General features: G+C 47.0%; 35 protein-coding genes (2 of these 35 cut by a window edge). 27 read left to right on the top strand and 8 right to left on the bottom strand.

Going from position 1 to position 57,671, the window contains the following annotated elements:
• The 19 genes from ACTJJS_RS25595 to ACTJJS_RS25505 all read left to right on the top strand — a co-directional run.
• Positions 1-2,055: the 3' portion of an amino acid adenylation domain-containing protein gene (locus ACTJJS_RS25595; protein ID WP_440666103.1), read on the top strand. It extends 1,161 nt beyond the left edge of the window; 2,055 of the gene's 3,216 nt are visible here — the last part of the coding sequence; the start codon falls outside the window, past its left edge; its stop codon occupies positions 2,053-2,055.
• A 9-nt stretch (positions 2,056-2,064) separates the two neighbouring features.
• Positions 2,065-5,331, top strand: a complete 3,267-nt coding sequence (locus tag ACTJJS_RS25590; protein ID WP_440666102.1) for an amino acid adenylation domain-containing protein — start codon at positions 2,065-2,067, stop codon at positions 5,329-5,331.
• 3 nt (positions 5,332-5,334) lie between these two features.
• Complete coding sequence (locus ACTJJS_RS25585) at positions 5,335-8,598, top strand: amino acid adenylation domain-containing protein (RefSeq protein WP_440666100.1); 3,264 nt, start codon at positions 5,335-5,337, stop codon at positions 8,596-8,598.
• Positions 8,599-8,628: 30 nt separating this feature from the next.
• Positions 8,629-11,925: an amino acid adenylation domain-containing protein gene (locus tag ACTJJS_RS25580; RefSeq protein ID WP_440666098.1), complete on the top strand. Its 3,297-nt coding sequence runs from the start codon at positions 8,629-8,631 to the stop codon at positions 11,923-11,925.
• Positions 11,926-11,934: 9 nt separating this feature from the next.
• On the top strand, positions 11,935-15,171 hold the full coding sequence (locus tag ACTJJS_RS25575; RefSeq protein ID WP_440666096.1) for an amino acid adenylation domain-containing protein: 3,237 nt from the start codon (positions 11,935-11,937) through the stop codon (positions 15,169-15,171).
• 21 nt (positions 15,172-15,192) lie between these two features.
• Positions 15,193-18,438, top strand: coding sequence for an amino acid adenylation domain-containing protein (locus ACTJJS_RS25570; RefSeq protein WP_440666094.1), 3,246 nt, complete (start codon positions 15,193-15,195; stop codon positions 18,436-18,438).
• Positions 18,439-18,504: 66 nt separating this feature from the next.
• A complete protein-coding gene (locus tag ACTJJS_RS25565; protein WP_440666092.1) occupies positions 18,505-20,124 on the top strand; it encodes an ATP-binding cassette domain-containing protein in 1,620 nt (539 codons plus the stop codon).
• A gap of 18 nt (positions 20,125-20,142) precedes the next feature.
• Positions 20,143-21,960, top strand: coding sequence for a non-ribosomal peptide synthetase (locus ACTJJS_RS25560; RefSeq protein ID WP_440666091.1), 1,818 nt, complete (start codon positions 20,143-20,145; stop codon positions 21,958-21,960).
• Between the two features lie 14 nt (positions 21,961-21,974).
• The gene (locus ACTJJS_RS25555; protein ID WP_440666089.1) at positions 21,975-23,477 is read left to right on the top strand and encodes an alpha/beta hydrolase-fold protein; all 1,503 of its coding nucleotides are present in this window, start codon (positions 21,975-21,977) and stop codon (positions 23,475-23,477) included.
• A gap of 37 nt (positions 23,478-23,514) precedes the next feature.
• A complete protein-coding gene (locus ACTJJS_RS25550) occupies positions 23,515-24,783 on the top strand; it encodes a DUF1028 domain-containing protein (protein ID WP_440666087.1) in 1,269 nt (422 codons plus the stop codon).
• A 168-nt stretch (positions 24,784-24,951) separates the two neighbouring features.
• A complete protein-coding gene (locus tag ACTJJS_RS25545; protein WP_440666086.1) occupies positions 24,952-25,647 on the top strand; it encodes a glycosyltransferase family 32 protein in 696 nt (231 codons plus the stop codon).
• Entirely contained in the window at positions 25,644-26,417 is a 774-nt protein-coding gene (locus ACTJJS_RS25540) for a glycosyltransferase family 2 protein (RefSeq protein WP_440666085.1), read from the top strand. The genes ACTJJS_RS25545 and ACTJJS_RS25540 overlap by 4 nt, the downstream gene beginning before the upstream one ends.
• 11 nt (positions 26,418-26,428) lie before the next feature.
• Positions 26,429-27,613 (top strand): glycosyltransferase family 2 protein, encoded by a 1,185-nt coding sequence (locus ACTJJS_RS25535; protein ID WP_440666083.1) that lies wholly within the window; start codon positions 26,429-26,431, stop codon positions 27,611-27,613.
• Positions 27,614-27,625: 12 nt separating this feature from the next.
• The gene (locus ACTJJS_RS25530) at positions 27,626-28,306 is read left to right on the top strand and encodes a glycosyltransferase family 32 protein (protein ID WP_440666081.1); all 681 of its coding nucleotides are present in this window, start codon (positions 27,626-27,628) and stop codon (positions 28,304-28,306) included.
• A 12-nt stretch (positions 28,307-28,318) separates the two neighbouring features.
• A complete protein-coding gene (locus tag ACTJJS_RS25525) occupies positions 28,319-29,338 on the top strand; it encodes a glycosyltransferase (RefSeq protein ID WP_440666079.1) in 1,020 nt (339 codons plus the stop codon).
• 61 nt (positions 29,339-29,399) lie between these two features.
• Positions 29,400-30,821, top strand: coding sequence for a condensation domain-containing protein (locus tag ACTJJS_RS25520; protein ID WP_440666077.1), 1,422 nt, complete (start codon positions 29,400-29,402; stop codon positions 30,819-30,821).
• A 278-nt stretch (positions 30,822-31,099) separates the two neighbouring features.
• Positions 31,100-31,558, top strand: a complete 459-nt coding sequence (locus ACTJJS_RS25515; RefSeq protein ID WP_168874604.1) for a MaoC family dehydratase — start codon at positions 31,100-31,102, stop codon at positions 31,556-31,558.
• Between the two features lie 626 nt (positions 31,559-32,184).
• Entirely contained in the window at positions 32,185-35,457 is a 3,273-nt protein-coding gene (locus tag ACTJJS_RS25510; RefSeq protein WP_440666075.1) for a hypothetical protein, read from the top strand.
• A 229-nt stretch (positions 35,458-35,686) separates the two neighbouring features.
• Positions 35,687-36,523, top strand: a complete 837-nt coding sequence (locus tag ACTJJS_RS25505) for a hypothetical protein (protein ID WP_440666073.1) — start codon at positions 35,687-35,689, stop codon at positions 36,521-36,523.
• 14 nt (positions 36,524-36,537) lie between these two features.
• Here the strand turns inward: ACTJJS_RS25505 and ACTJJS_RS25500 are convergent, their stop codons facing one another.
• Both ACTJJS_RS25500 and ACTJJS_RS25495 read right to left on the bottom strand, forming a co-directional pair.
• Complete coding sequence (locus ACTJJS_RS25500) at positions 36,538-37,494, bottom strand: amidohydrolase family protein (protein ID WP_440666071.1); 957 nt, start codon at positions 37,492-37,494, stop codon at positions 36,538-36,540.
• Positions 37,495-37,560: 66 nt separating this feature from the next.
• A complete protein-coding gene (locus tag ACTJJS_RS25495) occupies positions 37,561-38,130 on the bottom strand; it encodes a Crp/Fnr family transcriptional regulator (protein WP_440666069.1) in 570 nt (189 codons plus the stop codon).
• A gap of 341 nt (positions 38,131-38,471) precedes the next feature.
• On the opposite strand from ACTJJS_RS25495, the gene ACTJJS_RS25490 reads away from it, so the two are divergent.
• Positions 38,472-39,485, top strand: a complete 1,014-nt coding sequence (locus ACTJJS_RS25490) for an EndoS/ChiA family endoglycosidase (protein WP_440666067.1) — start codon at positions 38,472-38,474, stop codon at positions 39,483-39,485.
• A gap of 55 nt (positions 39,486-39,540) precedes the next feature.
• On the opposite strand, the gene ACTJJS_RS25485 is transcribed toward ACTJJS_RS25490, so the two are convergent.
• From ACTJJS_RS25485 to ACTJJS_RS25465, 5 genes are all read right to left on the bottom strand, one after another.
• Positions 39,541-40,410, bottom strand: coding sequence for a glycerophosphodiester phosphodiesterase family protein (locus ACTJJS_RS25485; protein WP_440666065.1), 870 nt, complete (start codon positions 40,408-40,410; stop codon positions 39,541-39,543).
• A gap of 17 nt (positions 40,411-40,427) precedes the next feature.
• The gene (locus ACTJJS_RS25480) at positions 40,428-41,972 is read right to left on the bottom strand and encodes a RagB/SusD family nutrient uptake outer membrane protein (RefSeq protein ID WP_440666063.1); all 1,545 of its coding nucleotides are present in this window, start codon (positions 41,970-41,972) and stop codon (positions 40,428-40,430) included.
• 17 nt (positions 41,973-41,989) lie between these two features.
• Complete coding sequence (locus tag ACTJJS_RS25475; protein ID WP_440666061.1) at positions 41,990-45,286, bottom strand: TonB-dependent receptor; 3,297 nt, start codon at positions 45,284-45,286, stop codon at positions 41,990-41,992.
• 164 nt (positions 45,287-45,450) lie between these two features.
• Positions 45,451-46,404, bottom strand: coding sequence for a FecR family protein (locus tag ACTJJS_RS25470; RefSeq protein ID WP_440666060.1), 954 nt, complete (start codon positions 46,402-46,404; stop codon positions 45,451-45,453).
• A 96-nt stretch (positions 46,405-46,500) separates the two neighbouring features.
• Entirely contained in the window at positions 46,501-47,082 is a 582-nt protein-coding gene (locus ACTJJS_RS25465) for an RNA polymerase sigma factor (protein WP_440666058.1), read from the bottom strand.
• Positions 47,083-47,444: 362 nt separating this feature from the next.
• Here ACTJJS_RS25465 and ACTJJS_RS25460 point away from each other — a divergent pair, with 362 nt between their 5' ends.
• From ACTJJS_RS25460 to ACTJJS_RS25450, 3 genes are all read left to right on the top strand, one after another.
• Complete coding sequence (locus ACTJJS_RS25460) at positions 47,445-48,245, top strand: alpha/beta hydrolase (RefSeq protein ID WP_440666056.1); 801 nt, start codon at positions 47,445-47,447, stop codon at positions 48,243-48,245.
• Positions 48,246-48,253: 8 nt separating this feature from the next.
• The gene (locus ACTJJS_RS25455) at positions 48,254-48,832 is read left to right on the top strand and encodes a hypothetical protein (RefSeq protein ID WP_440666055.1); all 579 of its coding nucleotides are present in this window, start codon (positions 48,254-48,256) and stop codon (positions 48,830-48,832) included.
• Between the two features lie 88 nt (positions 48,833-48,920).
• Complete coding sequence (locus ACTJJS_RS25450) at positions 48,921-50,099, top strand: helix-turn-helix domain-containing protein (RefSeq protein ID WP_440666054.1); 1,179 nt, start codon at positions 48,921-48,923, stop codon at positions 50,097-50,099.
• Positions 50,100-50,143: 44 nt separating this feature from the next.
• Here ACTJJS_RS25450 and ACTJJS_RS25445 read toward each other — a convergent pair whose 3' ends face one another.
• The gene (locus ACTJJS_RS25445) at positions 50,144-51,676 is read right to left on the bottom strand and encodes a SulP family inorganic anion transporter (protein WP_440666052.1); all 1,533 of its coding nucleotides are present in this window, start codon (positions 51,674-51,676) and stop codon (positions 50,144-50,146) included.
• 316 nt (positions 51,677-51,992) lie between these two features.
• Between ACTJJS_RS25445 and ACTJJS_RS25440 the strand changes: the two genes are divergently transcribed.
• From ACTJJS_RS25440 to ACTJJS_RS25425, 4 genes are all read left to right on the top strand, one after another.
• Positions 51,993-52,553, top strand: coding sequence for a sigma-70 family RNA polymerase sigma factor (locus tag ACTJJS_RS25440; RefSeq protein ID WP_440666051.1), 561 nt, complete (start codon positions 51,993-51,995; stop codon positions 52,551-52,553).
• A gap of 80 nt (positions 52,554-52,633) precedes the next feature.
• Positions 52,634-53,776 carry a FecR family protein gene (locus ACTJJS_RS25435; protein ID WP_440666050.1) on the top strand — a complete coding sequence of 381 codons (1,143 nt, stop codon included), beginning with the start codon at positions 52,634-52,636 and terminating at the stop codon, positions 53,774-53,776.
• 297 nt (positions 53,777-54,073) lie between these two features.
• Positions 54,074-57,613, top strand: a complete 3,540-nt coding sequence (locus tag ACTJJS_RS25430) for a TonB-dependent receptor (protein ID WP_440666048.1) — start codon at positions 54,074-54,076, stop codon at positions 57,611-57,613.
• A 17-nt stretch (positions 57,614-57,630) separates the two neighbouring features.
• Positions 57,631-57,671, top strand: partial view of a RagB/SusD family nutrient uptake outer membrane protein gene (locus ACTJJS_RS25425; protein WP_440666046.1) — the beginning only. It continues 1,387 nt past the right edge of the window; only the first 41 of its 1,428 coding nucleotides appear in the window; it begins with the start codon at positions 57,631-57,633; its stop codon lies off the right edge, out of view.

Raw genomic sequence — 57,671 nt, 5'->3', positions numbered from 1 at the left:
GACTTTGAAGACATTATCTATCGAACGGGCGATCTGGGGAAATATGGACCGGAAAGAAATATCCTCATAGTGGGAAGAAAAGACAACCAGGTGAAAATACGGGGTAACAGGGTAGAGCTGGCAGAAGTGGAGAAAGCTATCGGCAGCTTCCCATCTGTTACACAGGTGATAGTTATCCCTCATCAGAGCGAAAACGGTGACGTTGTACTGAGCGCTTATTATACAGCTGCCCGGGAAGTGGACAGAAGTGCACTGAGAGAACATATCAGCAATTTTCTTCCGGAGTATATGCACCCGTCTTATTATATGCACCTGGATGCTTTCCCGCTCAATATCAATGGTAAGGTGAATAGGAATGCATTGCCGGCACCGGAAGATTTATTGTATGAACAGCTTGAATTTACACCACCATCGAACAAAGACGAGGTCTTTTTGTGCGGTATTTTCTCCCAGGTGCTTGGGCTGCAGAAAGTTGGTGTCAATAATTCTTTCTTTGAGCTGGGGGGCCATAGCCTGAATGCAGTGAAAGTTATATCAAGAATTTATAAGGAAACGAACCGGCATGTATCCCTGAAATTCTTTCTTGAACATCCTACTGTACGATTACTGGCGGAGAAGATGCCGGGTATCAGCGTCTCTGCGTTTGAACATATCCCTCTGGCGGAAACAGCTGCATTGTATCCGGTCTCGCATTCCCAGAAACGACTGCTGGTACTGGACCAGGTGGTGAATGAACTCACCGCCTATAACATGGTGACTGCCTGTTTTTTTTCCGCCACGCTGGATGTAGGTGCTTTCAAACAGGCATTTGATGGCGTCATCGCAAGGCATGAAGTCTTCCGGACACGTTTTGTGTTCACAGAAGGGACTTTCTGGCAGTGTATAACAGCAGAGCAGGCGGTACTGATGGTGGATTTGGAAAATAAGGGCAACTTGTCACCGGACCAATGCCTGGCCCATGAGCACCATCATTCTTTTAACCTCTACCAGGACGTCCTTGTCCGGGCGCGGCTGATCAGGCAACAGGATGGCCGGTATTTCTTTGTACTGAATATCCATCATATACTGTCTGATGGATGGTCAATGAATGTGTTTACAAAGGAATTGCTGGCTTTATATAATGCTTGCAGAAAAAAGCTTCCGGACACATTGCCACCAATGAAAATACAGTACAAGGATTATGCTGTATGGCAACTGGCGCGGCTGGCAGCCGGAGAACTGGATATGCATAAGGCATATTGGCATGGTGTTATGCAGCCGGCTCCTTCAGCCCTTTTGTTGCCGGTTGACATGGAAAGGACAGGTATACCGGGGTTTGAAGGGGAGGTACATACCGCATATATCCGTCAGGAACGGGCGAACGCGTTGAGAAAAATTGCGATGGACAATAAGATGGGACTGTTCCCGGTATTGTTGTCCCTGATAAAGGTACTGTTGTATGTCAAAAGCGGAAGCAATGACATTGCTGTCGGCGTGCCGGTGGCCGGCAGAAACCATCCCGACCTGGAAGATCAGATCGGGTTTTACCTGAACAATGTGCTCCTCCGTACCAGCATAAAGAGAGACATTTCTTTTTCAATATTGTTAAAACAGGTTCACGACAACGTAATACAGGCGCTGGACCATCAGGATTATCCCTTTGATAAGCTGGTAGAGGAACTTTCAGGAGCACTGGACCAGTCCGTCCACACGCCGTTTTATAGTGTACTCGTAGTCATGAACAACGATGGACTTAATATCAGCAATGAAAACCTGGCGTCCTTCCGGAATGAACTGGGACTGGAATTGTATGATGTGCCGGCTAAGGTCAGTAAGCTGGACCTTACTTTTTTTATAATGGAGGAGCAGGAACATATCAGAATAGACCTGGAATACAATGCGAAGCTGTTTAAGCCGGCTACCATCAAACAATATGCAGAAGAACTGGATAGCCTGGCGCAACAGGTAATTGAAAATCCGCTTATCACATTAAGTGATCTGAGCTGGACGCTGTCTGCCGGGAAAAAAAACGCAGCATTGGAAAGTAAGATCAATCTCATTTCAGAAGATTTTTAAAATGCTTTCATGGATAAAAAGTTATTGCACACTTTGTTAGATGCAGCCGCTGCGGACCATCCGTACTCGGTCGCTATCGAGCAACAGCAAATGCATATTTCCTATGGAGAACTCAAATATTTCTCTGATAGGATCGCTATGTGCCTGGCGGACTTGCAGGTGAAAAAGAGTGAGATAGTCGTTGTTTACCTGCCGGCAAGCATCGCATATGTGGTAAGCATCCTGGGAATTAATAAGAGGGGTGCCATCTTTATGCCACTGGAGCCTGATTATCCCACCCTCCGGGCTATCGGACTTATAAGGGAAACAAAAGCCTCCACATTTATCACCCTGGCTGCCTACGCGGACACGTTGAATGAAATATTGAAGCAGACGGGGGGCTCGGATGCCGCAAACATCGTGTTACTTAAAACGGACGCTCTGGCGGAAATACAGGTACAGAAAAGCGATGGAGGAGTATTGTCACCTGTGGGAGACCTGACAAATGCATCTGTTTATCATGGTAATATTGAACAGGATGGCGATGATACCAATTATATTATTTATACTTCCGGTTCAACCGGTCAGCCTAAAATAATAAAGGGCAGGTATAAGAGCCTGAGTCATTTCATTCATTGGGAGGTAAAAGCTTTCCATTTAAATGCAAATACCCGTATATCCCTGTTGGCCCCTGTTAGCTTCGATGTAAGCCTCAGAGACATTTTTGCGCCACTTTTGGCCGGCGGTACTTTGTGCATACCGGATGCAGCTATCAAGGCCGATCCGCGAAAGCTGCTGAGTTGGATAACGGAAAGCAGGATTACACTGTTACATCTGGTGCCCAGTGTATTCAGGTTGCTTACGAAGGAATTGGAGGAAAAAAACAAACCGGCTGCGTTACTCTCACTATCATATATACTATTGGCGGGAGAGCCGTTGCACGGTAAAGATGTGCTGGCGTGGTACAAAGCGGCTGGTAAAGAAATACAGCTGGTCAACCTGTACGGTCCGTCAGAGACCGTGCTCGCCAAGATATATCACCTTATTGATCCCGATCACGGGGACTTCAACGGTGTGATGCCATTGGGTGTCCCATTACCCAATACCGTTATCATCATCGAGAACCAGGGAGAGCTTTGTAACGAAGGCGTGGTCGGTGAAATTCTGATTAAAACCCCGTTCATTTCAAACAAATACCTTAATGATCCGGACCTGAATAAGGCAAAATTCGTTCAGAATCCTTTGCATAACGATTTTGAAGATATTGTATACAGAACAGGGGATTTGGGCAAATATCTTGCTGATGGAGTGGTTGCTTTCGTGGGGAGGATCGATAACCAGGTAAAAATAAGAGGAAACCGCGTGGAACTGCTGGAGGTAGAATCGGAAATAGGCCGGTGCCCGGGTGTGGACCTGTGTGTGGTGGTAGCGATGGAAAATATGGACCAGGAAAAAGTATTGGTAGGATACTTTACGTCGGGAGATAATGTAACAGTAGCGCAGATCAGGGAGTATATAACACCGCGGTTGCCTGCGTATATGCACCCTTCTTTCTTTTTGCGGCTGGATGAGTTTCCACTTAACCTGAATGGGAAGATCAATAAAAAGCAGCTGCCGCTTCCTGAAGAAATGTTGTATGAAAAAATGTCTTTCGATGCGCCCGAAACCGAGCTGGAATTTAAAATAGCTGCCATTTGGAAAGAAGTATTGTTCCTGAAAAAGGTCAGCGTGACCAATTCGTTTTATGAACTGGGCGGACACAGTCTTTCCGCAACGAAGGTGGTATCCCTGCTATACAGGGAGCTGGGTGTGGAAATAACGTTAAAGCAGTTTTTGCAGCAAGCTACCATCCGGAAGCTGGCAGACCATCTCACGAGTCTGGAAGAAAAAAAGTATCGTCCTATTCCGCCGGCGCCTGAACAGGAAGTGTATCCGCTTTCAAATGCACAACATAGACTGTTCATTCTGCATCAGACGTTACAGAATAAGTCTGCTTACAATATGAACGGCGTTTATAAAGTAGATGCCGGTATGGACGTAAACCTGTTGCAGGAAGCATTTAGCAGGATAGTGAGCCGTCATGAAATTCTTCGTACTGTATTCATGAGTACGGGCGGTGTGCTGGTTCAGCAAGTCCAGAACAACTGTACAGTGACCATTAACGTCACGGAGGCTGGAGATATGGACCATGAACAATTGCAGGAGGCTTTGTTACGCAATGCTGAAAAAGAGTATGATCTGGCTGCTTATCCGCTTTTTGATCTCCGGTTGTTCAAACGTAACAGTAAGGAAGATATCTTACAGTTTACCATCCATCATATTATCAGTGACGGTTGGTCGTCGGCCATCATATTACATGAGATAGCCCTGCTCTATGCGCAGCTACAGGGGCAGATAGTACAGGAGAACAAGGTACTGCCCCCGCTTAAAATACAGTATAAAGATTATGCCTTCTGGCAATCAGTGCGCATTGGCAATGGTGAAATGGAGCACCACCGGCAATATTGGCAGAAACGCCTGGACGGGAAAAATACGAAGTTGAATTTGCCGGCCGATTTTCCACAAGCGCAACTGAGACAATATACCGGTGGAAAAAACACATTTGTTATCAGTACAGAATTATCTACCGTACTGAGAAATATTGCACTTGATAATGACACCGGCTTGTTTACTGTTCTGGTGGCGCTGACAAAATTATGGCTGTGCCGGATCTGTGATCAGTCCAACGTGACAATAGGCTGCCCGGTAGCAACAAGGTCTCACCCTGATCTGCACCAGTTAACGGGGCTGTTCCTCAATTACCTGGTACTGTATGACGAGGTATCGTATGAACAGACTTTTAAGGACTGGCTGCTTACCGTAAAACAAACGGTGGAAGAAGCCTATGAACACCAGGAGTATCCATACGACCTGATTGCGGAAAGTGCAGGGGGGCAACATATACACAAGGATATTGACCTGTACAATGTGTTGCTGGTGATGAATAACAGCGGATTAAATATGGAATGGGAAGACGGGGAACGCCTGACGCAGCTGATGCGGCTGGAGCCGATGCCAGTACACGACAGAAGTACCAAGCTGCCACTTACCTTGTTCTTTGACGATAAACCGGCCATTGGTATTACTATCGAATACAGCACCGAGCTGTTTAGGGAGCAGACAGCCCGGGTCATTGGCGAACGATTGCTCCGGCTGGTGGAAATAGTGGTGGAGAATACCCATGCGACAATAGACAATATCTATCAACAACTGAATCCTGTAAAAGCTTTTAAGGAAATTATAGACGAAGATTTTTAGGTTATGGATAAGAAATTGTTATATACCGTTATAGATAATGTTGCCCTGCAATACCAGGAAAAAGTAGCGATAGCTTCTCCCGGGGGGGACTTTACCTACAAGGAGCTCTATGATGCATCTGAATGGCTTAAGAACACTTTGTTGCAACTGGGACTTAAAAAGGGGCAGGTAGTGGCAGTATATATGAATGGAAGCTTTGATTATATAAGCTGTATACTTGCTGTTAATAAGGCCGGAGGCATTTTTATGCCTTTACTTCCTGAGAGCCCCGCAAAAAGATTAGCTGATATATGTGAAAGAGTATTACCGGCCTTTGTGATCACCACTGACGCACATTGCGAGGAAGCCATTAGGCTGGTGGCCGGATTATCATTTTTCTCAAAGGAAGAACAGCTTTTGTGCTACTCGGCAGCAGGGCAGTGTATCAAACGGATAGATGTCGCCGGTAGCTGGACAGAATGGGGGACTACTACGCCATATCCTGCACCGCCGGTAATGACGGGAGATGACAGTTGCTATATTATATATACCTCCGGATCTACCGGTGAACCGAAAATCATTGAGGGTGTACACAAGGGACTGGCCCATTTTATTCATTGGCAACTGAATACATTTGATGTCAGTAGCACCGATCGGGTTAGTCTGTTGGCGCCTGTGTCCTTTGATGTAAGCTTCCGGGACATATTTCTGCCGCTGGCGGCAGGCGGAACAGTATGTGTCCCCCCGGCGGCGGTGCGTGCTGAGCCAGCCAGGTTACGGTTATGGTTTGCTGATATGGGCATATCATTGGTCCATATTGTTCCATCTGTATTCAGATTACTGACAAAGGAGTTGGAACATCGCGGCGCCGCTCCTGAGCTTTCCGCCATCCGGTATATTTTCCTGGCAGGAGAACCCCTTTATTACAGAGATGCCATTAACTGGAAGCTGGCTGCCGGTGATAACGCTACATTGGTCAACCTTTACGGCCCATCGGAAACAACCCTGGCGAAATTGTATTATAAAATTGATCTGACTTTACCTGATCTGAATGATACGGGCATAGTACCATTAGGTAAGCCCATAACAAATACCGGGGTAGCTATTATGCAGGGAAATATACTTTGCAACGAAGGTGAAATAGGAGAAATATGTATCAAAACACCGTTCCGGACCAAAGGGTATTGGAAAAATGAAGCACTGACATCAGAAAAATTTGTGCAGAACCCCCTGCACAACGATCACACTGATATTATTTACAGAACAGGTGATTTGGGCAAACAACAACAGGGGGGCGAGATTCTTTTCATGGGACGAAAAGACGGCCAGCTTAAGATAAGGGGTAACAGGGTGGAACTGCTGGAAGTGGAGCAGGTAATTGCCACACTGTCCGGGGTAAAACAGGCGTTGGTCATACCTCACTATAAGGAGGATCATGACATCTTGCTGATCTGCTACTATACAGGGTCCGAAGAACTACTACCGGAACAACGGTCTGTTTTGAACGACTACCTGCCGGAATATATGTTACCTGTGTATTGGGTGTATCTGGATGAATTTCCGTTGGGCATAAACGGTAAGGTAGACAGGACTGCCTTACCGCAGCCGGAGGCGCTCCTGTATAGTACAAAGGCATTTGTCGCCCCGCATACTTCTCTGGAGAAAGCCCTGGCAAAAATATGGTCGGAGATACTTGGGCTTGAAAAAATAGGGACACAGCATAATTTCTTCGAACTGGGAGGACATAGCTTGTCAGCGACCAGGGTCGTATCGGAAGTATACCGAAAGTTGGGTATTGAATTTACTCTAAAGGAATTCTGGTCTCATACAACGGTAGCCTCATTGGCGCAGCTGCTGGCGTCAAAGTATAATACGCAATGGCGCCCGTTGCCGGTAGCACCCGAAATGGAATATTACCAGCTGTCACCAGCACAAAAAAGCATGTGGCTGGCAAGCCAGATGGCTGGCTTTGAAAAAGCGTATGTAATAGGAGGCGTTTTTGTTCTCGCAGCTACTGTAAACAGGGATGTTCTGAATGAAGCGTTCAAAACAGTCATAGCAAGGCACGAGAGCCTGCGTACTATTTTCCCTAAAATAAATGGTGAACCGGTACAGAAGGTCCTGTCGCCGGAGGAATCTGACTTTTCAATCGAATACATCGATGTGGGTAAAAGTGACGCAGCATTGAACACAATAATAGACGAATACCTGGACATACCGTTTTCGCTTGAAGCAGGGCCTCTGATAAGAGCTGCGATGGTAGAGGAAAACGAGCAGCATTGCATCCTTGTGTTGTTAATGCATCATATCATCTCTGATGCCTGGTCTAATAAGATTTTGTTGCAGGAATTACTGGTGGCGTATGAATCGATTGTCAATGATACCCCGCCATCACTGCCATCGTTGCCACTTCAGTATAAAGACTTCTCCCATTATGAGCATAGCAGACAACAGGAGCTGGAGAAAGACCGTACGTACTGGTTGAAACAATTGCAGGGAATTGGCAATGAAGCCGCATTGCCAACAGATTATGACCCGAAGCAGGTGTTGACAAATATATCAGCTACCACCGGCTTTAAGTTGGGAAAGACACTGAGCGTGCAAGTCAGGAAGTACATACAGGCGCAAGAGGTAAGTCTGTTTATGCTGTTTGTATCAACATTGAATATATTATTGTTCCGTTATACCGGTAAAAATAAAATTTCATTGGGTACGCCTGTTGCAGGCAGACAACATCCGGACCTGGAAAGACAGATCGGACTTTACCTCAATTACGTGGTATTGAGATCGGAAATACAATCCGGTTTTTCGTTCAATGATTACCTGTTACTGGTGAAAAAAGACATACTGAACGCATTTGATCATCAGGCATATCCTTATTATCAGTTAGCCACAGAGCTGGCGGGTGGCGCTTTGAAAGCCGGGCATCCGTTGTACAATGTGCTCATTGTGATGAACAATGCGTCACTGAACGCAGATGATAAAGATATACAGGACATGAAACGGATACTTGGATTCAGCGGATACCGGTTTGAGCATAAGTATAGCAAACTGGATATAAGTTGCTTCGTCAATGATGAGGAGGAAATTTCATTCAGTATCGAGTATAGGACCGAATTATATAATCCGGAAACAATTGCGTCCTTTGGCGACAAGTGGAAACAGATCCTGGAGCTGGCCATAAAACAACCTGAACTGACAGTTGGTGATATTCTGTATCAGGTTGCCGGAAAAGAAGAACAAGCTTTTCTGATGGATAGCATGGATACAATTGCGGATGAGTTCTAAAATCCCATTAACCTGCAAAAGTGTTAATCTATGGCAGATAAGAAAGTACTGCACACCCTGATCGATGAAATGGCGAATGAACAGGCACAGCATGTTGCCATCAGCAGCCAGGAGGGAGATATTTCCTACAATACGCTAAAAGAACGGTCTGATCATATCGCCGGTTACCTGCTGCAACTGCGGTTTAACAGACAGGATGTAATAGGCATATACATGGGAAAGAGCATTGGGTATATTGTCAGTTTGCTGGGCGTAAACAAAGCGGGGGGGATTTTTATGCCGCTTGATCCTGGTTATCCTGTATTGAGAATGGAAAAACTTTTGAGAAAAGCTGGTGTAGCGTGGTTCCTGACAAACAGTAAGCAGGAAGAACAGTTATTGGGCATGTTATTGTCGACCGGCCTGGCCAATACCAGGGTACATGTGATCATCCTCAATGAAGAACAACGCCCGGTAAAGCTGGTGATAGCAGAGAATAGCAAGATTATTACCTCCGAGCCTGTAAATAACCTGTCAGCATCATCTCTGGATATACCGCTTTCCGGAGAGGACAGTAATTATCTGCTGTATACCTCCGGTTCCACCGGAGAACCGAAGCTTATTGAAGGATGTCACAAATCCCTGAGTCATTTTATTCACTGGGAAGTAGCGGAGTTTAAGCTTGATAGAAGCGTTAATGTGAGTCACCTGGCAGCTACCACATTTGATGTTAGCCTGCGGGACATATTTGTGCCCTTGCTGGCAGGTGGTAAGCTTTCAATACCTCCGGAGGGTCTTTTGGGGTCACCCAGGGAGCTTTGGAATTGGATAGCCGAAGAAAAAATATCGCTTATTCACACCGTCCCCTCCATTTTTCGTTCCTTTATACAGGAACTGAAACAGGGAACGGTCAGCGCCGGCCAGATCAGTCATCTCAAATATATATTAATAGCCGGGGAGGCCTTGTATGTAAAAGATGTCCTGGAATGGAGGGTATGGATGGGAGATAGCGTTTCACTGGTAAATCTTTATGGTCCCTCAGAAACCACCCTGGCGAAAATTTTCAACAGAATAGAGGAGGTGCCGGATGGGCCGCACGAAATTATTCCTTTGGGTACTCCTTTGCCGGGAACAAAAGTATTGATCCTCAGTGAAAATCTATTGTGTAGCGCAGGAGCTGTGGGAGAAATCTGTATTAAAACACCTTTCCGCTCCAAGGGTTATTATCACGATCCGCAATTAACCAGCGCCGCTTTTGTCCAGAATCCGCTGCATGCCAATTTTGAAGATATCATTTACCGTACCGGTGACCTGGGCCGCTATCAGAAAGATGGCACCATACAATTCGTAGGGAGAAATGACCGGCAGGTAAAGATAAGAGGCAACCGGGTGGAAATGAACGAAGTGGAAACGGTGATAAAAAAGATGCCGGCCATAGAGCAGGTGCTGGTTAAACCGGTACAACAAAAGAACATGGAGTTCATATTAATTGCGTACTACAAGGAAAATACCACTGTAAGTGCCAATGAGATAATCTCCTTCCTGCGACAACAACTGCCTTCCTCCTTCATTCCATCATATTTTGTAAAGCTGGATAACTTCCCGCTTAACCTGAATGGGAAAATTGATGTCAAAGCGTTGCCCCTGCCAGAGGAATTGCTTTACCAGGATGAAGACTTTGCAGCACCAGAAACCTTTACAGAGAAGCAGGTGGCAGATATCTGGTCTGCTGTGCTGGGACATAATAAATTAAGTACCACCCTGTCGTTTTTCGTGCAGGGCGGCCATAGCCTTTCTGCTACCAGAATCATTTCCCAGATTTACCGGGAGATGGGAAAGGAAATATCGATCAGGGAGTTTTTCGATCATCCAACTATAAAAGAACAAGCCAGATTACTCGAAATCAAGCATAGACAGGCATATCAGATCATTAAAAAAGTAACGCCTGCAGCATACTATCCACTGTCATATATCCAACGTAATATCTGGATATATCACCAGAAGGAAGGGGCGCAATCTCTCTACAATATGCCGGTTTCCTGCATCATTAGCGGAGATATAGATTTTGAGGCACTGAATAATGCCTTTAAATCCGTTATACGCCGGCATGAAGCACTGCGTACGGGTTTTATTATGGCAGACGGCGTACCCGTGCAAAAGGTGCACGGGGAAGTTGACTTTTCATTGGAACTGAGACTGGATAATACCGGCGGATACAGCGCTGAAGACATCGACCGCTATCAGCAACGGGAACTGATTCGGCCTTTTGATATAGAAAAACCACCATTAATTAGAGGTCAGGTAATTGACCTGGGAGAAAAAAGATACCTGCTGTTATTAACCATTCATCACCTTGTATGTGATGGATGGTCCATTGGATTATTGATTGATGAAGTGTTGACTTTTTATACCGCATACCGGCAGGGACAGGAGGCAGACTTGTTACCACTGCCGCTACAGTATAAGGATTACGCCGACTGGTTTAACAGGATGGCTGATGATAAAATGAACATACACCGGAAATACTGGCAGGAACAGCTGGCTGATATAATACCATTGGCACTGCCACTGGACAGAGGCTTTGATCAACGCCGCACGTATGAAGGAAAGGTAATTCCGGTGACATTTTCCGCAGAACTGTCTGACAGCCTCAGGGCCATGGCAGACCAAACAGGTACAAGCCTGTTTATAATTGTGTTGTCTGCCATTAATATGTTATTGTATAAATATAGCGGCCAGTCATCTTTATATATCGGGGCGCCTATAGCCGGAAGGGTAGACCAACACCTGGAGCCGCTCATCGGCGTATTCCTGAATTACCTGGTACTTAAAACGGATATCAACAGGGAGGCTACATACCTGCAGTTTATTGAACAGGTGAGAACAAATACACTGGCGGCATTTGATCACCAGGTGTATCCATATGGATTACTGGTTGAAGAATTTTACCCGGACGGCAATGTAAATAACAGAAATCCATTTTATGACGTGCTGATCGTCATGAATAACCGGGAGTTGAACGGCACTGCGCAACGACAGTCAGATCTGCAGGAAATACTGGGAGCAGAAAAGATATCCCTGGACAGCAATACCAGTAAGGTGGCTATTACATTCTTTGTTACAGATGCCGAACAGATTCATATCAATGTGGAGTATAGCACAGAGCTTTTTGAATACCATACCATAGAGACGATGATAGCAACAATGCAAAAAGTATTTGCTCTGATTCCGCAACATGGAGAGACAACATTAAAAGACCTCAACACTTTCATCTCAGATGAAGGAGAGCAGCGTTCGGCTATAGAACTGTCGGACGCCAACCTGAATTTTATCACTGAAGAGTTTTAATTGGTAACTATGAACAAACGGGTCTTATCAACATTGATAGACGATTGGGCTGCCCGCCATCCGGAGCGTATTGCTGTGGAGTCAACGGATGGTATGTTTACGTATGGGGATTTGTCCGACGCCACTGATATGGTAGGGAAAAGCCTGGCCGCCCTCTCTGTTAAAACGGGGGATATTGTGGCAGTATACCTGCCGTCATCCTTTAAATATATTGCCGGTATTATAGGTGTAAACAAGGCAGGAGCGATTTTTATGCCGCTTGAAGTGGATTATCCGCCTGCCAGGCTCAGGCAACTGTTACTTACGGTAAAACCTGCTTTTGTTATTACTACATCTGCGCTTAAAGGTAAACTGTCCGGCATAATGGGTAATGAGGATGTTCCCGGTCTTATCTGGGACGACGATGGTACAGAAGCAGGTCTTCAATGTAACAGACAGGCAGTGGATCACCGGGATGTCCGTTTGCCGGAACTGGACGGGAATGAAAGCAACTATCTGATCTATACTTCAGGGTCAACCGGAACACCAAAGATCATAGAGGGGGTGCATAAAAGCCTCAGCCACTTTGTCCATTGGGAAGTGGAGACATTTAATCTGGGACCTGAGGTAAGATGCTGCCAGTTTGCTCCTGTTTCGTTTGATGTGAGCTTCAGGGATATTTTCGTTCCCCTGCTGGCCGGTGGAACGATTGTAATCCCGGACGCTACTGTTAAAAGAGATCCGCGGAAGTTGCTGGAATGGCTGATTGACCACTCGGTGACCCTGGTGCATATAGTGCCGTCTTATTTTAGAGAATTGACGGCGGTTATCCGCGCATCTGGCAAACCGGTTTCCACCTCATTGAAATACATATTGCTGGCAGGCGAGCCGCTATATGGCAAAGATGTGAAAGAATGGTACGACGCAGCAGGGAAAGAGGTGCAGCTGGTTAATTTGTATGGTCCCAGTGAAACAACCCTGGCCAAGATATACAACAGGATCAGGGAGGTGCCGGCTAATGCAGGAGAAATCGTACCCCTGGGGCAGCCTATCAGCAACACCGCCATCGCTATCATTCAGAGTGGCCAACTTTGTAATATTGGCGAGATAGGTGAAATATATATAAAAACGCCATTCCGGAGCAAGGGGTATTGGGGAGATCCTGCACTGACTGCCGCCAGCTTTATCCAAAATCCGCTACACCAGGATTATGAGGATATCTTGTATAAGACAGGCGATCTGGGAAAGTACCTGGCCGACAAAAGCATTACTTATGTTGGCAGGATAGACTCACAGGTCAAAATCCGGGGAAACCGCGTAGAGCTGTCTGAAGTGATGCAAACAATAGCCGGCTTTACCGGGATAAAGCATACGGAGGTTGTGTCAATAGAACAGGAAGATACAGGTACAATACTATGTTGTTACTATACCTGTGATAATGGTGATATTGATCAGGCGGAGCTAAAACGATACTTAGACAGGAATTTGCCCGCATATATGCACCCGTCTTATTTCGTTAAACTGGACGCATTTCCGCTTAATCTGAACGGGAAAATTGATAAAAAGGCATTACCGAAACCGGAGGATATGCTGTATCTCCAACAGGGGTTTGATCCGCCGGAAAACGAACTGGAAAAAGCGATTGCTGATATTTGGAGTAGTGTGTTGGGAATCGCTAAAATAGGCGTGAATCACTCGTTCTTTCAACTGGGAGGTCATAGCCTTACCGCAACAAAAATTGTTGCCGGAATACATCAGAAATTACATAAGCAAATAAGCCTGAAGGATTTTTTTGAGCATAATACGGTTAGTAAACTGGCGGTGCTGATCCAACATGCGGACGCTGATCTGCTGCAGCCCATAAGGCCGGTCGGGAAACGAGAATACTATCAGGCTACACCCGCTCAACAAAGAATTTACCTTGTTGAACAACTGACGGATGATTTTTCCGCTTACAATATGTCGGCCGCATTTAAACTTTCAGGTGCAATAAATGAGACTGCCTTGCAGGGGGCCTTTAACGCATTGCTGCAAAAACATGAGATATTAAGGACGACTTTTGTTGATATAGAAGGGCATCTGCAGCAACAGGTCCACGATTGGAAAGAGATGGCAGTGGAGCATGTTGTAGCAGGCCAGACATCGTTTTCCCCGCAAACCGCCCACACCTACATACAGGATGAAATGAAACGGCGTTTCGACCTGGAAAAAGATTTGCTTTGGCACGTAAGGTTGGTCCATTTTGCCGATAAGCAGTACCTCCTGCAGTTTACCATCCATCATATTATTTGTGACGGCTGGTCCATGCAGGTATTGACAAAGGATTTCCTTACCGCGTACAGCGCGTTGGCAGCGGGTACGCCGTTGCTTGCCCCCAATCTGAATGTCCAGTACAAAGACTATTCAAACTGGTTGTGGGAAAAATTGAAGAAGGATGATAACAAACGTCAATACTGGCACGAGAAACTGGGGAACACACTGCCGGAATTGTATCTTCCGCTTGACTTGCCCCGGCCGGAAGTGCGGAAGTATGAAGGAGATACCATTCAGTTTGAACTGGGTACAGACCTGTCCGGTAAGATCAGGAATATTTGCACACAACAGGAGGCCAGTTTGTTCATCTTCTTTGAGGCAGTTGTAAAACTACTGCTCATGAAAATTTCCGGACAAAATGATATCGTGATAGGTACCCCTGTTGCCGGCAGGGCACATCCGGAGCTGCAGGACCAGGTGGGCCTGTACCTCAATTACCTGGCATTAAGGACCCGGATAGGCACTGACAGTACCTTTGCTGCGCTGATGCAGAAAATCAAAAATGATACATACGAAAGCTACCAGTATCAACTATATCCATTTGAAAAACTGGCTGCGGAAATTACAGGAGGAGCTATTGAACTTGGAAGAAACCCACTGTATGATGTGTTGGTGGTGATGAATAACCAGGGACTGAACGCTGCCGATGCTGATATAAAAGAACTGGAAAAAATCCTGGGCCTGGAATGGATACCAGTTTTCGATGCTGTCAGTAAAACAGATCTTACCTTCTTCATAAACGAAAGCGACAATATCTCAGTAAATACAGAATACCGGACGGACATTTTCCACAAACAGACCATTACTAAACTCAATAGTGACTTGTTACTACTGATAGAAATGGTCGTAAAAGATATTGCCCGTCCTGTGGAAGATGTGATAGAACAGCTGTCCGGCGCGTTGGAGGCAGAAATGCTTGAAAAGAACCAGCAACTGCTTAATGAAGATTTTTAATGTTCTCATAAAACCTATGCTGTGGATAAACGAGTACTTTATACAGTTTTAGAGGAATATGCGCGCGACAGGTCCTCGCAGATCGCGGTTCGCTGGAATGATATGTCGGTTACTTATGGTGCATTGATGGAATATGCCAACCATCTGGCGCAGCAGCTAAAAAAGACCGGCTTGAAAAAGGGAGATGTGGTAGCCCTGATGGTGCCTAAAAGCCACGATTATATCATCACAATGCTGGGTGTCAGCAAAGCCGGAGGCGTTTTTATGCCGGTAGAACCCGGGTATCCTGCTGAACGAATGATGCAGATCATGAAAGTGGTCACTCCCCGGTTTATCATTGTTCCGCAGGACCAGCTGGAGAAACACCAGTATCATTCTTCCGCCCGTTACGGGACTGGTACTTTACTGATGAATGAACGATATGATCTGTTTGTTGATGAATTTATGCCAAGGCAAGTTGTTATTGATCTGCCGGCAGAGGAAGTGGTGACAGGAGACGACAGCTGTTATCTCATGTATACCTCCGGATCTACAGGGACGCCCAAAGTGATAGAAGGTATGCATAAGTCACTGAGCCATTTTATACACTGGGAAGTAAAGGAGTTTGGTCTTGATAAGGATACCAGGACGGGTCTGATTGCTCCTCTTTCCTTTGATGTGAGCCTTCGGGACATCTATGTGCCACTACTGGCCGGCGGCACCCTGTTTATACCGCCAGATGGCATTCAGCAGGATGTGAAAAAATTCATTGCCTGGATAAGGGACAGCAAATTGTCAGTACTGCATATTGTTCCGTCGGTATTGAGGTTGTTGATGAAGGAATTGCAGCAGGAGGCCGTTACTTCCTTCCCGTTCACCTCGCTGAAATATGTGTTGACAGCAGGAGAACCGTTGTATGGAAAAGATGTGACCGTCTGGAGAAGGTTGGCAGGAGCAGGAGTTACATTGGTTAACCTTTACGGTCCTTCTGAAACCACGCTGGCGAAGTTGTTTTATAGAATACCACAGGAAGAAATACACCCGGACAGCGTTGTGCCCCTTGGCATACCGTTACCTAATACCACCGTTGCCATTGTCAATAACGGCAGGCTGTGTAACGTGGGCGACACGGGCGAGATACTTATTAAAACACCTTTCCGGAGCAAAGGATATTACAAAGACCCTGTTATGACAGCGGATAAATTTATACAGAATCCACTGCAGCAGGAATTTGAAGATATTGTATATAAAACGGGGGATCTGGGCAAATACCTGCCGGATAAAAGCATCGCCTTCGTAGGACGGTCAGACACACAGGTGAAGATTAGGGGTAACCGGGTAGAGATTGCCGAAGTAGAACAAAATGTCGCCGGCTTTCCTGGTGTTGAGCATAATGTGGTGACAACAGTAACGTCGGACACACATGAACTTAGCCTCTGTTGCTATTTTATTTCCAGGGAAAATATCACCCATCGGGCAATACAGGAGTTTCTGAAACAACAATTGCCCGATTACATGATCCCGTCTTATTTCGTCCGGTTGGATAGTTTCCCGCTTAACCTGAACGGGAAAATAAACAAAAAGGCATTACCCAAGCCGGAAGAACTGCTTTACAGCCAGCTTACATATGAACCGCCAATAGGTGACCTGGAAACAGCAATAGCCGCCATCTGGAGTGAACTGTTGGGCCTGAAGAAAGTAGGGAGGTCCAATACCTTTTTTGAATTGGGGGGGCATAGCCTTATCGCAACCAGGATAACCTCCATACTGTCCCGTACCTTACAAAAGGACATCGGGCTGAAAGAGTTCTTCGAAAATAACACTGTGGCCGGATTGGCAAAAGTACTGGCAGGAAAGGAAACCGTATTTAAAAGTGAAATTATCGCCGCTATACCTGGCAGAGAGTATTACCCGGTTTCTTATGCACAGAAGCGTTTGCTGATACTGGATAAAAAGATAGAACAAAAGACATTGTATAACATGTCGTTAGCCGCATGTCTTAATAGTAATACCGATATCCCTGCTTTAAAACGGGCACTGAAGAAAATTACGGAACGGCATGAGTCGCTCCGCACCACGTTCTCTTTTGCCAATGGGGACCTGCGCCAGCATATCCATCCGGGCAGTATAGTTGATATAATGGAAACTGTTATCACGGACGGAACGGAGAGTGAGGTGACAGCTTCCTCCATCAGGGCAATGACAGAGCGCGTGTTTAACCTGGAAAGCGGACCGCTGGCTACTATCGGCATCGTGCATTTTCCGGGTGGAAAGTATTTGCTGTTGATTAACATGCATCATATCATCAGCGATGGCTGGTCTGTGGGGGTGTTGGTAAAAGAGTTGGCCGTTTTGTATGAGGCATTTAGCCAGGGGTTGGAAGATCCTTTACCTCCGTTAAGGATACATTATAAGGATTATGTTGCCTGGCAGCAGGCAATGCTGGCTAATAAAATGGATACCCTTAAGCAATACTGGTATGCTGAATTAGAACAGGAATTGCCCGAAATTAACCTGCCGTATGATTTTCCGCGCCCGGCAAAACGTAGTTATACAGGGAGTAAACATAGGTTCAGCCTGAGCAGGGAGTCTTCTGATTATTTGCGTACGCTGGCAAGAGAATTTGATACGAGCCTGTTTGTAGTCCTGCAAAGTGTTATAAACATGTTGTTATATCATTATAGTGGTCAACAGACAATTGTTACAGGAACGCCGATCTCAGGAAGAAATCATCATGAACTGGAAAACCAGATAGGGTTTTATCTGAATTATCTGGTGCTGAAAATTGATTTAAGGGGTAGTGATCACCTGTCAGCCTTTATTGAAAACGTAAAACAACGGGTGTTGGATGCATTTGATCATCAGGACTATCCATATGATAAACTGGTGGAGGATTTGATCGTTACCGGGAAGGAAGACAGAAACCCGTTCTATGACGTACTGGTCGTAATGAATAATGCTGATCTGAATGGCAGCCACAGCGATTTTGAAAAACTGGAACAGTTGACCGGCCTGCAGGGAATACCCATCGAAGACAATATCAGCAAACTAGACCTCTCTTTCTTTGTGTCTGATTTAAATGAAATACTGGTCAACATTGAGTTTGATACCTCGCTGTTTCTGCCGGCTACAATAGCAGCCATGGAAAATGACTTAAGATCGATCGTGGAAATTTGCAGGGAAGCCCTGCATACATTGACACTGAGCGAACTTAGTTACCGTTTGTCAGAAAATGGCGGTACCATACTACGGCGGAATAACGTGGATATTATTGACGAACAGTTTTAATTATCAATTAACGTACTTCAAATGGGTATTCTGAGTCTCTTGCGGGAAAAATCCAGATATTTTTATGTGTCCCTTGTTTTCCTGGGTCTTTCAGACTCTATTCTTAACCTGGGATTATTGCTTTTTATTAACATTGCCGTTAACGGAGAAGCGTTGCCACCAATTTTAGCAAAAGCGCCTGCGGTGGTCTATGCCGGTATATTGTTCGTTTCTATCATGAGCAGCAACTTGTTTCAGCGATATATCATTCGCCTGACCAATGACCTTCGGTTTGAAATGGAGCTGAAAATATTGACCAAATTAAAATTATCCTCGTATGAGCGTTTTGAAAAGCTGGGTAACGAAAAAGTATTTACTGCAATGGGGGATGCCAGGGAACTGGCGGATGTTCCGGAGGTATTGATGAATACCTTCAATGCTGTGGTCATCGTTGTTTGCTGCCTGGGATATCTCTTCTGGACTTCCGTGATAGGAGGGGGGATGATTCTTTTGATCATGGCTGTTTTACTGGTGGTGTATCTCTATCGTAACAAACAGGCGGAACGGGATATCAACGCACTCAGAGACTTACAAGATAAATATTTTATCTATCTCAATGATCTGCTGCATGGCTACAAAGAATTGCGGATGAGCGCAGGGAAAACCAATAAGTTATTTGATAATCACTTCTTCCCTAACAGGAGAGAAGGGAAGAAATTAGCCACCGGTATTGCCATTCGTTATATGAGCAATGAATTGACAGGAAAGTACAGCTGGTACATAGTGCTGGGAGTGGTGATATTTGGCCTGCCAACGCTGATAGGGTTCAGAAATGTACAGTTGCTGGCGTTTATATCTACTATATTGTACCTGATTGGCCCGGTGGCGGTGCTGGTAACACTGGTACCTACCATCACCAGGGTGAAAGTGGCGGTGTCCAGACTGAATAGATTTGAACAGCAAATGAACACCGAACTGGATAAAGAAGAAGTGCCTGCTAAGCCGGCAACTACTATTCATCCGGCGGAGCGGATCAGGTTTGAAGACGTAAGATACAATTATACAGATGAGGATGGAAATGCTGCATTTTCATTAGGCCCCCTGAACCTGGATATTGAGAAAGGAAAGCTGATGTTTGTAACGGGAGGGAATGGCAGCGGTAAAAGTACCTTCGTAAATTTGATTACCGGCTTGTACAAACCGGAGTCCGGCAGGGTCTTTTTATGTATGGCTGACGGGTCGGAGATATCCAGCGAGGAGCCTCATTACCGGGACCATCTTTCGGTAATTTTTACCATACCTTACCTGTTTAATGAGAACTACTACGACTTTACGATTGATGAAAAACATGCTCCCTTCAAACACCTGAGCGAAATTATGCAGCTGGATAGCGTGCTGCGGCTGGATGCAAAAAAAGGAATGGCTGATAAAAACCTGTCAAAGGGGCAGCAAAAGAGGCTGGCAATGATATATTCCCTGCTGGAAGCCAAATCCATATTGATCCTGGACGAGTGGGCAGCTGAACAGGACCCGGAGTTTCGGTCATACTTCTACAGGAAGTTTCTGCCTGGATTGATAAAAGACGGGAAAACCGTTGTCGCCATTACACACGATGATGCCTATTTCAAATATGCGGATACGGTCGTGAAATTTGATTATGGAAATATTTCATCCACTACGGAAATAGATTTGGTATTGAATAACTAACTGTGTTAAATACTGGATATGAGTAATAATAAATTGATACTGCATCGTATTATCGATAACCATTGTACAGATAACAGCAATAACATCGCCATAGAGGAGAAGGATAGAAAAGTAAGTTACGGGGAACTGAAGGTCATGACTGATAAAGTAGCTTCCACGTTGTCAGCCTTAGCAATAGAAAAAGGCGACGTGGTAGGCGTATTCCTTGACAGCAGTATTGAATATGTAGCTGCTATATTAGGTGTAAATAAGGCCGGCGCGGTATTTATGCCTTTGGAGGTGAAGTATCCCCCGGCACGTCTGAAGGATTTATTACAGACAGTGGCGCCCCGTTATGTCATCACTGACCAGTCTCATAAATCCTGCCTTGACAACCTGCTGGCTGATGCAGCGGTACCCCCCCGGTTGCTGCTGATGGAAGATACGGCAGCGGTCCTGGCTTCACCGGTATTCCCGGACAACGATGTTGAGCTGACAGGTGAGGATGGTAATTACCTGATTTATACTTCCGGATCAACCGGTAAACCCAAGGTGATAGCGGGGATGCACAAAAGTTTGAGCCACTTTGTCCATTGGGAGGTGAAAGAGTTCGGACTAAAGGACTCCGTCAGATGTTGCCAGCTGGCCCCTCTCTCTTTTGATGTGAGCTTCAGGGATATTTTTGTCCCGCTTCTCGCCGGAGGTACATTATGCATTCCCCCGGCCGACGTGAAGAAAGATCCGGCTCAACTACTGGCCTGGATATGTGAAGCAGGAATAACGTTGATGCATACCGTACCTTCCCTATTCAGGGTCTTTACCGGCATCCTCGCCAAAGCCCCGGTGAAGGGAACACTGCCGGCTTATATATTGCTGGCTGGGGAGGCATTGTACTACAGAGATGTTGTGAACTGGAGAAATGTTGCCGGTGACAGTTCCGTGCTTGTCAACCTGTATGGCCCTTCTGAAACGACGCTTGCCAAGGTTTTCCACCGCATTGGCCATATTGAAGAGGATAGCAATGAAATTATACCGCTGGGGCAGGCTATCTCCAATACTTCCGTTTTGGTGTTGCAGGACGGACAAAGTTGCCGCCCTGGCGCTATCGGGGAAATATATATACGAACGCCCTTTAGAAGTAAAGGATATTTTAAGGACGAGGCGCAGACGAATGAACGTTTCATTCAGCATCCCGGTCATAATGAGTATGAGGATATCCTGTACAAAACGGGTGATCTCGGAAAAATACAGAAAGACGGGCTACTTGTTTTTGTAGGCAGAGAAGACAGACAGGTCAAAATCAGAGGAAACAGGGTTGAATTGTTTGAGATAGAAAAACACCTGCAGCGCTTCCCCGGTATCAGGGAGGTGTTGGTCATGCCTCATACAGACAAAAGCCGGGAAATCTCACTTATTCTGTATTATACGGCGGCGACAGCCATACCAGATATAACATTACGTAACCACTTGCAGGAAAATCTGCCGGATTATATGGTCCCGGCTTTCTTCCTCCATTTGGAAACGTTTCCATTGATGCTGAACGGCAAAATAGACAGAAGGGCGTTGCCCCGCCCGGAGGCCCTGTTGTATCAGCATAGAGTATATGAACCGCCCGTTGATGAGGAGGAGAGAAGGATTGAGGCGATCTGGAGTGAAGTGTTGGGATTGGAAAAAGTGGGACGCGACTATTCTTTCTTTGATCTGGGTGGCCATAGCATAGCGGCCTTTAAAATTGTGTCTGCTTTATGCCGTGAATTTGATACTACGTTATCGCTCAGTGACTTTTTTGAGCATCCAAAGATCAGCGAACTGGCGTTACTGATAAAACAGGCGGTGAAAAAAGAAATACTCACATAAGCGAAGGTTATTTTATGATAAGATATTTCAGGGTAATGATATCCGCTATCCTGCTGATGGGAGCAATGGTGGTAAAGGCGCAACAGCTGCTTGTAAAGTTTCCTTCAACGGTAGTGAAGGAGAAAATCAGCGGAAAACTATATGTTTTCATGTCAAAAACAGACAATGAACCGCTGAACAGTATTAACTTCCCATTGCCGGTGGCCACCACTGTAACGGACATTAGCAACTTATCCCCTGATAGCGCGCTTTTACTGGACCTGGGGGCTCAAAGCAGTTATCCGGTACCTTTTAAAAAACTGGAGAGAGGCCGTTATTTTGTCCAGGCAATATTTGATAGAAGCTGCGAATTTGGCATAGAAAGGACATTGGCTGACAGGGTGGGCAACGTATATTCGCCACCGGTGCAATTATTGTTTGATGACAATACCGACACAACGTATTCGCTGGTATGTGACAAACTGGTAAGGGAGAAAGAGTTCAGGGAGACAACGCATACCAGGCGCATCAGGTTCCGTTCAGATGTGCTGAGCCGGTTTCACGGCAAGGATATTTTCATCAATGGGGCATTGGTACTGCCGGACACCTTATTGAAGCACCCGTCGGCGCGGTTACCGGTTTATATTTACATAGCGGGGTTTGGCAGCTCCTTTCTGCGCTTTAATGGCAGTGATGAAGCGGCCGGAGCATTCACCAATGATCCGAAGTTTATTTTTTTATTCCTGGATGGTAGCTGTTCAAACGGTCACACCGCATATGCAAACAGCGATAATAACGGTCCCTGGGGAGATGCGCTGGTTAGGGAACTGATTCCGGAAATAGAGCAGAAATATCATTGCAATGGCTATAGGTATGTGCACGGCCATAGCAGCGGCGGATGGTCTGCTCTTTATTTGCAGGTGATGTACCCCGATTTTTTCCAGCAATGTTGGGCAAGTTCTCCGGATAGCTACGATTTTCGTGATTTTTCAGGCATTAATATATATGAAGCCGGGGCAAACGTTTTCTATGATAAGAATGGTAACCTTCGCCCCAGTGCGCTGATCGGCGGTGAGATCCCCATTGCATATGTTAAAACAAGGGCTGATTGGGAGCGCCTGGTGCCAGGAGAACAGTTTAATTCTTTTAACGCTGTTTTCTCCGGGAAAGATACATCCGGCAACTGCCAGCAGTTATGGGACCCCCGGACTGGGGCAGTTGACCCGGTGGTGGCAGACAAATGGAGACGGTTCGATTTGTCTTATTATATAGAAACGCATTGGAAAGACCTGGCCGGGAAAATAGCTGACAAAGTGTTCATTAGTGTAGGGGAACAAGATAATTTCTTATTGCAGGGGGCTAACCGCCTTTTTCAAAAAACAATTCGTGAAAATAAAATAAAGATCAGGCTTGGGTTTTATTCCGGAGATCATTTCACCGTGACTTCAAATGAAAAATTACTGCATGACGCTACACAGTATTTAAATGACAGCTACAGTGCCTGGGAACGGCATAAGGCCGGTGTAAATGGTCGTTAATTAAATAGTATTGCTTATTTTAGGGCAAACTATTGTCATGTTTCATATGAACAGATACCTGGGATTTCTGCTGTTAAGAGGACATATTGCTGTAATAATATTGATGTTATCAACTGTTGTCAGCGCACAGAATCTTCCAAGCCTGTTATCCGGACGTGATATCAACAGCACATTTGCCATTGTGGCATACGATAAGGCGACGCAGAAATGGGGCGTAGCAGTGGCAACCAATAACATATATGTCGGTAATTCAACCGTCTATATAGAACCAGGCGTGGGGGCGGCAGCCGTCATTGCAGAAACGGAGCCCGTATATGGTATCAATGCGCTCAAAAACCTGAAACATGGCCATTCCCCGGCGCAAGCCGCTCAATACACCATACAGACAGACTCCATGCCGGATTACCGTCAATTGGGAATTGTAGACAGAAACGGCCGGACCTTCGGATATACCGGTCATGCATTGTCTTATTGGAAAGGATACGCAGGACACAGAACAGGACCAGGATATGTGGTAATGGGGAACCAGCTGGCAGATAGTGTGCTGGTGAGAATGGCGGACGGATATGAAAAGACTGCCGGGTCCTTTGCACAAAGATTATTGGCTGCATTGAGCGCCGGACAGGCTGCGGGGGGACAACTCTCAGGAAAACAATCGGCAGCGCTCAGGGTAGACGGAATGAATACCTCCTGGAACAACCGGATTGATTTGAGGGTGGATAATGACGTTGATCCTGTCAGCAGCCTGCAGACTTTGCTGAACTACCACGAGGGACGTATTATATTAAACAGGTCCGTTGCAGCTATACAATGCGGTAAAACAGACACCGGAAAACAGTTGCTATCGCAGGCAACTGCACTTTTGAAAGGATGGTTCGGTATGTACGGCAAACTGGCGACTGCCTTTATTATGACCGGAGAAGAGGAAAAAGCCATACAGATCATTCAGGATGCTTTACAGCATCAGGAAGGCTGGAAGGAAAACCTGTCCGCTTTCTATTATCTGGAGAAACATGATTCCTTCCGGAAATTATTGAATGAATCAGCATTCTCAGTAAAAGACTGGGCAGCTGCTATTCAGCAGGAACTGAATATGGGGAAAAATACCGCTGCGCTGGCATTGGCAAAACAAATGACAACGAAGTATCCCACATCCTCCCACTTACAGTATCTGCTGGCTAAAGCAATGTTGGCAAACGGAAACAGACCAGATGCCTGGGAGAGCCTGCGCCGCGCCATCAAAATCGACCCGGAAAACGGTGATGCAAGAAGGATGCTGGCGAAAGAATTCAGCCATAAAGAATAACCCTGATCATAAAATCTTCAATACCCCTTACAGCGTAGACATCTTCGCCAGGAACGATGCGCGATACGCTTTTTAAGCCACTTTATTCCACTTTTTATTTCTCTTTTGTTTTTCTCTGTACAAGAGAGGGATATCTCCTTGAATGTTAAACCAATAATATCATTTATTATGAGAATACCACGTGTCCTTCATCAAACATGGAAGAATCGCGATATTCCGGAAGAGTTTGAGCGTATGTCTCAAACCTGGAAAGACAAACACCGCGGCTGGGAACATGTTTTCTGGACTGATGAAATGAACCGGAATTTTATTAAAGAACATTTCTCTTTCTTTTTATCAATTTATGATAACTACCCCACTAATATTCAACGTGTGGATGCCGTCAGGTACTTTGTGCTCTACAAATACGGCGGCTTTTTCATTGACCTCGATTTCGAATGCCTTGCCAATATAGAACCCCTTGTAAGCAATACTTCGTGTGTATTCGGGAAGGAACCTTTGGAGCACTGCCTCATTCATCAGAAGGATGTTATTATCAGTAACGCATTTATGGGGACAGTGCCGGGTTTTCATTTTTTGGGCGCATTATGTAAAGAGCTGGAAGCCGACAGACAGCTGACGGACCATCCCAATAACAAGGTGTTGGAGGTAACCGGTCCCTTTATGCTGTCCCGCCTGTACAATGACTATAAGAGAAAAGAAGATATTCTCCTGCTTGACGCCGATCTTATCTACCCGCTGACCAAAGACGAGTTGGAGGACTGGAACGGAACACAGCAAAATCAAGCCATACAGCAAAAATTAGAACGTGCGTATGGAATTCATCACTATGCCGGTACCTGGTGGAAAAAAAATCTCGTATGAGTATTAAGATACCCGTTATAAGCTGTGTCTGCGTGACAAGGAATAAACCGCAGATGCTGAAAAAAGTAATAGCTTGTTTTACTGCGCAGTCCTATCCGGAAAAGGAACTGGTCATTGTCTATGAAGACGACGATGCCGCTACGGATGAACTGGTCAATGAAGCCGCAATAATCTCCAGAGATGATATTCAGCTTGTGAGAATAAAATCGTTTCCCAAAACCACGCTGGGGGAACTAAGGAACATAGGCATACATACCTCCAAAGGAGAATTTATTTGCCAATGGGATGATGATGACTGGTACCATAAGGACCGCCTGGCTGAACAGTACAATGCCGCGGTAAATCATGACCGCGAAGGAGCGGTAATGACCCGGTGGCTGGTATTTGATGCCATTGATAGGCAGGCTTACATTTCCAACAAGCGGATGTGGGAGGGAAGTGTGTTGTGCCGGAAATCGGTCCTTCAGCTGATGCCTTATGAAGATAAGACCATTGGTGAAGACAGTGCTACGATTGACTACCTGGTGTCACAAAAATGCCTTCATCCTATGAATGGTGTGCCGGGCTTGTATATCTACATATATCATGGCGGCAACACATGGAATTTTGATCACTGGAGCTATATTTTTGAATGCAGTACGGCTTTGTCATACGATCATTCGCAGTGCATTGCAGATATTCTGGATGGTAACTATACTGTTTACGCAGGTTCTTTATTACTTGATAAAATACTGCAAAGTGAATATATAGATAAAAGAATACTCGGTTAAAACTAAACTATATGTGGTTTTGGGATTTGTTACTGGGTATATATTGCCTGAAAATACTGATCTGGTTTGTCCTGTTGCTCACCAGGAAGGTCCGGCCTGAAAAGCCTTTGCAACAGATGGAGAATGAGATACTGTCTGTAGATGTTCTGCTGCCGATGTACAACGAGGAACGGGTGGTTGTGAAAACGATTGAGAACCTGCTGAACATTGATTATCCGGGCTGCAACATTATAGTGGTAGACGACGGATCATCTGACGATAGCTATCAGGTCGCCTGTCAGCACTTTGGTGATCATCCCAGGGTGCGGATTGTACGTCAAAACAATGCCGGCAAATCAGCGGCCTTAAACAGGGCAATGAATTTATCGGAAAGCGATATTATTGTCTGTGTAGACGCGGACACATTGGTGCGGGCTGATATCATGGATATTATATTGCCTTGTTTTCAGGATAAAAAAGTGGCTGCTGTTTCGGGATATATAAGGGTGGGAAATAAGGTTAATTTACTCACACACATGCAGTTTGTCGAATACATCACTCTGCAGAACTTTGAGCGGTCGGTATTTGAAGATGTGAATGGCATACTGGTGGTGCCGGGCGCGTTGGGTGCCTTTCGCCGCGAGGTCGTAAAGAGCCTGGATGGCTTTACATCAAAGGCGCTGGCAGAAGACTGTGATATTACCCTGAGAATGTTGTGCGCAAATTACGTGATCAAAAATGCCGCAGAAGCTATTTCGTTTACAGAAGCGCCTGATACTGTCAATATGTTTTTTAAACAACGGGTAAGATGGACGGTAGGATTAGTGCAGGGACTGCTGCGATACGCAGGCCAGCTGACCAGGCATCCCAACAAGGCATTAGCTTTTATCGTTTTGCCGTATACCTGGTGTTTTAGGATTATCCTCCCTTTTTTGGTCCCGCTGGCGGACTATTTTTTTCTCGCCGGTTATTTCCTTTTGGGGCACCATGAACTCCTGCCAGTCTATCTGATCTGCATGGCAGTGGAAACCTTTATCACAGGCTTTATCCTGGTATCGGAAAAGCAGCGCTTCAATCCCCTGCAGCTGATCTTTATGCAGAAAATTTTCAGACACCTGGTCCTGTTTTCCTACGTGTGCATCTTTTTAAGGTGGACAAAAGGAAGTTTGTATAAATGGAATAAAATACCAAGACAGGGAAATGTTGAACTCGATTAACCACGGTCCATTATGATTCCCCATATTATTCATCTGATCGGCGCTACGCAGCAGCCACCGCAGATATGTGTTCCTTATATAAACAGGATGCGCGCATTGCATCCGTTGTGGCAGATAACCATCTGGGACGACGTGGCGGCGCTCACCCTGGTAAGAACGCATTTCCCCGATTGGGAATATTGTTACCAGAACTACCAGGCCCCGGTGCAAAGGACTGACATACTCAGAGTAATGCTGGTTTATTTGTATGGAGGCTTTTACCTGGACATGGACATACTGTGTTTTAAAAGCCTGGACGACCTTTGCAGCCACAATCTCGTATTGGGTGTGGAAAAAAAACTGTCTCCGTTGGAATCCTGTAAGCTTCATCATATTTATCCTACCAGGATTGCCAATTATATGTTTGGCAGCAAGCCCAGGCACCCATTTTGGCTGGATTTTCTTGCGGAAGCCGGGAAGCGGGCAAAGGTGGCCATAAAATCGGAATCAGATGTACTGGAAACAACCGGCCCGGGATTGCTAACAAATGTATACCACGAAAGTGAAGCCCGGTATGATGATATTACCTTGTTGCAAAATGAAAAAGAAGCCTGCTGGAAATCATGCGGGCCTGCATCCTGTCATTTTGGAACATATGCGGTACATCTGCATATGGGGTCGTGGCGCTGGGAGGCAGCTCCTGTAACTATTTAAATATCCGCTTTAATGATGAATACGCAAGATTTGCAACCAATGAAATTGCAGGACGAAATATTGGTACTGGAAACCTATAGTGCCCACGAATCGGCTTATGATGGTCTCTCCGGATTGTTTAACTCCGTGAAGGATATCGGTAGAATAGTGGAAGATACGGCCGCTGTTTGTGGAGCGAAGGTGCTGGTATGCGGGATAGGACCGCTTTATCAGCACAAGATATCACCCCTGAATAAAAACGTTATTTTTACCACGTTTGAATCCGATCAACTGCCGGAAGAATGGGTAAGAACGATCAATCACTATCAGCATTGCATTGTGGCGCATGCCGCTATTAAAGAAGTGTTTATTGCGTCTGGCATTCGTATACCCGTCAGCGTGCTACATAACGGCTATCAGCGGTATACGAGACAGGAGGACGGAAAGGTAAAGCATACATCTTTTAATATTGGTTTTTTGGGTATTCCCGTCAGCCGGAAGAACCTGATAAAATTATATGAAGCATGTAAACAACTACAGCAGACAATGATCCCGGAATTACAATTGTATGTGCATGTAGCTACGTTTTACGACTGGCTGGATCCCACGCCTTTTGAAGAAATGAAAATGGACAAGATGGTACACTGGACAACGGGCAAACTTACTCCGCAGGAGGTCTCCGATTGGTATAGTCATTTGTCGGCTTATGTTTTCCCTTCCAGCGGAGAAGGCTGGTCATATACACCAAGAGAGAGTTTGTATTTGGGGATACCTGCCATTATTTCGGATATTCCTGTGCATCGGGACCTGATAGAAACGGGTTTTTATAAGCGGATCAAAACATCGGGAAAAATTCCTGCTGATTTCAATGGCGTCGTTCACGGTAGTTGGGACAATATCGAAACAGATGATATCAGAGATGCTATTGAAGATGTCTACCGGCGTCATGGGCATTTTCTGAATAAAGCCGCGCAGGGAGCGGAATGGATAAAGAACCACTGGAAGAATGAAGATATCGCCAGTGAGATCATTGACTTGTTCAGAACATTGTAAGGAAGGTTACACGAGCAACCCCGGTTTATAAATAATTCAATAACGAAATAATAGAGAGACTATGAGTCTTATTCCGACTATCATTACCGAACCTTCGATTGGACAGCAGGCATACCTGAAACACCTTCAGACGGCCGCTCCTGATGCTATACCGGATTATGTTACCATTAGGATAGACATGGACGAATTACATAGGGAGGCAGTTGGAAAAACCATTTCCTTTTTTGTGAAGAGACATGAAAGTTTAAGGACAGTATTTCCACTGATTGATGACGAGGTGAAACAGGCCGTGGTGGATTACGACGAACAACGATTTGCGGTAGAATATATAGCTGTGGGGACGTCTGACGTGTTTTCCCCGGCGGTCAAAGAAGAATGTTTTAAAAGAGCCGGACGTATTTTTTCGGATATACAAAATGGCCCGCTTGTAAAGTTCTTTGTGTTTAAGGAAACATCCGATGGTTATCGGTTTTATATGCTCATACATCATATCATTTGTGATGGATGGTCTATAGAACTTATCGGGCGGGAGCTGCGCTTGCTTTATCAGTTTTATGCATCCGGGATGGAACCGGACATAGCACCATTAAGTTTCCAGCTTAGGGATTACTGCCGGAAACAGAATGAATGGCTTCGTGGAAGCAGGGATGCATTGGAGCGATTTTGGAAAAACAGGGTGTCGGGTTACGACAGTTTGTTTAACATCAACAATTTTTACGAGGGATACCTTCAAAGAGGGAATGAAAAATTGTTGCGGACAGAAGCCGGCCTGGAGAATATGAGCATAGATGACTTACTCCGGACATACCGGCATCCTAAAGCCCTTGCTCGCAACAGTACCGTATCCGGAGAGCGCTTTACAAATATGAAGATGTTGGCAGGTGCTAATCATTGTACAATATCTTCTATCGTATACGCAAGCTTGTATATATTCCTGTTTTGCTATACCGATAAACAGAGGATACTGTTGGCAGCATTGATAGCTGACAGATTTACACAGGAAAACCAGCTTTTGATTGGCTGTCTTCTTGGCGGGGTTTATTTTCCCCGGGAGATAGCCGGACATTGTACTATTAATGATTTTATCAGTGAAACGTTCCGCGATGTATTTGCTAATTGCAGGAATATTATACCCAGTCACGAATACTTACACCTTGATGCCGTGAAGCTGCATGTGAGCACTGACATATACATTAATTATCAGCAGGAAAAAGACAGGCTGGCCCCTGATAAAGAAGAAAGTGAAGAGCATTATGAAATACCGGGTATTTTTTACCCTTTGGATTTCATGATTACCGAATATACGGATGGCCTGCATTTTAAGTGGAAATATAATAAATTGTTGTTTGAGGACGAATTGATCGATGATATGATACAGTGTTATGACGATGTACTGGATTTTATTGCATTTAACGGCGATAAAACACTGGGGGAAGCATGCGCGTATAGTAAAACCGCTAATCGGTCTCTTCCTGAGTTGTAACGCTCCGCATAGAGAAACTAACTGGAAGAAGGGCTCTCGGGAGAGGGCCTTTTTATTTTATACGCCTGGCAGACCAAATATGATGTATTGACGGATAGCATAGTAAACAGTTTCTTATTCCGGTGATGAAACTATACGTCTACTGTCTATGCCCTGAAAATTTTTACCAAAACATTCATTTTGAACGTTTTTTTGAATATTTTTACTCCCTTTATTAAAGGCTTGATATCATTAATAAAACAATCTGTCAGGCCCTATTTGAATGCAATTTACATAACATGCTGATAATCAACAATTTCGAAGAGTACAAGGCGCATCTTGGCAAAGAGTTAGGTGTTTCCAACTGGCATACAATAGACCAGGAACAGATTAATAAATTTGCCGATGCAACGCTGGACCATCAATGGATTCATACAGATGCAGAAAGAGCGAAGCAGGAAGGCCCCTTCCATGCCACCATTGCTCATGGCTATTTAACACTGGCATTGATACCCTATCTCTGGAAGCAGATTGCAGATGTGCGCAATATTAAGATGGAAATAAACTATGGCATAGAGAGTTTTAAATTTGGACAGCCTGTTCTGGTGGACAGCGAAGTGCAGCTTAAAGCCAAACTCAATGAGATAGTGAATTTAAGAGGCGTTACCAAAGTGGTGATCGAGGCCACGCTTAATATTAAAGGTCAGCAGAAACCGGCCTATACCGGCAACGTAGTTTTCCTGTACCATTTTATTTGATGCCGGAAGAAAGTTAAACAAATACCAACACAGCATAACAGCAGGTCTGTTTTTCGTTTAGGCGCTGTGGTTACCTAACAACTGTAAACGATATTAAGGGCGAGGGGCTGTCTCAAAGATAATTTGGGACAGCCCCTCGCCTTTGAGAAAATAGAAGTCATTATTGTTTAATATTTTAATCCCCCATAATCCCTGATTGTTTATAGCCCGAACAAAAAATTAATGAAAGCCAGGTTTATTCATCAGGACGAGAATCCCATAAGTTCTGGAACATCGAAACAATAGTAGATAAGCCCATACAGCCATCGCTATAGCGTATGTTATATTTTGTTGAAGGCTACTTTATGAAGGTGCTTTTTCTGAAAAAAAATACTACCTTTTGCGCAGATTTTGATGTATTGTAACATGTGTCCCTGTACTGATTGGTTGTTAACATTATTCATTATAATTGGATGACAGATGAGTGATCTGCCGGCTATCTTGTTTTCCCGACCCATCACCCGACCGGTTCCGGTATACCCAATATTTCGAAATTGCCCAACGAGAAATGTTTAGTTATCCAATATATTACTATGAAGTTTAAGTATGGTTTTATCCTTTTGTATTTTTGTTTAATAACCCCCTTTATGTCAACAGGTCAATCGGCCGGCGTGGAGCTTCCGAAATTGATCAAACCGGCGCCCGAGGCGGCTTCTATTACCAGATATGCATTGTACCCTGTTAGTTTTTTTACCGGGCTCCCCCAGATCTCTATTCCCATATATAACATCAATGTGAGGAATTTTAATCTGCCGATCTCGCTGAACTACCACGCGTCCGGGATTAAGGTAGATGATTATGCCAGTTGTGTTGGGTTGGGGTGGAACCTGAACGCCGGCGGCGCTATTACGAGAAGCGTCATGGGAGTGCCGGACGATGATTCATACGGCTTGTTTTATAATCCTATAAAACGGGAGAATCAGTACCGGGACAGCGACTTTAATAAGCTGGGAGACGCAGTGGAAGGGAACCTGGATACGCAGCCAGACCTGTTCTATTTTAACTTCCTGGGACAAACTGGTAAGTTTGTGTTTGGACCGGACAAGAAAATCAGGCTGCTGCCCAAAAGCAACCTGAAAATTAATTTTAACAATGGCGTGTTTTCTGTGGTGGATGCAGAAGGAAATACCTATTGGTTTGAGATGCGGGGCTCAACAAGGACCTGGTCAGAAAATAGCTCTGCCAGATACTTTCCCTATACCAGCTGGTACCTGACGAAAATCATTCTTAATAACAAAGCGGATACTATTTCTTTGGATTATATCAGTTCAAACCCGGGAAGACGGGAGAGTATTGATTTTCACTTGCCGTTGGGCATTGTGCCCAGCTCGTCGATGCCTGTTTCTATTAGCCGCATTGCATATCCTGTTCAGACTACCAACTATAGTGAATTTGAGGATATCTATCTCAAGTCCATTAAGTTCCCCGGAGGAAAGGTGAGATTTGCAATGTCATATGGTGTTCGTAAAGACGCCGGATTTTATACCCTGGATTCGATAATTGTAGAAAACGACGCAGTTCCGGTGAAGAAGTTTGCGCTGGCACATGATCACTTTTTCTCTGATCAGGGCCTCAACCCTTACGCCTATACGACAGATAAATACAGGCTGAAGCTAACGGAAGTAAGTGAGCTGGGAGGCCCCAATGACAATCCGGTCAAACACCGGCTGGTATATGAAGAACAGGCTAAGCTGCCTCCCAGAAAAAACTGCGGAATTGATTGGTGGGGGTACAGCAACGGAAGCGTCTATAATGAGCACTTAATGCCTTTGGACATTACAGGAAAGCAATATTATGTAGTGGATGGCGTGGTTACAAGTATTCCCAAATCAGAATTGATCGGTTTTGATCCTGACGGCAACAATATCTCCTATTCAAGCATTAGTAAGCCTGCAAACAGGACGCCCAATGCTGATGCTATGACGGCTGGGATGCTTAAAAGGATATATTATCCCACTGGCGGATATACGGATTTTAACTATGAACCCAACAGGATACAAATCGTTGAATCGAAGCCGAAGCCGGGTGGCAGTTACTTTGTGGCAGCCAAACCGGACGACCCTCCTAATGATCCGTCCCGTGTGACCGAGTTTGTTGCAGACGTCACTATTCCCGAAAATGATCCGGCCCCTGCGGAAATGCGCCTTTCTATACCGGTATGGAGTAATGAAACGCAGCCATATGCCATCTTTGAAAACCTCACGAAAGGTACCTGGCTGCGATATACCACTTTCCCGGGGGAACCGGTGTCCCGTACTTTCCGGGTGGCCTTGCAGGCAGGAGACAGGTACCGGTTAACCACCAGCATTGCGCCCGATCCTACTGGTAGCACTCCCGGTGAGCTCACTGTGTCAATGACACTTTCCTGGCCGGGCAGAGGTACCATACTTGTACCGGTAGTACAAAACGGCGCGGGGCTCAGGATTGAAAGCATCAGTTCATATACAGCAGATAATAAACTGGCGAAAAGTGAAAGGTTTAAATATGGTGAGAATGAGTCAGGGTTCGGGAAAATCAGGTTTTTTGATTACCTGTTCAATAAATGGGCTTATGAACAGCGTTACTCCTACTGTATAAAGTATGGTACGGGGGAAACGGGTATGTTTGTGACGACAAAAAAGGATATCTACAGCAGACCGTTATACAGTTATTCGGATATGGGAGGCAACACCATTTCCTACCCTGTGGTAACCAAATATGAAACCTCGGCCAATGGCGACAACGGTAAAACAGTCTACAAATACGACTTCGAATTTGATGATAAAATAGAAGGAAATTATCCGGAGCCACAATTGCTGGTCAGCGCGGAATGGAAAAATGGTAATCTATTGTCAGAGAGCATTTATAAGCGGGTGAAAGACACTACGTATAAACTGATCGGCGAAAACAGCAATACCTACGGGCTGTTTTTGTTCGATACCATTTACGGACTGAAAGTCCGGGCTAAAATTACGCCCGGAAACCACTCTATAAAAGGTTGTTCAACAGTAAACCCTGATCTGTTGAGGATTAACGATTTCTTTAATTATTTTGAATATCCTGTTATTTCAGGCGTTAAAAAAGTACTGTCCTCTACAACGAAACAATTTTCCGATAATGGAGACAGCATTGTCAACGTGTCAACCTATAGTTATGGAAATCCATCCCATATGTTGGCAACAGCGGTTGAATCAGCTGATAGTAAGGGGAGAACTATAAAGACTATCTACCGGTATCCGCAGGACAAAGCTCAGATAGCAAATATCCAACAGCCTGAATCCAACGCTATTGATACACTGGTTAGCAGAAATATGGTTGAGAGGCTGATTGAGCAGGAGGAGTATCGCGATAATCTGTTTGTTAAAAGGGATCATTTTGAATATGGCCTTTGGGGAGCACTCAATGAGTTGGTTGCGCTCAAAAAAGTGAACTTTAAGCTTGGGAATAGTAATACTGAAAACCGCTTTGAAGTTTTTGGCTACGATAAGTTTGGAAATATCCTGGAACAGGCTGGCAGCAACAATATTCATGAGGTGTATATCTGGGGATATAATAACCTGTACCCTGTAGCCAGGATCATGAATAATAATTATTCAGCTGTCCGGGCCCTGTTGAATGATAACATCATTCAAAACCCGGCCAGTATGCAAGCTTTGCATACCGAATTGGGAAAGGTCAGGACACATTCATCCTTGAGTACATCATTGATGGGTATTTATACTTACCTGCCATTGGTTGGTCAAACAAGCATAGTTTCCGAAAATGGCCGTATTACCTACTACGAGTATGATTCGTTTGGCCGTCTGAAGCTTATTAAAGACCAGGAGGGAAAAATCCTGAAGCAATTCGACTATCAGTATAGCGTGGACATAACAAAGTAGTTTGGTTTTGTAGAAAGTCAGATGACTTGATGACCCGGGGGCGGCTGCTCCCGGGTTATTTATTCAACCATACTTGTTCGGAAGAGTTTGGGGTTGACAACGTACCGCCAATGAGGGAATAGGTTTATTTTTTCCTCTGAAGACACTGATTTTCAGTGATTAACCTTATTTTCGCGGAATGGTGAATGCCGGAAAATACCGGATTTGATATTTAATAAAATATTCGAGCATGCCCGTGACAGAAGTTTTGATCACTGTTAAAAGTTACCCCATCGTATCTTCGCATTATGACGAACAGGTTAGTATAGCTGGTTTCAGAAGAGATGGCAGCTTTATCAGAATATACCCCATTCCTTTTTCCAAAAAAACTTACGACGAACAATATCAGCTCTACGACTGGGTGGAGCTCGATCTGGTACGTAATACCAGGGACTTCAGGCTGGAAAGTTTCAGTCCGGCCACCGCAGACGCCCCGGTAAAAGTAACAGGGCACATCGGTACAGAAGATCACTGGAGCGAGCGGAAGGCAGTGGTGCTGAGAAATGTATACAAGGACATGTCTACCCTGATCGTGGAAGCGAAGCATGAAGCGTTCTATACTTCCCTGGTAGTATTTAAGCCAATGCGGATAATTGATTTTGTGGTGGAAGAGACTGACCGGGAATGGGACCCGAAGCGTGTGGAGAAACTGCTGGAAGAGAAAGAACGAGGAAAAGTGTCCGAACAGCCTGAAGATTCGTTTGCTGTGATGAAGAAACTGCCGTATAAATTTTCCTACCGGTTCATTGACATCAAAAACCAGGAGATGACGCTGCCTGTGGAAGACTGGCAGCTGGCATCGTTGTACTGGAAAATGGTGAAAAAGAACGCCACTCCTCAGAGCGAGCAGAAAGCTGTCCGTGAGATAAGAAAAAAATATCTGTATGAATATGCCCGGAACAGCGATCTGCATTTTTTCCTCGGCACTGCGCAGCAGGTACATGCCAGCAGCAAACAACCTTTTACCATTGTTGGCCTGTTCCAGCCTACTGTACCGCCGGCAGTGATACAAGGCAGCCTGTTCTAAATAATTGGTAGCACCTAAGGGCGCAGTCCCAGCAGCCGGTCTGCATTGCCACTGGCTATCCGGGCTATTTGTTCGGCGGGCAGGGGCATATTTTCCAGGAAACTTTTACCTGCTTCATTGGTGCTGAAAGGATAATCGACTGAGAACATGATATTGTCGATGCCAAAAGTGGCCAGGGCAGCCATCAGCGGAGGCTCCGTGAAAATGCCGCTGGTGGTGATGTGTACCTGGTCGCGCAGTGTTTGGCCGACAGGCCGCTGCAGCCCTATGCTTTTGCCGGCGTTCTCGGTCCGTGCCATCATCATGGGGATCATTTCCCCCATATGGCCGATGATAATCTTCAACCGGGGATACCGGTCGAGGGTACCGGAGAAGACTAAACGCAATACATGCAAGGCTGTTTCCGAATGCCATCCCCATCCGTAAGCAGAGAGGACGGTGCCTGCCTGTCCGGGCAAATCACTGTAATAAGCCTTTGCCACAGCTTCCGGCGGCAGAGCGGGATGCAGGTACAGCGGCAGCTGCAGTTGTTCCGCTCTTTCCAGCAGCGGGGCAAACGACGGATGGTCCAGGAATCTGCCATTGGTAAGCCCGTTGATCAGCGCGCCACAGAAGCCATGCTCAACGTGTGTCCGTTCCAGTTCGTCGGCTGCGGCCTGGGGAGAGGGCATGGGTAAATGTGCAAAGGCTTTGAAACGGTCGGGGTGGGAGGCTATTCGCGCGGCAATAGCGTCGTTATACCGCGCTGCGAAGGCTTGGTCTTTTCCCGGAGGCAATAGTTCCGCTCCCTTTCCTGTTACTGACAATACCTGTACGTCAATTCCGTTGGCGTCCATAGATGCCAGACGGGCATCGGTAATATCTGCCAGCTGTGCTTCCATCTTGTTGATGGCCGATAATTCTCCTGTTACGCCCAGTTCCCGGGCCATGTCAGGAAAGACAATGTGTTCCTCTAATGTTACAATACGCATACACGAAATATTTGACCACAAAAGTCAAATTATCTCCCGTAGCAATCCTTGATCCGGATCAATAAATCAGCTGTTGGATTTTATTCTGCTAAGTGCTTCCTGGGTGATGTTCAGATAATTCGCCACTAGTTTATTAGGTAAACGGAGCACTACCTGCGGGTTTTCATCGAGCAACAAACGATAACGCTCTCTGGCGCTTAGAGTGATGAAATCTTCCAGGCGCCTGGTGTTGGTCACGTAGGCGTATTCAAGACAGTACCGGTAAAACAAGTCCCAGCCCGGTACATTATCTACGAGGTGATAATAATCAAGCCGGTCAATATACAACAGCTCTGAGGCTTCTACTGCCTGGGTGGCCTCTTTCAGTACCGTACCACCGATAAAAGAGGTGAGGGAAGAGGAAAATGAATTTTCGAAGGCAAAGCGCCGGGTCACTTCCCTTCCGTCCGGTTTGATAAAATATACCCGCAAACATCCTCTGTTAATAAAAAACATACGCCTGGAAGGCTCCCCGATCCGGGACACCAGCGTGTTCTTTTTCACCTGCAGGGGCTTGAAGTAAGGAAGTACCTGCTGCAGATCTTCCTCCTTTAACGGGCTATGCGTTGTAATATGTCTGGCCAGCTGTTCATACATGTTGAAAACACATCATTGCCCAAAAATACAGTTTGTTGTTTTTCCGGACATCAAAAAAAAATAATAAACAAATACACCCACAAAATTGTAATTACCCCTGATAGAATAATGGCCGCGTGAACAACTTTTAGTATATTCGGATAACATGAGCAACAGCGTAGCCACGTACGCAGGTTAACCAGCACCCGGATTCCACGTTTAACCCGATTGCCGGACAGTGAATAATGACAAACAACGATGGTTCCCATTGCAGCGTTTATTTTTCAGTTATCAGCCCGTGTATATGTCCCTGATGGATACATGCATGAAACATATTGTTTTTTAAACCAAATCTGAACCACATGAAAATTTCAAATCCTGTGCAAACAGCCATGGCTGCCGCATTGCTGTTCTCATCCTGCCTGCTGATGAATGCCTGCACTAAAAACCTGGCCGACAACACACTTTCCCAACAAACTACAGACGCTGCGAAGCGGGCCGCTGTGCTCACTGGTACTGTTACCGACAGTAGCCTGATCGCATACAAAAAGAGCCCGCATGAAATCTACGCCGGCTTTTACCGTTTCCAGGGCCCGTGTTATGGCGCTGCGCCCAATGGCTCTAATTTTTCACAGGTGCCCGACAGTCTCGATGTGCTGATCCTGTTTTGTTTCAGTTCCAGTTCCCCGATCGCAGACAGCGTGCCCCGATGGATCAATGCCCTGCATGCAAAGGGTACCAAAGTGATCGTCACCGGTAACCTGGACCTGGCGCCGGGCGCGCCGGACAACACTACCGGCTACGCCACTACTGCCAAGCGCATCATGGACAGTATCGTTAACCGCTACGGATTTGACGGTTATGACATCGATATTGAAAGTAATCCTTCCGGTACCGAATTGACCAGGATGGCTGGGGTTTACAGTGCCTTGTCCAAATACCTGGGCCCTAAATCCGGCACCGGTAAACTGCTGACATTTGATACCAATCAAAGCGGCAGTAACAGCCTGTTCAAAAAAGTATACACCATGGTAGACTATGTATGGCTGCAGGCTTATGGTAGGGGAGCATCCACGCTTCAGTCCACCTGGAATACTTTTGCTCCGTATATCAAATCCACACAGTTCATTCCCGGTTTCTCCTTTTATGAAGAAAGAGGCTATCCCGGCAATGTGTGGTACGACGTGACTTATCCTGTAAATGGCACCGGCCGGGCTTTTGACTATGCACGGTGGGAACCTTCCGGTGGTAAAAAAGGCGGGGTATTCAGTTATGCCATAGATCGGGATGCGCCGTTAACGTCTTCTACGGACAACACGCTTTATACGCCGACTTATATCGTCAGCAAAATGTTGATACGGATTATGAATCCCTGATGAAGAATAAAACAGTCACGCCTTCATCTTACAGCGATGAAGGCGTGATTAAGTGTTATTGATGCAGTCCCTTTTTCCTCAGATATCGAAGCAGTTGCTCCGGTAAATCAGTCTGGATAACATTGGCGCGTTTGAACTTTGAAAGCAGTTGATCAAACCCTGTATTTTCGGCCGCTTTTTCCATATCGTCAAAATCTCCCAAAGCGTTGATCCATACCCGTGACCCTGCGGTACGGATGTCGTTGATGACATTGTCTGAAAAGGAGTCGTCAATATGAATAACGGGGAACTGGCCCATTTCCAGGATGGCGGCTGTTTCCACGGCGTTATGTGCCCTTGGCATAACAGGTATTTGTTTGTCAATCTTTTGCAGGAACGGCACCTGTTGATGATCATACACGAAGAACAGCACCTGCCTGGCGGTGCCGGTAGCCTGTACCTCTTCACATGTTTTGCGGGCTGCTTCCCGACTGTCGGCCTTGAAGTCTATATCGATGATAATATGTCCTTTGGCCAGCAATAATGCCTCTTTGAAAGTGGGTATTTTCTCGGTGGTAGGCTGCCCGTTATGCAGTAAAGGAAACTGTTGCAGTTCTGCATAGGTATAGCTGGTTACTTTTCCTTTCTTTCCTGTGGTGCGGGTGATGGTTTGGTCGTGCATAAGCACCAGCACGCTGTCTTTGGTCATCCGCACGTCCAGTTCCGCGATGTCTATGCCTTGTCTGATCGCTTCTCTGATAGCACCTAAGGAGTTTTCCGGGTAGTAGGTATGTGCCGACCGGTGTGCGGCCACCAGGACACGTTCGGGGTGCTGGTGAAAATCTTCCAGTATAGAATCAATCTTTTCTTTGGCGGTAGTTGTTTGTGCATGGAGGGAGCTCCAGGTGCCGAGCCATGCCAGTACGATAAAAAAACAGCGTTTCATGTGGTTGTGTTTTTGATTTAAAAATATCCGTTGTTCTGTGGGAATTTGACGGTAGACAGATCTATCTGTGCCTGCGGAACAGGGCGTAAAACGTGGTACGCCTTAATGTTTACCGCATTGGGATTGTATTTCTTCACTCTTTCTATCAACTTGCCGGTGCGGACAAGGTCCATCCAGCGCATTCCTTCGCCACCCAGTTCCCGTGCGCGTTCATCGAGGAGCTGGTCAATGTCCAGCCGGGCGGCGGTAACATCTGGCAACTGTTTTCCTGGTTTGGCAGCCCTGGCCCTGACGGCGTTAAAGTAGGGAAGCGCCTCGTTGGGCTTTCCGGCCATGATCAATGCTTCAGCCGCCAGCAGGTAGGTTTCTGAGAAGCGGTACACAAAAAAATCCCGGAAGCCGTTGAGGGCCTGTACGCTGGCGCGGGTAGGGTCATCGTGTTTTTTGATGCCCCAGTGCATATTGTCGTTGTTGGGCGCAATCAGCGAAGTGACGCCCGGCGACAGTTGCCATACTACGGTGTCGCCTATCTTTTTTCCCGGAGGCAGGGTGGCGGTGTTGTTGTACGTCCACGTATAACGGAAGGTGACATCAAAGCGGGCATCGTTTGGATCAAACAGTTCTCTGAAGAAGGCGGTAGGCCTGAAGCGGGTATAGGGGCGCCCGCCCTGTTCCAGGTCGCGTTTCAGGCCGGCATACTGGTCGTATGCCGGTGTAAAGAAAGCATGTCCCTGGTTGCCGTCGTCATTAAACAGGGCATTGTTAAGGTATTGTACGGCGAATACTATTTCGGTATTTCGCTGGTTGTTGTAGTCAAACACGCCGCCATATGTTTTTACCAGCTGGTAAGGACCTTCTTTGATCACTTTTACCGCAGCAGCGGCAGCGCCGTCATAATCTTTCAGCAGCAACTTTACTTTTGCCAGCTGGTGAAGCGCGGCGCCCCTGGTGATCCGTCCGTAGTCGGGAGACGTCCAGCTTAGCTGATCGGCTGCGAACTGGGTATCTTCCAGCATGTTTTTCCAGATTTCCTCTTTGGCCGTTCTGCCGGCATCAGTCACCACGCCTTTGGTTTCGTGTGCTGAATAAACTACATCCCCGAACTGAAGGGTCAGCCAGTAATAATAATGTGCCCGAAGGAATCGGGTTTCCGCCTTATACTGTGTTTTGAGCTTATCGTCCATGGCCACTGCGTCTATCCTGTCGAGGACGGTATTGGCGGCATTGATGCCGGCATAACAATCATTCCAGATACCGTTCAGGTAATCATCCGCAGGGTTGAGGGCGGCGGAATAGTCGTCCATATATTTATAACCGCCGTCTTTTCCGTGCTGGAAGAGGTCAGTGCCCATAGTCGTAACAGTAAAGCCTTTCTGGGAACCGTATAGTCCTCTCAGTTTGCTGTATACGCCGGTAACACCGTTGGATATGCCGGCCGGCGTGCTGTATATGGCTTCCGGTACCGGTTTGTACAGCTCTTTTTCATCCAGGCTGCAGGAGGTAAAGAGCGTGCAGCACAGGGATATGGCAGTAAGCAGATGAAGATGTTTATTAAATAACATAACCTGTTTTTTAATCGTTAGAAAGCAGCATTAAGGCCGATGGCATACATTTTTACGGTAGGGTACATGGCACGGGTGCCGTCTGATTCAAACTCCGGGTCTTGTCCTTTATAGTTTGTAATGGTAAATGGATTCTCGGCGCTCAGCGTGATTTTTAAGGTTTTGATGGCGGCGCGCTGCAGCCATAATGACGGCAGTGAATAAGCTACTGCCAGGTTTTTGATCCTTACGAAGCTGGCATCTTTGTAAGCCAGCGTGGAACCGAGGTACACGCTTTCCTGGTTCTTATCAGGACGCGGGTTGTCATTGGTCGGATTTTCCGGTGTCCAGTAATTTACGTTGATGTTGTTGTACCTGCCGGCCAAACGGTTGTTGTTTTCAAACCACCTGGAGTTGATGAGATAATGCTGACGGGTATTGATCACAACGGCCAGCTCCAGTCCCTTGTAGGAGAACCGGTTGGTCATACCGCCGATCCAGCCGGGGAATTCTGATCCGAGGACCACACGGTCCTGGTCACTGTACTGTTTGTCGCCGTTTCTGTCCAGCAGCTTTATCTGTCCGGGTTTGGCGCCGTAATCCTTCGCTGTTTCCAGCTCGCTGGTTTGCCAGATGCCTGTTTTCTGATAGTCATAGAATACTTTGATAGGTTGGCCAATAAACCACTGGTTGCCCACATCATCTTTCCCGTCGCCATACAGTTGTACAATCTCGTTTTTGTTGGTGGAAAAATTCAGATCGGTGGTCCATTGAAAGCCGTTTTCGTTGTTGATGTTGACGGTGGAGAGGGTTACTTCCCAGCCTCTGTTGCGGGTGGCGCCAATGTTTTGCAGTACTTCCGTATAACCGGTGCTGCCGGGGATACTTCTTCTCAACAGGATATTTTTGGTATTGGCGATATAATGTTCTACGGTACCGGTGATACGGTTATTAAACAGCGCAAAGTCGATCCCTGCGTTCAGCGAAGTCGTGGATTCCCATTTAAGGTTGGGATTGGCAATAGTGGCGGGCTGGAAGCCGTTCATCCCTGTTTCCCCGAAAGCATAGCTGCTTTTTTTGAGCGTGCTGAAAGTGCCGTAGGGCAGAATGCCGTTAAAGCCGGTACTGCCGTAGCTGAGGCGCAGTTTTAAGGCGTTTACCTGGCGGAGGGACTGCATAAACGGTTCGGCATCTACGCGCCAGGCCACAGCGGCAGAAGGGAAGTAGCCCCATTTATGTCCGGCAGCGAAAACGGAAGAACCATCTGCTCTGCCGGTAATGGTCAGGAGATAACGGTTTTTATAATCATAGTTGACGCGGGCCATATAAGACAACAGGAGCGACCTGCGGTAGTCGCTGCTGATGCCGGTCACTTCGCCGGCTGTTTCCAGGTTGTGATAGCTTTGGGTTTCATAGGGCAGTTTGTTGGCCCTGATACCGGAGCTGTTGACGGTTTGCTGTTGGGAGCTTTGCAGCAGGGTAACGCCCAGGCGTTGCGACTTTGACAGCTGTCTGGTATATTTCAGTATATTCTCCACTGTTACAGAGAACATGTCTGAATTGCTCAAACCTGCGGTGGCATTGCCTCCCTGGTTATCGTCTGTTTCACTTCCCTTGAAATAACCTTCTTTAGACGCTTCCATTTCCGGGCCTATGTTCAGACGGTAGGTAAGATCTTTAAAGATGTCCCATTCGCCGTACATGCTGGCAAACACACGTGTCTTATAACGTTGGATGATGGTGTTTTTGATGATCATCAGCGGGTTTACCCGTTGTCCTTCGTCATTATTGGGACGGAACAGCAGTTTGCCGGTGCTGTCATACGGAACGCCCAGTGGGTTTAAACGCAGGGCGTTGTCAAATACGGTATTGTCGGTAACATTCTGTGACGACATGCTGGCCAGTGTGGACACGCCCATCCGGATTCGGCTGTTGACCTGATGATCGAGGTTGATACGCAGCGCCCCGCGGGTGAAGTCTGTTTTATCCACGATCCCTTTTTCTTTGAAGTAGTTAAAGGAAACCGCGAATTGTGTTTTTTCCTTGCCACCGGTCAATGACAGCTGGTGGTTTTGTTTGGCGCCGTTATGGTAGATAAGGTCCTGCCAGTCGGTAGATTTGCCTTGTGCCAGTGATCGCAGTGCGATATCATCAAAGAGTGTGGCGTCGGCGGGATAGTTGTTATTGGGGTCGGCTGTTCTTGCAGCTTCGCGGCGCAGTTGCGCGAACTGTTCACCGTTCATCAGGTCCAGTTTTTTAGTGATAGCCGTAATGCCATAGTAAGCGTCGTAGGCGACATTTGTTTTTCCTGCTTTTCCTCTTTTGGTGGTGATGATCAATACGCCGTTGGCAGCGCGGGAGCCATAGATAGCAGTGGAAGAGGCATCTTTCAGCACTTCTACGGAAGCGATATCGCTGGGGTTGATTTCATTGAAACCGCCTACCATCGGGATACCGTCCAATACGATCAGGGGGCTGTTATCATTTTTGATGGAGCGTTGTCCGCGCAGGAGGATGTTGGCGCCTGCACCTGGTTCATTGCCGCTGCTGAACACGTCCAGGCCGGCGACTTTTCCTTTTAGAGCCTGTGCGGCATTGGTGGTGGGCTGTTCCGCGATGTCGTTTCCTTTTACGGAAGAGATGGAGCCGGTGATGTCGCGTTTCTTTTGTGTGCCGTATCCCACTACCACTACTTCTTCCAGTCCCTTTACGTCTTCGTGCAGTACCGTTGCAGGCAGCTGACGGGCGGATACCGTTATTTCCCGGCGCATATAGCCGGACATGGAAAAGAGCAGGATATCGCCGGTGGCGGCGTCTATGGAGAAAAGGCCTTCACTGTTGGTGATATCGCCGCGGTTGGCGTTTTTTACGGCCACCGTTACGCCTGGCAGCGGCATGCCTTTTTCGTCTGTGACTTTGCCTTTCACTTTTTCTGCCGGTATGACAGGAGGGGCGGCGGCAGCCGTTTCTTTCTCCAGGATGATTATTTTGTTGTTTTGTATTTTGTAGGTCAGCCTGGTGTTGCGCAGCAGTTCATGGACGGTCCATGCCACCGTTTTTTTATTGGCATGTAGTGCTACGGTCCTGTAGGGTGCTATCAGCTGTTCATTGTAGACAAACAGGTAGTTTGTTTTTTGTTGAATGATAGCCAATGCTTCTTTTAGCGATTGACCGGAAAACGTGTAGTCGATGGTTTCCGTGCCGTCAGGTGACTGTGCGTGGGAAGCGGCTCCCGGCAACAGTTGCGCGATTACGATGATAAGGATAAATAGCCTGCATCCTGTTTTCCTGATTTGTTGAAGTAGGGACACGACGATACTGGTATAAATTTTCATACCTTTATACGGGTTTTAATAATTGATTTAATCGTTAATAAAATCCATTGGGAAGCATCAATAAGTGATTGGCGTTACGCATTGATCTTCTTTCAGACGGGCCGGTGGGGTAACCCTTGCCGGCTTTTTTACTGACCTTATGTGACAGGCATAGGCAATCTGTTTTAGTGTGTTTGTTTTCGAAAAATAATCTGTTGGCCTTCTGTTACGTAGCTAAGTTTGTTGGCCAGGCAAAGCATGTCCAGTACCGTCGACAGGGAATCGGCTGGTTCTATGCCGGCGGTGATGCGGTAGGCCCCGAGGCTGGTGTCAGCAAAGGAAATTTTCCTGTTGTATTTTTTTTCCAGCAGCAACGCTATTACATCCAGTCTTTCGTTGTTAAAGAGCAGTTTGCCGGTTGTCCAGCTGTTGATGGCGGCCCCGTCCACGCGGGCTTTGCTGAATGCGGGGGAACCGGTGTTTACCGTGAGCTGTTCATCCGGCAGTACCACTACTCCCTTTCCTTTCGTGGCATTACTTTGTACCGCCACTTTCCCTTGTTGGACCGTTACTTGGAGGAGAGCCAGCTGCGGGTACATCCGTACATTGAATACCGTGCCCAGTACGTGGGTATTGACATCGCCTGATTTTACGATGAACGGGCGTGCCGGGTCCTGTTTTACATCGAGGCACATTTCTCCGGACAGCAGTTCTATCTTTCTGGCATCGCCAGTGAAACGGGCCGGGTAGCGTAATCCGCCGCCTGCGTTTAGCCATACCCGTGTGCCATCATCAAGTGTCAGTTGCAACGGTTTTGTTGTGGACGCAAATATCTCCTGCATGTTTTCCTTTGCCGGCCGGAGCAGCCATATCAGCGTGCCGGCACCGATTATCAGTAGCAGCGAAGCGGCTATTTTCAGCAGGGTATAGCGTTGCATAGTCACCCGTTTGGCCGGCGTGGCTGTTTGTTGCTGTATCTGTTGCCATATAGCGCTTTCCAGTTGTTCAAAACGGAGCCCGGAGGTATCAGCTTTGCTGTTGTTGCTTTCCTGCTGATACCATTGTTCAACCAACAGCTGTTCTTCCGGGGTACAATTTCCCGCTACATATTTTTTCAGTAGCTTTTTGATGTTATGCATGGGCATATTAAAAGGGACATACCTTTCTTATATGACAGCTGAAAATAAAAAGGGGGGTAGATAGCGGCAGATTATTTTAAAATTAACAGGATAGGTTCAGCAAAAAAAGGAGAAATGGGCCATTTTATGACGGAGGGTGCGGATAGCATTGCTGATTTGTTTTTTGACCGTTTCCTGCGACAGTTGCAGCTGATGGGCTATTTCCCTATGGGTGAGCGCTGTTTTCCGGCTTAGCTCAAATACTTCCCGCATTTTAGCCGGCAGGGCGCGTATTTCCCGTTCCATGCGGGCTGTTATTTCTTTCTCTGTGATGTATTGCAGGGAGTTGTTATCGATATCGGAGAGGAATTGTTTCAGCGATGACAGGTGATGCCGGTAGGTGCGTTTGGAGGCCAGCATATTCAGTACCCTGTTGCGCGTAGCTGCGTAGAGGTAAGCGGCCAGTGAGCCGGAAAGGTTGATGTTGGCGGCTTTGGTCCATAAGGCGGTGAATACTTCCTGCACGATGTCCTGCGCATCTTCTTCGTGTATCAGTATACGGTAGGCCTGGAGGTAAAGCACGCCCCAGAATCTTTTATACAGTTCTTCAAACGCAAGGGTATTGCCCTGCCGGAATTGTTCCAACAGCGCTTCATCATTCAACTTATCGAGCGGGCTGGTATAAGTGGATTGCTGCATACAGGCCTTTTTAAGGCAGACAGGTGTCTGATATATCGCTCAAAAGTAAGACGACCGGGAGATATTGTATATTAAATAATTGTTGCTGGGCCTTTTGGGGGCCAGCAGAGGAAAATTAGCCGGATACCTGTTTTCAGGTAGCGCAATAATCCTTGAATCCCGGTAAGAAAATAATTGCCCCCAGGGCACATGCCCCGGGCAAGACCCGCGTTTTCGTTTGTAAGCCCCATTAGCCGGAAATTGTTTGCCGTAGCAGGTGCCACCTTATCTGATGGACCGTTTGGGCGCCGGCGCTTTAATAGTTTTGCGAACGACATGGCCATGACTTCGGCCGCATCATTGATCTTAAAATCGCAAAACAGATGAACCTGTGTAATACCCGGTGGCTGGCCGGATGTTTAAGCCTGGCTCTGATTTTCTCTGCCTGCAGTAAAGAAACAATTGAGAAAAGCCGCCTGAGAGAGTTTAGCCTCGCCTCAACTGTCAACGGGGGCAACTATGACATCAAAGTAGCCCTACCGGAAAATTATTCTCCCGCAAAAGCATATCGTACGTTGTACGTGCTGGATGCAAAACTGGATTTTGACTTCACCGCGCTGGAATGTGAAAAACATGCCCGGGACCATCACCAGGAAGGGGTGCTGGTGGTGGGCATCGGCTATGGCCACGACCGGTTGGACGATTACACGCCTACTCCCAGTAATATTGGCAGCGGAGGAGCAGATAAATTTGTCGAGTTTATAGAAATGGAACTTGTTCCCCGCATTGAAGCGGAATTTCATGCTGCTCCGGCCCGTTCCCAAAGAGGAATATTGGGACACTCCGCGGGAGGCCTGCTGGTGGGGCACTGCTTCACCAACCACAACAGCATGTTTGCCGCCTATCTGTGCCTGAGCCCTTCCTTCTGGTATGACGACGCGATTGTGCTGAAGAACGAAAAAGCCCACAGGGAGCAGAATAGGGAGGGGAACGGTAGCTTCTTTCTGGCGCTCGGAGAGTTGGAAGAAAAGATGCGCCCGCCTTTTGTCGGTTTTCGCGGCGCCCTCCAGGCATACTATCCCAATTATACGATCAGTGATTATATCACACCCGGAAAAGGCCATCTGGATTCTAAAAAAACAAACATCAAGAGGGCGCTCTCCTTTTTCTTTGAAAACATGTAAAACCGCTTATGCGAAACACTTTTTTTATTGGCCTGCTATTACTGGCCATCAACGTGCATGGGCAGGACCATCCTGCCACATCCCCACTGTCCCGCTTCACCATCAAACCCGCTATAGGTGTGCTGCCATGGAGCCTGCCGGTAAAAGCACTGACATCCGTTGTGCTGGAATATCAGATAAAAGGGAATTGGGTGGCGGGTTCCCATACCATGCTGGCCAGCGCTGTAGCCATGAACACTTACAACATCGAAACCAATTACAGCCTGCAGTTTTCCCAAAAAATTGGCGTGGGATATACTATGACCGGCCCGCGGAAATTTATCCGGCTTACGCTGATGGCGATGGGAGGCGTGCGGCGTATCGCTTTCAAAGAAACGCTGGATTACCCGGGGCTGGAGAAGATCACCACAAGAACGAATACCCTCATGCCTGATGTAGGACTGCTGGTGGACTGGTCACTCGGTAGAAAACGCTATACTTTCAATGCCAGGACCTATCTGCCTTTTTATCCTTTTGAAGGTTACCCGGTCAGCACTTTCCAAAACATCAGCATGGAAATGGGCATGGGCATGCGGCTGAAACGCTGAAAGATACAGGGTTAGCCTGGTAAATACATTTGAAGACAAGAGAGAACTTGTTATATTTGGTATTTACTTCACAAGACTAACAACTGACATGTTATCGGACTGGCGTTATATATATATGGGCGGTGTTTTTATCTCGATTTTCCTGTTTGTTATCCTGATCAGCAAGCCGAAAAAAAGTACAGCAGATAAAATACTAAGTGCCTGGTTTTTCTTTGCCATCATTCATCAGGCGCTGATGGGCTGGTTCGCCTACAATAAAATGAGCGACATGCCGGCGCTCATTGGATGGGAGCTGCCGTTTCCATTCCTGCACGGGCCGTTCCTGTATCTGTATATCTTGTTGCTCACTGGCCAGCAACGCCACGGATGGCGTAACATTCTTCACTTCATCCCGTCGTTGCTGGCCGCAGCGATACTGGTGCCAGTACTGGGGGCTATGACTGTGCAGGAGAAGATGGGCGTTGCAGGCCCATCAGGTTTTGAGCCGCTATTCCGTTGGATGGTCAGCGGCATCATCGTTTCGGGGGTCGTGTATGTATTATTGTCTTTGCGCCTGCTGCGCAGGCACCGCCAGAATGTGACGGCCCAGTTCTCCAATACCGATAAGATTACACTGAACTGGTTGCGATACCTGATTGGCGGGATGGGGACTATATGGATCGTTGTCATCTTTTCTCCGTCGGCACCATCCTTGTATACGGCCGTGACGCTGTTTATTTTCTTCATCGGCTATTTTGGTATCCGGCAGGTAGGTATTTTTACCAGCCAGCAGCCTATGCACGAAGTATATCTGCCTGATGTGCCACTGCCATCGGAGAATGTGCCGGAACCTGTGGAGACAGCAGATTTGGAAGGTGTAACCGGCAAAAAAATTAAGTATGAAAAAAGTAGGCTGACAGATACTGAAGCTACGAAGATTCACGCGGCGCTTATTTCACTTATGGAAGAGCAGCACTGTTACAAAGATTCAGGGTTGACCCTGGGCGACCTGGCCAAAAACCTTGACGTACATCCTGCCATTCTTTCCCAGGTCATCAATTCAAGGGAAGGGAAAAGTTTTTATGACTACATCAATGTTCTCCGGGTGGAGGCATTTAAACAGCTGCTGCAGCAGCCGGAAAATCAGCAATATACCCTGCTGTCACTGGCATTTGAGTGTGGATTCAACTCCAAAACCAGTTTTAACCGGAATTTTAAAAAGATCACACAGCTTTCTCCCAGCAGTTATGTAAAGGAAATGAATATCAGTATACCCGAAGGAGACTAACACCTTATTTTTCTTATGCAGGCAAACGGCCTGTTTGTTCAACATTACCGGCGGTCAGTGGCCACGCGGTAATAAGGATCTTCCAGTATATTCACATCGATCACCCCTTCTGCATTTTTAAGGAGTGTACGGCAATCTTCGCTAAGATGCTGGAGATGCAGTTTTTTATTTACCTTTTGGTATCGTTCCGTGAGTTTGTTGAGCGCATCGATGGCGCTCATGTCAGCAACACGGCTTTCTTTAAAGTCGATGATCACTTTATCCGGGTCGTTGAGCACATCAAATTTTTCCAGGAAAGTGGTCACAGAACCGAAGAACAGAGGCCCGAAGATCTCATAGTGTTTGACGCCGTTTTCATCGGTGTATTTCCGGGCACGGATACGTTTGGCGCTTTCCCAGGAAAATACCAGCGCTGAAATAATGATACCTATCAATACTGCCAAGGCCAGGTTGTGCAGCCACACGGTGATCCCGGCCACCAATATACCTACGATAATGTCGTGGCGGGGCATTTTGTTGATGATGCGTAAACTGGTCCATTCAAATGTGCCAATCGCCACCATCATCATCACGCCTACGAGCGCAGCCATCGGCACACGTTCGATAATGGGAGCGCCGAAGAGGATGATCAGCAGAATGGTCAGTGCCGCTATGATGCCTGATAACCGCGCCCTGGAGCCAGCCGACAGGTTGACAAAAGACTGCGCGATCATGGCACAGCCGCCCATGCCGGTAAAAAAGCCGTTGACAACGTTGGCCGTTCCCTGTGCGACCGCCTCTTTGTTGCCTCGCCCTTTGGTGCCGGTGATTTCATCTACCACATTCAGGGTAAGCAGGCTTTCTATCAGTCCCACGCCCGCCATTACCAATGAATAGGGGAAGATGACCTGCAGCGTTTCAATATTGAAAGGAACAGAAGGAATATGGAAAGGAGGGAAACCGCCGCTGATGGAAGCAATGTCCTTCACTGTTTTGGTGTCGATACTGAACCCAAAAACAAGCAGGGAAACCACGATAATAGCTACCAGGGAGGCGGGTATGGCCTTCGTGATTTTAGGGAAGATGATGACGATCAGGATGGTTGATACCACCAGCGCGAGCATGGTCCATAGCGCCGGCCCGCTGAGCCATGCGGTGCCGCCCGGGACTTTAAACTGTTGTACCTGTGCCATGAAGATAACGATCGCCAGCCCGTTTACGAAGCCGTACATCACCGGTTGAGGTACGAGACGAATAAATTTACCGAGCCTGAATATACCAACGAGAATTTGAAATACGCCCGCCAGTGCCACTGCTGCAAATACATATTCCACACCGTGCGACTGCATCAGGGCGATCAGAACGATCACCGTAGCGCCGGCGCCGCCGGACACCATTCCCGGCCTGCCGCCAAAAACAGCTGTGATCAGCCCCATTAAAAATGCCGCATACAAGCCGGTCAAAGGAGATAGTCCCGCCAGGATGGCAAAGGACAAAGATTCCGGGATCATGGTCATGGCTACGGTAAACCCTGCTAAAACTTCGGTCTTGTAATTGACTTTCTGTGAAAAGTCAAATAAATTAAAGTAGACCTTCATGCTGACGAAAGATTAAAAAATATTAAATAAACAATCATGTAACTGGACTGAACAGATAGCTATGGTCTGGCCGGAATGCCAGGCGGACGCTGGTGGCAGCGTATATACAATCAAGGTGGAGTAACCGGAGATGGTGTAGTCGTATTGTTCATTTCGTTGACGAAGGTAGTAAAAAGCAGGTAAAATGCAACACTAAACGGCAGTGGCTTGTTTATCTCCGGTTGAAAGCTTAGTTTTGAACGGACAACAACCGCGATAAAAATCAACCAGGAAATCAAGGACAATTGCCGGCAATAGCAGTGTTATACATATTAAGATGATGACAGACTACACCTTCTATGCTGATGAAGAGCTGGTTCAACTGATGGCCGCTGATGACCACGCCGCGTTTACTGAAATTTATAACCGGTATTGGAAACGCCTGTATGTGCTGGCCTATGACCGCCTGCATTCCCGTGAACTGGCGGAAGATGTGGTACAGGACGTGTTTACCGGTTTGTGGCAACGCAGAACCCAGTCTGTTATCCGGTCACTGCCCGCTTATCTCGCTACGGCCAACCGTTATGCCGTATTTGCCCAGCTATCCAAAACAACCCGTGTTACCACCGTGGAGGCGCTGCCCGAATCATTGCAGGCGGTGACGGATGAAACGGCGCAACTGCATTTTCTACAGCAGTCCATGGAAAACCAACTGAAACAACTGCCCGAAAAATGCCGTCTTGTTTTTAACTACAGCCGCCATGCCGGTCTTACCAACCGCGAAATTGCCGACCAGCTGCAGATCTCCGAGAAAGCTGTGGAGAAGCACATTTCCAAAGCGCTGCAACGGCTACGTGTACAGTTCCGGAATTATTTCCATGCTATTTTCCTTTATTGAAAATTTTTTTTCTTCGGAAGGTAGGGTAAGGCCCCCGTTTCTACACTTACATAATATAACACCTGTAAATTCTAAAATGGATGGACAAGAACGAACTGGCTATGCTATCAGCAAAGTATCTGGCCGGTACCGCCAGTGAAGAGGAAGTGGGACGTTTGTTGCAGTGGTACAACGCCTATGATGCGCAGGAACTGACAGCTTATGTGACGGTGGAAGGAGAGGAGACGGAAGAACGCCTGAAGGACCGGATGTACCTCCGCCTGCAGGCGGCCACGCAGCCTCCCGAACGCAGGAGGGTATTGTATATGCAGGGCTGGCCCGGGAAAGTGGCTGCTGCTGTGCTGGTGCTGGTGATGGCCGGTGGCGGGTACTATCTCTTTAATAAGGTACGTCAACCTGCTAATGTTGCGGGTGCGGTGTCCCTGCCGGTACGTCCCGGAAGCGATAAGGCAACGCTCACGCTGGCCGATGGCTCCGTGGTAAACCTCGACAGCATCGGCACCGGAACGGTGACATTGCAGGGCGTGAAAATGGAGAAGACCACACAGGGACAGATCGTTTATAAGAACAATGGCAACGCGGCGGTGAACAACGTATTACGCACGCCGAGAGGCGGACAGTATAAGGTAACATTGCCGGACGGCACAGACGTATGGCTGAATGCGTCTTCTTCCATCAGCTATCCGACGGCGTTCTCAGGAAGCAGCAGAAATGTGTCTGTGACCGGGGAAGTATATTTTGAAGTGGCCGCGGACGCCGCCCGTCCGTTTGAGGTGAAAGTGAATGATATCAGTGTGCTGGTGTTAGGCACGCATTTTAATATCAACGCCTATGACGATGAGCAAACGGTCAAAACCACACTGCTGGAAGGGGCCGTGCTGGTAAGGACGCCCGAAGCGTTCAAACACCTGGAGCCCGGTCAGCAGGCGAAAATAAAGCCAGGCAGCAACCAGATCGAATGGCTGAAACATGTGGACGTAAACAACGCTGTCGCCTGGAAAAACGGCTATTTTTCTTTTGACGACGCAGACATCCCTACGGTGATGCGGCAGCTGGCAAGATGGTATGATATGGATGTCGTTTATGCAGGGAATGTACCGGAAGGCACCTTCACCGGCGAGATCGGGAGAAACCTCACGCAGGACCAGTTGATGAAGATATTGAAACAGGCGAGAATTAATTTCAAACTGGAAGAAGGAAGAAGACTTGTTATTTATCCGTAGGCAACCATTTATCAGAATCTATAACCAACCATTATCTACCGGTAACAGTAAAAACCGGTGAACCGTTTAACCGGGCCTGTACAAGGGCCTGAGCGATAGCTATCCATTAATACATGTTATGAAAGGAATGCAGCCCACCGGGTACGGGAGGCTTATGTTTCGTCCATAAAAAAACCTGGTGTCAAGATTGGCGTCCGCACCAGGTTTGATTGTTGGTTAACCCTTTTTCTGAACCCTTCCTGCTACCCTTTACAGGGTGGATGGGAAATATTTGTCAACCAAAAATCAACCTAAGGTATGAAAATTAATGTTGTCTGCAACAGGCACCAAACTTTTGTATCAACCGGGGGCGACAGGCCCCCGCTGGCCGAAAACTACCGTGTGACCAAAATCTGGAGAGCAATGAAATTGACCGCATTTTTATTAACGGCGGTGGCGTTACATATCTATGCCACCGGGAAATCCCAGACCGTTACTGTGGCATGCAAAAACATGCCGTTACAACAGGTGTTCAGTGTGATCAAACAACAAACAGGATTCGTATTTTTTTACAGGAACCAGGATTTGTCAGATGTCCGCCCCGTATCTGCGGACATACGCGAACAACCGTTGAAAACCGCCCTGGCAAGGATACTGCTGGACAAACCCCTCTCATTTGACATCGAAGGCAATACGATTGTCATTTCCCGGAAACTGCCCGCCGCGGAAACAAAGCCGGAACAACCGGACCTGTTCCCTCCGCAGGAGGTACAGGGCAGGATCGTGGACAAACACGGTGATCCGGTGCCCGGTGTCACCATCCGGGTGAAAGGCACCAACCTGGCCGCTATCACCGATCAGGCCGGCTTCTTTGTGCTGCGCAATGCGGATGTCCGGGCTGAACTGCTTGTTTCCTGTGTAGGCTTTGAATCAAAAAGCATATCGCTCAACGGGAAAACAAAACTGGAAATACAGCTCAATGCCAAGGTGGATGACCTGAACCAATACGTAGTAGTGGGTTACGGCAGCACCAAAAGAAAAGACCTGACCGGTTCCGTCGCTTCCGTGAATGTGGAGGAAGTGAAGAACGTTCCTTTTGCCAGCATAGACCAGGCGCTGTCCGGCAAAGCAGCCGGCGTACAGGTCACCCAATCGGACGGTTCCCCCGGTGGCGTGGCCAAAATCCGCATCCGTGGCGGTACCTCGCTGCTGGGCGGCAACGACCCGCTGTATATCATCGACGGGGTACAGGTGACCATTCAAAACCGCTATATCCAAAACCAGGCGGAAGTGGTGAACCCCATAGAAAGGGCCGGCAGCGATAATCCCAATAGTTCGGTGAACGGCTCTTTTACCCGCGGCCTTAACAGCCTGGCAGGCCTTAACATCAACGATATTGAATCCATCGATATTTTGAAAGATGCTTCCGCCACTGCTATCTATGGCTCCAAGGCTGCCAATGGCGTGATCATCATCACCACCAAAAAAGGTAAACTGAATCAGAAACCAGTGCTGGAAGCCAATTACTATGCCGGTGTCAGTCAACCTATACGCGAAAAACTGTTGAATGCGGAACAGTATGTAAACCTGTTACAGGAGGCAGCCCGTTCTAAAAATGCTGTCAGGGCCGCAGCAGGGCAGGACCCGGACCCTATGGCCACCAACGTCATCAACCATCCCGAGAGCCTGGGCACTGCCAACACCGACTGGCTTAAGCTGGTGCTGCGGAACGCTATGACCCACAATGCTGATATTTCCGTACGGGGCGGTGGCTCCGGTTCCCGCTATTATACGTCCCTGGCCTACTCCAAACAGGACGGGGTGCTGAAAGGAACTGATTTTTCCCGCATCGCCGGTAAAATCAGCCTCGATAATGAAATCACCGGCAAGCTGCGTATCATCACCAACCTGGACTATGGTTTCACCAAAAACAATATCACCAACGGTATATACCCTGCTGCCATGTATGCGCCGCCTACCTTGCCGGCGTATAACCCCGATGGCACACCCTACCAGTTCCTCGGTTCACAGATTGGCGGCTACGATTACCAGGGATTCCAGAACCCTATGATATTACTGGACGGTATTAACACGGGCAAAACCGCCTCGCTCATCGGTTCCCTCTCCGGTGATTATGACGTGCTGAAAAACCTGAAATTCAGAAGCACTCTTTCTGTGAACTATAACAATTTCCATCAGCAGAACTACGTGCCCAGCACGGCAGTCATCGCCTCTGCCAATGGCGTAAGCAGTTCCAACGGCGGCACTGCTTCCCAGGGCCAGACGGAAGATGTGAACCTCTTCGTGGAAAATACCCTCACGTGGGACAAGCAGTTCAATGAAAACCACCGGTTGAACCTCCTGGGCGGTACCTCCTGGCAGAAATACCGTTTCAACTCTTTCTCTGCCAGCGGCCAGGGTTTCCCGGATGATAAATACCTGAACAATATCTCGTCCGCTGCCATTACGCTTCCTGCCACAGGCAGCTCCGGGCAGAATGCGTTGCTCAGTTTTTATATGCGCGCCAACTATGCGCTGAAAGAAAAATACCTGCTCACCTTCACCGGCCGTTCGGATGCTTCTTCCAAGTTCCCGGCGCACAACAGGGTGGGGTATTTCCCTTCCGGTGGCGCCGCGTGGCGGGTTTCAGAAGAACCCTTCATGAAAAAGGCCGCGTGGGTCAACGAACTCAAACTGCGTGTCAGCGCCGGTTATACCGGTACACAGAACTTCGGTGACAACCTGTACTACACATTGTACACGCCCGGTTCCTATGGAGGCGTCAACGCACTCATTCCTTCGCAGCTGGGCAATAGCAAGATCAAGTGGGAATCTACCTTGCAGAAAGACCTGGGGCTGGACTTTGAACTGTTTGGTTCCCGTCTGCGGGGCGTGATCGGGTATTATGAAAAGATAACCACCGGTTTGTTGTTGTCTACACAACTGCCGCCCAGCTCTTCCTATAGCAGCGTGATATCCAATATCGCCACTATCAGCAACAAAGGGCTGGAGATCGATCTCCGTACGGATTTCATCAAACAAAAACATTTTCAATGGACAGGCGCCCTGAATATTTCCGGTAACCGTTCCAGGGTAGAAGATATCAATAATGATTTTTCAGACCCGAATGATGCGGGCGCCACGTACCTCAGCGCTAATGCGGTGGTGCGGAAAGGAGAGCCGCTGGGGCTTTTTTACGGCTATAAACAAACCGGTATTATCCGTGACCAGAAGCAGCTGGACGAGTACAAGAAGGTATTTGTATATGCGAAGTACTTCGCGCCTTACCTCGGCATCGGCGATGCCATGTATGAAATCGGCGACAACGGGTTCTACAAACAGGATGTTATCGGTCAGGCGCAGCCTAAGTTCTACGGCGGTTTTACCAACACGTTTACCTACAAGAATTTTAGTCTGATCACCCTGCTTACCTTTTCTTATGGTGGGCAGATGTTATATATCGCCGATGTGCAGAACAAAAATTTCGAAAGTTTCGCTAACCGCGGCACCAGGATACTGCAACGGTGGACGCCGGAAAACCCTTCTGCGGAAAGGCCCCGGCTTATACTGGGAGAGTATGGCGCCAATACCAGCAGTGCAGAAGTATATGATGCTTCCTACCTGAAACTGAAGTCCATTACCATTACTTACCAGTTGCCCGCCCGTGCCGCCGCCGGTATGCACATCCGTGATGCTTCGGTATATGCTTCGGCCACCAACCTGTTCACCATAACAAAATACCCCGGTCCGGACCCGGAGGTGAGCAATAACCCTTACAGCCTGATCAACGGCAGCAGCGATGTCAGCACATTCCCTACCGTAAAGCAGTTTAACCTGGGCCTGCGTTTCGGATTTTAAAACTATTAAACCAGCTAATGATGAAAAGGATCATATATACGTTTACGTTACTCAGCAC

Origin of the sequence: Chitinophaga sp. 22308, from assembly GCF_052045305.1 — a bacterium.
Lineage (GTDB): Bacteria > Bacteroidota > Bacteroidia > Chitinophagales > Chitinophagaceae > Chitinophaga > Chitinophaga varians_A.
Note: the sequence above shows the minus strand (reverse complement) of the source record. Positions and strands in the feature narration are given on the sequence as shown.

What these genes read in the sequence shown, in the direction of transcription:
- ACTJJS_RS25590 (WP_440666102.1), top strand. Translation starts at nt 2,065, where the DNA reads ATGGATAAAAAGTTATTGCACACTTTGTTAGATGCAGCCGCTGCGGAC.
- ACTJJS_RS25585 (WP_440666100.1), top strand. Translation starts at nt 5,335, where the DNA reads ATGGATAAGAAATTGTTATATACCGTTATAGATAATGTTGCCCTGCAA.
- ACTJJS_RS25580 (WP_440666098.1), top strand. Translation starts at nt 8,629, where the DNA reads ATGGCAGATAAGAAAGTACTGCACACCCTGATCGATGAAATGGCGAAT.
- ACTJJS_RS25575 (WP_440666096.1), top strand. Translation starts at nt 11,935, where the DNA reads ATGAACAAACGGGTCTTATCAACATTGATAGACGATTGGGCTGCCCGC.
- ACTJJS_RS25560 (WP_440666091.1), top strand. Translation starts at nt 20,143, where the DNA reads ATGAGTAATAATAAATTGATACTGCATCGTATTATCGATAACCATTGT.
- ACTJJS_RS25555 (WP_440666089.1), top strand. Translation starts at nt 21,975, where the DNA reads ATGATAAGATATTTCAGGGTAATGATATCCGCTATCCTGCTGATGGGA.
- ACTJJS_RS25550 (WP_440666087.1), top strand. Translation starts at nt 23,515, where the DNA reads ATGTTTCATATGAACAGATACCTGGGATTTCTGCTGTTAAGAGGACAT.
- ACTJJS_RS25545 (WP_440666086.1), top strand. Translation starts at nt 24,952, where the DNA reads ATGAGAATACCACGTGTCCTTCATCAAACATGGAAGAATCGCGATATT.
- ACTJJS_RS25540 (WP_440666085.1), top strand. Translation starts at nt 25,644, where the DNA reads ATGAGTATTAAGATACCCGTTATAAGCTGTGTCTGCGTGACAAGGAAT.
- ACTJJS_RS25535 (WP_440666083.1), top strand. Translation starts at nt 26,429, where the DNA reads ATGTGGTTTTGGGATTTGTTACTGGGTATATATTGCCTGAAAATACTG.
- ACTJJS_RS25530 (WP_440666081.1), top strand. Translation starts at nt 27,626, where the DNA reads ATGATTCCCCATATTATTCATCTGATCGGCGCTACGCAGCAGCCACCG.
- ACTJJS_RS25525 (WP_440666079.1), top strand. Translation starts at nt 28,319, where the DNA reads ATGATGAATACGCAAGATTTGCAACCAATGAAATTGCAGGACGAAATA.
- ACTJJS_RS25520 (WP_440666077.1), top strand. Translation starts at nt 29,400, where the DNA reads ATGAGTCTTATTCCGACTATCATTACCGAACCTTCGATTGGACAGCAG.
- ACTJJS_RS25515 (WP_168874604.1), top strand. Translation starts at nt 31,100, where the DNA reads ATGCTGATAATCAACAATTTCGAAGAGTACAAGGCGCATCTTGGCAAA.
- ACTJJS_RS25510 (WP_440666075.1), top strand. Translation starts at nt 32,185, where the DNA reads ATGTCAACAGGTCAATCGGCCGGCGTGGAGCTTCCGAAATTGATCAAA.
- ACTJJS_RS25505 (WP_440666073.1), top strand. Translation starts at nt 35,687, where the DNA reads ATGCCCGTGACAGAAGTTTTGATCACTGTTAAAAGTTACCCCATCGTA.
- ACTJJS_RS25500 (WP_440666071.1), bottom strand. Translation starts at nt 37,494, where the DNA reads ATGCGTATTGTAACATTAGAGGAACACATTGTCTTTCCTGACATGGCC.
- ACTJJS_RS25495 (WP_440666069.1), bottom strand. Translation starts at nt 38,130, where the DNA reads ATGTATGAACAGCTGGCCAGACATATTACAACGCATAGCCCGTTAAAG.
- ACTJJS_RS25490 (WP_440666067.1), top strand. Translation starts at nt 38,472, where the DNA reads ATGAAAATTTCAAATCCTGTGCAAACAGCCATGGCTGCCGCATTGCTG.
- ACTJJS_RS25485 (WP_440666065.1), bottom strand. Translation starts at nt 40,410, where the DNA reads ATGAAACGCTGTTTTTTTATCGTACTGGCATGGCTCGGCACCTGGAGC.
- ACTJJS_RS25480 (WP_440666063.1), bottom strand. Translation starts at nt 41,972, where the DNA reads ATGTTATTTAATAAACATCTTCATCTGCTTACTGCCATATCCCTGTGC.
- ACTJJS_RS25475 (WP_440666061.1), bottom strand. Translation starts at nt 45,286, where the DNA reads ATGAAAATTTATACCAGTATCGTCGTGTCCCTACTTCAACAAATCAGG.
- ACTJJS_RS25470 (WP_440666060.1), bottom strand. Translation starts at nt 46,404, where the DNA reads ATGCATAACATCAAAAAGCTACTGAAAAAATATGTAGCGGGAAATTGT.
- ACTJJS_RS25465 (WP_440666058.1), bottom strand. Translation starts at nt 47,082, where the DNA reads ATGCAGCAATCCACTTATACCAGCCCGCTCGATAAGTTGAATGATGAA.
- ACTJJS_RS25460 (WP_440666056.1), top strand. Translation starts at nt 47,445, where the DNA reads ATGAACCTGTGTAATACCCGGTGGCTGGCCGGATGTTTAAGCCTGGCT.
- ACTJJS_RS25455 (WP_440666055.1), top strand. Translation starts at nt 48,254, where the DNA reads ATGCGAAACACTTTTTTTATTGGCCTGCTATTACTGGCCATCAACGTG.
- ACTJJS_RS25450 (WP_440666054.1), top strand. Translation starts at nt 48,921, where the DNA reads ATGTTATCGGACTGGCGTTATATATATATGGGCGGTGTTTTTATCTCG.
- ACTJJS_RS25445 (WP_440666052.1), bottom strand. Translation starts at nt 51,676, where the DNA reads ATGAAGGTCTACTTTAATTTATTTGACTTTTCACAGAAAGTCAATTAC.
- ACTJJS_RS25440 (WP_440666051.1), top strand. Translation starts at nt 51,993, where the DNA reads ATGATGACAGACTACACCTTCTATGCTGATGAAGAGCTGGTTCAACTG.
- ACTJJS_RS25435 (WP_440666050.1), top strand. Translation starts at nt 52,634, where the DNA reads ATGGACAAGAACGAACTGGCTATGCTATCAGCAAAGTATCTGGCCGGT.
- ACTJJS_RS25430 (WP_440666048.1), top strand. Translation starts at nt 54,074, where the DNA reads ATGAAAATTAATGTTGTCTGCAACAGGCACCAAACTTTTGTATCAACC.